We start from the raw sequence: 55676 nt of genomic DNA on the forward strand, positions 1-55676 counted from the left end.
GCTTGGATCCTGTTTCTTCGCTTTGATCGCGTCCACAATCGGTTTGTTGGCCGGAACCTGATCGTAGTTCTTCGGTTTGGTCACCAGCAGGCCTTCTGCTGAATCCCCGGCGATGTTAGACAGGGAAACGTTCGCCACGCCTTCCGGCCCCATGAACTGCGTTTTCAGGCCAGCCGCGCGGGACTGGCGCAGGATCTGCCCCATTTCCGGGTGGTAGCCGCCGTAGTAAACAAAGTCGATGTTTTCTTTCTTCAGGCGAGCAACCAGCGTGGAGAAATCTTTCTCACCGGCGGTGATCCCGTCGAAGAACACCACATTAGCGCCGCCTTTTTTCAGGCCGTCCTGCACGGAGCGCGCCAGACCTTCGCCGTACTGCTGCTTATCGTGGATAACAGCAATGCGCTTAGGCTTCACGTGTTCCAGAATGTATTTCGCCGCGGTTGGGCCCTGGTCGGAGTCGAGACCGGTAGTACGCAGAGTCAGCTTATAGCCGCGCGCGGTCAGCTCCGGTGCCGTAGCCGCCGGGGTGATCATCAGAATGCCTTCGTCTTCGTAAATGTCAGACGCTGGCTGAGTAGAAGAAGAACACAGGTGACCGATCACGTACTTGATGCCGTCGTTCACCACTTTGTTCGCTACCGCGACCGCTTGTTTCGGGTCACAGGCATCGTCATATTTAGTGATAACCAGTTTGTCGCCTTTGATCCCGCCTTTGGCGTTAATGTCAGCCACCGCCTGCTCGGCACCGGTAAATTCCTGATCGCCATATTGCGCGACCGGCCCAGACATTGCCCCTACTACCGCGACCTTAATATCTTTTGCCATCGCCGCGTGGCTCATTGCCAGTGCAATGCATCCTGCCAGTAAGGCTTTACCCGTCATTTTCATCCTGAGAGTCCCCATTGTTATGGTTATTGAATTTGTTGTGTTGTTGTTTGTTAGCGCATTATTCTGTTTGTAGGTATAAGAAAAGCATATGATAGCTAACTTAAGGGCAGCAGCCGGCGCTACGGCAGCACACTATGCTAAACATAGCGCCATTTGCGATAATTTGGAAAGACATATTTGAAGGTTAGATAACGGGAATGTGACAAAAAATAACCGCGCCGGAAAGCCTCCGGGCGCGGGGGAGCAAGCCTCGGAATCACCAACCTGCCGGCAAATATCCCAGAGCGGAAGCAACCGCATAAACGGCACTGCAGAGGTAAAGCAACACGATGAAAATCTGGATCAGCGGGTGGGTCATGAACGCCGGGCAGGTCCAGCCTGGCGTGATATCGCCGCTGCGGCGGGCGCCTTTAATCATCAGGATCGGCATAATCGACAAAATCACGCCGCTGAACACGCCGGCAAAATAGAGCGCATTCACGAACGACACCAGCCCGCTGTAGGCCAGCACAAACGGCGGGATCGCGACCACCAGCAGTACCAGAAAACGCTTCAGAGAAGGCTCATCGCTGCCCAGGCGGAAGCGGTCAAAGATATTGGTCAGGAAACTCCCGCCCAACCCCCAGTACGACGTCAGCATGGCGCACAGTGCAAACAGGTTCGCCGAGAAGAATGCCCACTCTCCCAGCGCTTTCCCCCAGGAAATCGTCGCCACCTCAGAGATATCGTCCAGCCCGTTAAGCATGATGACCGACATCGGCACCAGGGCCAGCAGCGCGAAGGTCACCACCATGCCAACGATAATGGCTTTCGGTAGCTTTTCGGGCTTGTCGGCAAAACCACGCGCCATCTCCGGCACGATGTACTGCGCCGAGAAGCAGAACACCACCACATTGAACACCGGTACCATATAAAGCCAGTTGCCTTCCAGCAGGTAGCCGACGCTGGTCGTCTCTTTCAGCAAAGTCGCAATCACCAGCACCGCGATCATCACCACCATGCCGACGCTAATGAACTTTTCCCCGCGCCCGATGGCTTTCAGGCCCATGTACAGCACGCCCGCAGCCGGGATAAAAAACAGCACGCTGCCCAGGGCCGGGGATATACCAAACAAAGAGTGCAGCAGTTTGCCGCTGCCGGTCATATAGGCGGTCAACGCCCCAACGCTGTTTACGCAGACGGAAAGGAACATCATCAGCGCGCCAAAGCGCCCGACGTAGCGCAGCGACAGCCCGCTGAGCTGCAAATGCTGGCGGGTACGCAAAGTGGATTCAGCGACGTAAAGCATCGTCACGGTGGTCAGGCTGCCCACCAGCACCAGCCAGAATAGCAGCGGCCAGAATCCCGCCTTGCTCGAGGCATAGGCGATAGAAAGCACGCCCGCGCCGATGTTAGTGCCGACAATCATCGACACGCCTTCAACGAAACTCAGGGATTTACCGGGGACAGCAGTCCGCTCCCCGCGCGCAACGGCGGGAGAGAAGGTGGAGTTTTCAGACATAATATTTTCCGTATTACTCCGGCGGCAACGCCCGCCGGAAAACAGGGGATATCAGGGTGATAAACCACGGCAAAAAGCGCTGCGGCCGCCTCGTGTTATGGCGGGCTTCCCTGCCGCCGCAAACTACAGAGGGATTAGCCCTTAAGCACTCTGGACAGAATGGCCAGCGCTTTGGTGAACTGAGCATCAGGAATGGTCAGCGGATAAAGGAAGCGGATAACGTTGCCGTAGACGCCGCAGCTCAGCAGCAGCAGCCCTTGTTCCTGCGCTTTCAGCTGAACTTCACGGGTATATTCTGGCGAAGGTTTCCCGGTCTGCGGATCGTTAAACTCCACCGCCACCATCGAGCCCTGTCCACGCACGTCAACAATCGCCGGGCAGCTTTGGCGCGCCTGATTCAGGACTTCTTTCAGGTGTTCACCAAGCTGGGTGGCACGCTTGCACAGCTGCTCTTCTTTGATCACATCCAGCACCGCATGCGCCGCCGCAACCGCCAGCGGGTTGCCCGCATAGGTCCCGCCCAGGCCGCCGGGCGCAGGGGCATCCATCACTTCGGCACGGCCCACAACGCCGGACAGCGGGAAGCCACCGGCCAGGCTTTTCGCCATCGTCATCAGGTCGGCTTTGACGCCGTAATAGTCCATCGCAAACAGCTTGCCGGTACGCGCGAAACCGGTCTGTACTTCATCGGCAATCAGCAGAATGCCGTGGGTGTCGCACAGCTGGCGCAGCGCCTGCATAAATTCAGGGGGCGCCACGTTGAAGCCGCCTTCTCCCTGAACCGGCTCCAGTATGATGGCCGCGACCTGATCCGCGGCGATATCGGCTTTAAAGATACGGTCCAGGCTTTTGAGCGCATCGTCAGTCGTCACGCCGTGAGCGGCATTCGGGTAAACCGCGTGGTAGACAGAGCCAGGGAACGGGCCAAAACCGATTTTGTAAGGTGCCACTTTGCCGGTCAGCGCCATGGTCATAAAGGTACGGCCATGGAAGCCGCCGCCGAAAGTGATCAGGCCGGGACGTTTGGTATAAGCGCGGGCGATTTTCACCGCATTCTCAACCGCTTCTGCACCGGTGGTGAAGAACGCGGTTTTCGCCGGGCCGTCAATCGGCGCCAGTTCGTTAATACGCTCGGCCAGCGAAACGTAGCTTTCATAAGGGACAATCTGGTAAGCCGTGTGGGTGAAGGCCTGCAATTGTTTTTCTACAGCGGCAATCACTTTCGGGTGACGATGGCCGGTGTTCAGCACGGCGATCCCGGCGGCAAAATCGATAACCTCGTTGCCTTCCACATCCCACAGAGTGGCGTTCTCCGCCTTCTCTGCAAAGTAGCTACACATCACGCCCACACCGCGCGGCGTGGCCTGTAAACGACGCTGATTCAGCTCTGCACTTTTCACCTTGTTCTCTCCTGTTAAGTCAGTCACTTTATCGCAACAAATCAGAAACAATGTCGTTTATTTACACAGGTATTGGCCCTATAATCGAGTACCAATTCAGTTTATCTGAGGGATCCAATTGCGAGACTTAGTGGGTGATTTGATTCTTGTCAGGCTACAGGCAGAGACCGATATCCTGCTGCATAAACGTCTTTATAATGCGCTGCGCCGTTCCATTCTGGATGGCTCATTGCCGCCCCACAGCCGCCTGCCCGCCTCCCGCGACTTAGCCAGCGAACTCAGCATTTCTCGTAACACTGTGTTAACAGTTTACGAGCAGCTTATGACCGAGGGGTACGTTTCATCCCGCCAGGGCAGCGGCACTTTTGTTGAAAAAACGCTGCCGGATCGCTTCACCTCCACGGGAAGCCCTGGCGAAGGCGGCACGGCCCCGGCTTCTAAGGTATCTATTTCCCGCCGCGGACAGCATCTTCTTTCTCAGGTGAGCGCCAGCCCGCGCCAGTGGGGAGCGTTTATTCCCGGTGTACCGGACGTCAACGCCTTCCCTCATCCGCTATTCAGCAAGATCCAGGCGCGCATTAGCCGCCGCCCTAAGCCGGAGCGCCTGAGCTATAGCTGCAACGGCGGTACGCCAGAGCTACAGCATGCCCTTGTCGATTACCTGCGTGTTTCCCGAGGAGTAAACTGCCAGGTCGACCAAATCCTGATCACCGAAGGGATCCACCAGGCTATCGATCTGGTCACCCGGATGCTGTGCGACAGAGGCGACCTGGCGTGGATCGAAGAACCTTCTTACTGGGGCATCCGCCACGTACTGACGATGAATGATGTGCGGGTCACGCCGCTCACCGTCGATGAGAACGGCCTTTGCCCGCCGGAGAAAGTGACCGAAGCGCCGCGCTTAATCTTCGTCACGCCATCTCATCAGTACCCGCTGGGGGCGGTAATGAGCCTGGAGCGCCGCCAGCGCCTGTTGGCACTCGCCCGCCAGCACGGCAGCTGGATTATTGAAGATGACTACGACAGCGAATTTCGCTTTTCTGGCCAGCCTATTCCGGCGCTGCAGGGGCTGGTCACCGACGCGCCGGTGGTTTACATCGGCACCTTCAGTAAAACGCTTTATCCGGGCTTAAGGCTCGGCTACGTCGTGCTGCCTCGCCCGCTGGTCAATGACCTGAAAACCGCCCATGCGGAACTGTATCGCGGCGGGCATTCGCTTATTCAGCAGGCGCTGGCAGAGTTTATTACCGCCGGGCATTATTCGGCCCATATTCGCCGGATGCGCCTGCTCTACGGCCGCCGTCGCGCCTTCCTGACCGACCTGATCTCCCGCCACTGCGGGCCACAGGCGCTGTCAGATTTTAGCGATAACGCCGGGCTGCATTTGATTTTGAACCTGCCTGATGAGGCCGATGATGTGGCGATTGCTGAGCACGCGAACGCCCGCAATATTCTGGTGCGGCCCTTGTCGCGTTACTACCTGACCGAACGGCGCAAGAAGGGATTACTGATGGGGTTCGCCAGCCTGCCGGAGAGCGAAATGGAAGCGGCGTTTACCGTGCTGCTGGCATGTATGCCGGAGCATAAAAAGCAAAACGCCCCAACATAAAGTGGGGCGCTCTTAGTGCGACGTGTGTATCGGCGTTAAGCTTCGATAGCGGCGCGCAGTTTTTTCATCGCGTTCTTTTCAAGCTGACGAACGCGCTCGGCGGAAACGCCATAGCGGTCTGCAAGTTCCTGCAGCGTGCTTTTGTTGTCTTCATCTAACCAGCGCGCGCGAATGATCTGCTGGCTGCGTTCATCCAGGCCCTGCATCGCATCGCTCAGTTTGTCTGCGGCGTGAGATTCCCAGTTGTCGTCTTCAATGCCGTCGGCAAAGTTGGAAGACTTATCCTGCAGGAAGAGCACCGGCGCCATCGGCTGACCGTCAGCGTCGTCGTCATTCGACATGTCGAAAGTCATATCCTGCGCCGCCATGCGTGACTCCATCTCAAGCACGTCTTTGCTGGACACGCCAAGCTCGTTAGCCACCATTTCGACTTCGTCCTGATTAAACCAGCCCAGGCGCTGCTTGGTTTTACGCAGGTTAAAGAACAGCTTACGCTGTGCTTTGGTGGTCGCGACTTTCACAATACGCCAGTTACGCAGCACGTATTCATGAATTTCAGCCTTGATCCAGTGCACCGCAAAGGAGACCAGGCGAACACCCACTTCTGGGTTAAAACGGCGTACTGCTTTCATCAGGCCGATGTTGCCTTCCTGGATAAGGTCTGCCTGCGGCAGGCCGTAGCCGGAATAGTTACGCGCAACATGAACAACAAAGCGCAGGTGAGACAGGATCAGCTTTTTCGCTGCTTCCAGATCGCCCTGGTAATGCAGCTTTTCAGCCAGCTCCTTCTCTTCCTCAGCCGTTAACATCGGCCAGGCGTTTGCAGCCCGGATATACGACTCCAGGTTACCAACAGGGGCTAAAGCTAAATTTTGCATTTCTTTGGTCATTCAAACCCTCTCTTAGAGACTAAGTACGGCTTGCCATTCAAGTGGCTGAGGCGCACCGACAACACGTCAGGCCCAGACCGTACCCTTCACTGTACTCTCAGACAGTGATGTTATCCACAAGTTCAATGTAAAGCTGTGAATAGATTACACACAAAGTGTGACGGTTATTGCAGCATCGCAGGGGTCACTACGGTGTAAAACGCACTCCCTGCGGACGACGTTATCGTAGCAGGGAATGAGTATATCAAAAACTTTTTACTCCGGCGTAAAACGGCGTAAATGTTGAACAGTGGCAAGCCAGGCTGCCAGCCAGCCGATCATCGACGAGACCAGCAACAGCAGCAGGCATTCGTCAAAGCCCAGGCCGCTGATATCGAACTTAGTTCCGAACACCTGCGCCACTTCCGTCACCGCCGAAGAGAGGCGCATCACCAGAATCTCAGACAGGATCAGCGACAGGAACGCACCGCTAAAGCCCAGCAGCGCACCGCCATACAGGAACGGACGCAAAATAAAGCCGTCGGTTGCCCCAATAAGCTTCTGCACGTTGATGGTATCGCGGCGGGCAAAGATGCTCAAACGCACCGAGTTACCGATGACGAGAAACACCGCGGCGACCATCAGAATACCGATCATCGCCGCCACTCGCCCGACCAGCCCGGTCAGCGCCGCGAGGCGGGCAAACCAGCTGTCGTCCATGCGCACTTCATCAACGCCATGAATCTTCGCCACGCGGTCACGCAGCGTATTCAGGTGATCCGTGCTCTGGAAATCCAGTTTAGGGTTCACCACGGCCACGGCGGGCAGCGGGTTCTCTTCCAGCATATCCAGCGCGCCGCCAAAGCCCGACCAGTTACGGAACTCGCCCAGCGCTTCTTCGCGGGAGAGGTAGTTAACTTTATCCACGCCCTCCTCCGCCTGAATCGCGCCCACCACCTGCTGCGCGGCGTTATCGTCCAGCGCCTTATCGAGGTAAACGGTGATTTGCGGGGACGGATAATATTGGGTCGCCGCCTGGTTTACGTTCTTGTAAACCATATAGCAAACGCTAGGCAGCGTCAGGGAGATGGCAATCACCATTACCGTCAGGAAGGTCGCCAGCGGCTTGCTCTTCAGATCCTGAAGCGCCCCTTCCCAGGCGTAGCGGAACTGCTCATTCACGCCGCCTTTCAGGGCTTTACTTTTAGACTGCGGCCCTTTGCCACGTTTTTTCACCGAACGGCCAAGGTCGCCTAACTTATTCAGTTGGTTGATTTTATCCAGCTTGTTGCTGAAGCGCTTGATATGGTTGAGCGCACTGTGTTTATTCACCTGCCAGGCCTCCATGCAAATGGCCGTCGCTGAGGGTCAACATACGGTAATTGCGACGTGAGATAAGCCCTATATCGTGAGTCGCCATCAGCACCGTTACGCCCACGCGGTTAAACTCTTCGAACAGGCGCAGAATACCTTCCGACAGCGCATCATCAAGGTTCCCGGTCGGTTCATCCGCCAGCAGCACAGCCGGCTTGTTTACCACGGCGCGAGCGATGCCCACGCGCTGCTGTTCACCGCCGGAAAGCTGGATAGGAAAGTTCTTCGCTTTGTCCAGCAGGCCAACCTTATCTAATGCCGCAGACACGCGGCGGCGAATATCTTCGCCGCTGGCGCCCGCGATGATCAGCGGGATGGCCACGTTGTCGTACACGGTTCTGTCCATCAGCAGGTGGTGATCCTGGAAGATCATCCCAATCTGACGACGCAGGAACGGCACTTCACGGCTCTTCAGGCGACTTATGTCATGGCCGCTGAAAAAAATCTTCCCATCGCTGGGCCGTTCGATACCGCAGATAAGCTTGAGCAGAGTACTCTTCCCTGCGCCAGAATGGCCGGTCAGAAAGGCCATCTCGCCCGGTTGCATATGGAAGGTCACTCCCTGCAACGCTTGTCTCCCACCGAGATAGGCTTTACTGACGTGTTCAAAGCGAATCATTGTTAATCCTCTCGGGCAAAAAGTGCCTCTATAAAGTCGCCCGCATTAAACGGTCGTAAATCAGAAATTTGTTCGCCGACGCCAATGTAGCGAATCGGAATGCCGAACTGGTCTGCCACAGAGAAGATTACGCCACCCTTGGCGGTACCATCCAGTTTGGTCAGGGTGATGCCCGTTAGCCCCACCGCTTCGTGGAACAGTTTAGCCTGGCTTATGGCATTCTGACCGGTGCTGGCGTCGAGGGTGAGCATAACCTCATGCGGGGCATCTTCGTCCAGCTTTTTCATAACCCTGACAATTTTCTTCAATTCTTCCATCAGGTGCGATTTATTCTGCAAACGCCCTGCGGTATCGGCAATCAACACATCAATGTTACGCGCCTTCGCCGCCTGAATAGCATCGAAGATAACTGAAGCGGAGTCCGCGCCGGTATGCTGGGCGACAACAGGAATATTGTTGCGCTGGCCCCAAACCTGAAGCTGCTCAACCGCTGCCGCACGGAAGGTATCACCTGCCGCCAGCATCACGGATTTACCCTGCTGCTCGAACTGACGTGCCAGCTTACCGATGGTGGTGGTTTTACCCACGCCGTTAACGCCAACCATAAGGATAACAAACGGCGTTTTGCCTTCCACGCTAAGCGGCTCGTCCACTTTGGCGAGGATTTCGCTCATCTCTTCTTTCAGCAGACCGTACAGCGCTTCCGCATCACGAAGCTGCTTACGGCTTGCACCTTCGGTCAGGTTGGTGATGATTTTCCGGGTTGTCTCAACTCCAACGTCGGCAATGAGTAGCTGCTCTTCCAGCTCTTCAAACAGATCATCATCGATTTTCTTGCCGCGGAACAGACTGATAAATCCGGAACCGAGGTTTTGTTTAGTTTTGACCAGGCTACGCTTCAGGCGGGCGAAGAAGCCCTCTTTGGTCGGCTTTTCCTGCTCTTGCTGCACGGCAACCGGAGCAGCCTCTTCTTCCGGCTCTTCATCAACAGCTTCTTCAGCCACGGCTTCATCTTCAACGGCAGCTTCGTGCGCGAACAGCGCCTCGGCTTCAGCCACTTCTTCGTTGACGATTTCGTCCTGCTCGGCCTGCCACTCGTCAGGCTGATCTACATTTTCGGCAATCTCTTCCGGCAACGGCAGCGTTTCGTGCTCCACGGCCGCAACAGGCTGCTCAATGACTTCCGGCTCTGCAACAACAGCCGCAGGTTCAATCACCTCAGGCTCGACAACGGCCTCAGGTTCAACAGCGGGTTCTGGCTCGATAACCGCCACAGGCTCTGGTTCAGCCACGATCTCGGGCTCAACGGTCACTTCCGGCTCAGGAATCATTTCCGGCTCGGCCGCCAGCGCTTTTTCTTCCGCTTCTTCTGCAAGCTGGGCGTTAACCTCCACGACCTGCTCAGCAAACTTTTCGGACTCCTCCAGTGAGTGCTCACTAACTAAGTCCTGCTGTTCTTGCTCGGCAGCCTGAGGCTGTTGAGGTTCATCCTGCGCGGGAGCCTGCTCAGTAACCGGTTGTTCTTCTATTACTTTTTGTTCTGCTTCGACGTCCGGCTGCTGCTCTTTCTGGCCAAATCCCAGCCAGGAAAAAAAGCCACGTTTTTTCTCTTTCGCCATTTGCGACTACACTCCTCGCTGTTAATTCATGGCACAGACCCGATTCTGCTTGCCACGGGCATAAAAAATAGTGCGTTAGTCTATCACTTTCCCGGCGCGGCATCACGCCAGTGGATTAAGGTTTCCTGGCCGGGCGAGCGCCGCTAGAATAACCGCAAAATTTAGCATCGCAGTGAGAGCAATGAAGAAACCCCAATCCTCTGGTTCCGGCCAGATTCGCATCATCGGCGGCCAATGGCGCGGTCGAAAACTCCCGGTTCCGGACAGCCCCGGCCTGCGCCCGACGACAGACCGCGTGCGCGAAACGCTTTTCAACTGGCTGGCCCCGTCAATGGTAGATGCCCATTGCCTCGACTGTTTTGCCGGCAGCGGCGCGCTCGGACTGGAGGCGCTCTCTCGCTATGCCGCCAGCGCGACGCTGATTGAAATGGATCGCGCAGTCTCCCAGCAGTTGCAAAAGAACCTCGCGACCTTAAAAGCCAGCAATGGCAAAGTGCTCAACGCCAATACGCTGAATGTGCTCGCGCAGCCCGGCACGCAGCACAACGTCGTCTTTGTCGACCCGCCGTTCCGTAAGGGGTTGCTGGATGAAACGCTCAGCCTGCTCGAGAAAAACGGCTGGCTGGCGGATGACGCGCTAATCTACGTAGAAAGTGAAGTGGAAAATGGTCTGCCAGCGGTGCCTGCCAGTTGGGCGCTGCACCGTGAAAAAGTCGCCGGTCAGGTGGCTTATCGCCTGTTTATTCGTGAAGCTCAAGGAGCCGCATAATGCCGATTCTGATTAACTTTGGCCGCCTGCTGATGCTTTGCGTCTGGGGCTTTCTGATCTTTAACCTGGTTCACCCTTATCCGCGCCCGCTGAACATTTTCGTTAACGTCGCGCTGATCTTCATGGTGATTATGCACGGCCTGCAGCTAAGCCTGCTGAAAGCCACACAGCCGAAAGACGGCCCGGCGCTTGCCCGCGGTGAACAGATTAAGATTTTCGTTTTTGGCGTGTTTGAGCTGCTGGTCTGGCAGAAAAAGCTGCGTCAGGGCAAGTGAGTCTCTTCGGGGACGAAGCTGACAAAGCGCGTCCCCTTGTAACTCAGCGTACCTTTATCTCCCACCGATACCGCATGGTATTCCGCCGCTTCAACGCGCATTTTCATTTCCATCCCGCCGCTCTGTGGCGCAAACCAAACCTCATAGCGAATCGAGTCTTCCGGCGGAGTGACTTCACGCTGGCGCGAACGTCGGTCGTTGGACGGTTTTTCACGCTTGGTCGCCACTACCACTTTTTTTACGCTCAGCGGCGCCGCGTCGTTTTCGATATTCTGGCGGCGCTGCTGAAAATAGCGAAAAGAGGCAGCTACGACGATGACCACAACGATGGCGATAATGAAAGCTGGGGGCTTGCTCATGGCTTTTTCTCTAATTGTCAGACACTTTTCAGCATAACCCTGGCGCCGCGCCGTTGTCATCTGCGCCGCTTAGCCACTAGACTGAACGGTGTTACGCCAACAATTAAAATAAGGATATGCCATGCTTTGGTCATTTATTGCTGTTGCGTTATCGGCCTGGATTTACATTGATGCTTCCTGGCGCGGCTCCACCTGGCAGCGCTGGCTTTTCAAGCCGCTGACCCTGCTGCTCCTGCTGCTGCTGGCCTGGCAGGCACCGATGTTTGAAGCGGCCGGCTACCTGATTGTGGCGGGTCTTCTGGCAACGCTGGTCGGCGATGCGCTCACGCTACTGCCCACTCAACGTCTGCTTTACGCCGTGGGGGCATTCTTCCTTTCGCATCTGCTGTACACCATCTATTTTGCCAGCCAGATGAGCTTGGCCATTTTCTGGCCGCTACCGCTGGCTCTGCTGATTATTGGCGCACTGCTGGTCGCGACTATCTGGACGCGGCTGGAAGCGCTGCGCGTGCCTATTCTGACGTTTATCGGTATGACGCTGGTGATGGTTTGGCTTGCCGCCGAGCTTTATTTCTTCCGCCCGACGGCCCCGAACTTCTCCGGGTTTGTAGGGGCTAGCCTGCTGCTGCTGGGCAATATTGTCTGGCTGGTCAGCCACTATCGTCACCGCTTCAGAGGCGACAGCGCCATTGCCGCCGCCTGCTACTTTGCCGGGCACTTTATGATTGTTCGCGCCCTGTATATCTGAGGTTAACGCCTGTCTTCCACCAGGGAGGCAGGTTCCAGCCTGCGGGTTTTGCCGTAGATAATGGTCAACACCGCAGGCACCGTAAACGCCACCGCGATAGCAATCACCTCGTAAATCATCTTCGATTCCGGCCCGCTAAACAGCCCCAGCTCGAACACGTTCAGCACCGGCAGGAAGCTGTAGGTTTTCACGCCCAGGAGGCCGGTAATCCCGCCGCCCAGCGCTGCGCCAATGCAGCCGAAAACAAATAACATGCGGTATTTCAGGTTCACGCCGTACAGCGCCGGTTCGGTAATGCCGAAGAAGGCGGAGAGCGAAGCGGAAATCGCAATCTGCTTATCTTTCAGGTTACGGGCAATAAAGATGGCACCAAATACCGCCCCAAACTGCCCCATTACCGCCGACATAAACATCGCCATAATGGTGTCATAGCCGTTGACCTGAATGTTAATTAACGCCAGCGGGATAATGCCCCAGTGCACGCCAAACACCACGAACAGCTGCCCAATCCCCGCTAACAGCGCACCGGAAATCACCGGGCTGAGGTTGTACAGCCACGCATAGCCGTTGGCGATGCCGACGCCAACATAGTCAGCCACCGGGCCAATCACGGTGAACACCACAAAGCCGCTGACGATCAGCGACAAACAAGGCACGAATACCAGCGCGGCGATCTCCGGGATCACCTTTTTCAGCCAGCGTTCGACGTGGCTCAGGAAGAGCACGGCAAAGACCGCCGGGATCACCGCCCCTCCGTAGATTTTCACGTTCAGCGCCAGGCCCATAACGTGGAAGGCCCCGGGCACGCTGGCATCCGTCAGCGGGAAAATCATCGCCGCCGTCAGCGCCAGGGCGCTAAATTTATTGGCCTTAAAGCGCTCCGCAGCCGTTACCGCGATAAACAGCGGCAGCATGACGAAAACGCCGCTGGAAAGCGCATTGAACACGGTGAACACATACGAATGGGTATCCACCAGGTTCATTGTTTGCAGCAGCACCACAATCCCTTTCACCACCCCCACGCCCGCCAGCACGCCGATGTAAGGCGTGAAAATAGCGGACAGCGTGGCCAGCAGGCGGTTAATCATCGAGCCCTGCGGCGCAGAGGCTTCTTCTGAGGATGGTTCCCCCATCTGCGCCGTGATAGCCAGAAAGACTTTTTCAACTTTTGGCCCAATAACAATCTGGAATTGCCCTGGGTTCTCAACCAGTTTGACTACCTCTGGCAACTTATAAAGCTCATCTTTATTAATCTTACTTTTATCTTTGATAGTAAAACGCAAACGGGTTGCGCAGTGGGTAAGATGCTCTATATTTTCTGCCTCGCCGACATGCTGAATTATCTGTCGGGCAAGTTGACTGAAGGTAGCCATAATCATTCCTCAGTAGCAAGGTAGGGACGTTATTATTGTGTAGGGAACACTGTGCCTCAGGCGTAATCGCCTGGCTTCGTTTTACTTTTTACGGACACGCCAAAATCGGTAAAGATCCGCTGCGGCAGATTATTGCCCTTTGCCTCAGCAATATGGTGAGCCAATATCTGGAAAGGAATAACCACGATCAGCGGAGCAATAAATTCATCAACATCAGCTGTAATCGACAGCGTACGCGGATCGTTATCCTCACCTAGTTTGATGGTGTACACGTAGTCGGTATATTTTTGCTCATAGGCTTTCAGCAGTAATAAACGCTCGCGAGCCACGCCCGGCGTATCAATAAAGAACATCCGGTGGCTGCCATTCACTTCGAAATAAGGCCCGTGCATAAACGCTTCCAGCTCAATGCCCTGGGACGGCACGCGAATCGTCTCGGCAAACTTGGTTTCCATCTCTTTGATCACGCCTACACTCGGCCCGTAGCCAATTGAGGTGAAGCGCGGGGAAGCGGCCAGTTCGGCCTGCCATTGGGTGAAGAAAGCTTCAGTACCGGCAATCACGTCCGGAATAGATTTCACCGCAACGTCCAGCTTATGCAGCTCAGCCGCTTCCTGCTCAGCGTCGATCTTCCCGTTGCGGCGAGCGACAAACACGCCCAGCAGCATAAATTTCAGAATCGTAGCAACGTACCCTTTGGTGACGTAGCCCACGCGTTCCTCGCCGATCTCGATATCAATCACGTGGTCCACGGCGCGGGCAAGCTCGCTCCCGGCTTTGCTGGTGATGCCCACCGTTTTGACCGGGTGAGTCTGGCGAATATGCTGAATCGCGTTGAGGGTCGAGGTGCTTTCCCCGCTCTGGGAAACGCCGATGACCAGATCGGTGGCTTCACTGAATTTTTCGTAATGCTGAAAGTGGAACGGCTCTTCGACGGAGATACGAACGTCCGCCAGATTTTCCACGTAGTATTTCGCGCTATTGATCGCATTAATGCTGGAGCCCGTGGCCAGTACCAGCCACTCTTTCTGCCCACCGAGCACCGGAAGATCGGACGGATAGCGAGACAACATGGCGCTTAACGTCGCCTGCTCTTCATGGATGTAAGTCATCATTGTCGGTTTCATCGGCTCTCCTGTAATCAAAACCTGAAAACGTTTTCAGGTTTTAGGCTAGAGGAGTCAGGCAAGGCTTGTCAACGCCAGATCGCGCAACTGTTAGCGAGATCAAAAAATAACGTGAAGGGGAGAAACGAGCGGATGCCTGAAAAAGAGATCCGCCGTTGAAAACTAACAGGATTCGCCGTTCAATAGCGTAAGAGGTATTTTTTCGACTGCGATACCGGCAGCATTTTCATTCAATATCGCCATTAACCTTGCCATCACCTCTTTGCCAATCAAAGCATTCTGGTGGTCAACGGTGGCAATGCGGGGAATAAAATACTCGCTACCTGGGAAATATTCACAGCTCACTATGGCGATATTATCTGGCACAGACAGATTGTGATCCTTTAGCGCACGGATCGCGCCCTTGGCGACATGATCGTTAATTGCCACAATGGCATCCGGCAAGCTTGTATTCGTTGAAATCAGCGTTTCAATTGCCTCATAGCCATGCTGTAAATAAAAGTTATTCAGCACAATAAAACTATTTTCTACCGGCAATTTGGCAGCTTCCAGCTCGGCCCGAAATACCGCCTCGCGCTCGCGAGTAATATATACATTCTTTGACCCGCCGATAAAACCAATGCGCCGGTAACCTTTCTCAATCAGGTGACGAGTGGCTAAGCGCACACATCCCGCCTGATCGCGTTCAACGCAGGCATATTCCACGCCCGGCAGGTTACGCCCCACGACCACGACCGGCACGGTGGCGATCAGCTTTTTCAGTTCCTGCAGATAAGTCGCGGCAATGTCGTTGTAGTCGATATTACCGCCGAGAATGATCACGCCGTCTATCTGGCTGTCGGTAATGGAATTAAAAATATGCTCTTCGGGCACCACCGGTGCTTCGCGGGAGGTTCTGTTTGCCGATTGCGTATCGTACAGCGTGACCTTGTAGCCCAGCCGCAAACTTTCGTGCTCAATCTGCGCCACCAGCATCACAAAGTAGGGGTTACTGATATCGGAAACGACAATCGCCAGCGTCTGGGTTTTCTTGGAAATCATCCCTCGCGCCAGCAGATTCGGGCTGAAGTTATGCTCCTGAATCACTTTTTCAACCCGGCTACGCGTTTTGTCCGCCACCCAGCTGTTATTGTTCAGCACCCGGGAGACCGTGGCGATAGACACCTGCGCCAGCTCCGCAATATCCTTGATTGTCAGTGGTTTTTTCATCGATTCATTCTCATCCCGACCTGCGGATAATACTAGGGGAAGCGCCGTGGGGAAGCAAAGGCCAATCCTGAAAACTGCCGACGGCCAGCCAGAAATATCCGGCGGTAAAAAAAGACGCTTGACTCTGGAGTCAACTCCAGAGAGTAACATCGGTAATGAGAAAATTATCATTACCGGAGGGCGCCATGCTCAACACACCTCAAGACGGCAAAAAGCCACCGCAGTTTGCGTTTGCCAAACTAAGCCCGCTGCAGGCGGAAGGCCCCTCCTGCTGCGCCGATGACGCCTGCTCTGCACAAAAATCAGAGCCAGAAATTGCCGACAACGGCAGCCGCTACAGCTGGCACGTCGCGGGGATGGACTGCGCGGCCTGCGCACGCAAAGTGGAAAATGCGGTGAAACAGGTGAGTGATGTGCAGCAAGTTCAGGTGGTGTTTTCTACCGAAAAACTGCTGGTCAGCGCCTCAAGAGACATTCGCGACGACGTAGAAAAAGCGGTCAAGGCCGCAGGCTACACGCTGAACGACGCCAGCGCCCCGAAGCAGGAAAAAAGCAGCAGCCTGCAAGAGAACCTGCCGCTGATCCTGCTCATCGTCCTGATGGCGATCAGCTGGGGGCTCGAGCAATTCAACCATCCGCTCGGCAACATGGCGTTTATCGCCACCACGCTGGTTGGCCTGTGGCCGATCGCGCGCCAGGCCGTGCGCCTGATTCGCAGCGGCAATTGGTTCGCCATTGAAACGCTGATGAGCGTCGCCGCAATCGGCGCGCTGTTTATCGGCGCAACCGCCGAGGCGGCGATGGTTCTGCTGCTGTTCCTCATCGGCGAACGCCTCGAATCCTATGCCGCCAGCCGAGCACGCCGCGGGGTAAGCGCCTTGATGGCGCTAAAGCCGGACGTCGCTATTCGCCTCCGGGACGGCGAGCGCGAAACCGTCGCGCAGGCCGATCTTCGCCCAGGTGACGTGATTGAAGTTGCCGCCGGAGGCAGACTGCCCGCCGACGGCCGCCTGCTCAGCGGTTTTGCCAGCTTTGACGAAAGTGCCCTAACCGGGGAATCCGTGCCGGTAGAGCGCCAGCAGGGCGAAAAAGTCGCCGCAGGCAGCACCAGCGTAGATCGCCTTGTTCAGCTGGAGGTCATTTCCGAGCCCGGCGACAGCGCCATCGACCGCATTTTGCGGCTGATTGAAGAAGCCGAGGAGCGCCGCGCGCCTATCGAACGCTTTATCGATCGTTTTAGCCGGATTTACACGCCGATCATCATGCTGCTCGCGCTGCTGACCGCCGTCATCCCACCACTGTTCTTCGGCCAGGGCTGGGAACCGTGGATCTATAAAGGCCTGACGCTGCTGCTGATCGGCTGTCCATGCGCGCTGGTTATCTCCACGCCTGCAGCCATTACTTCAGGTCTTGCCGCGGCGGCTCGTCGAGGCGCGTTGATTAAAGGCGGGGCTGCGCTGGAACGTCTCGGTCAAATCCAGCAGGTCGCGTTCGACAAAACCGGCACCCTGACGGCAGGTAAACCTCAGGTTACGGCCGTAGCGGTGGAAGAAGGGACAGAAGAAGACCAGCTTCTGGCGCTCGCCGCGGCGGTTGAACAAGGCTCCACCCACCCACTGGCGCAGGCCATTGTCAACGCGGCGCAGCAGCGCAACTTGCCTCCTGTCGCCGCAGAAAATCACCGCGCTCTCGCCGGGGTTGGCGTAGAAGCCAGCATTCAGGGCGAAACGCTGCTGCTCAGTTCACCGTCCAAACTTGACGGCCAGACACTCAGCGAAACCTGGCAAAGGCGTATCGCGAAGCAGGAAGAAGAGGGCCAGACGGTGATCGTGGTGCTGCGTGCGGGGCAACTGCTGGGCACCATCGCCATGCGCGATACGCTGCGCAGCGATGCCCGCGAAGCGGTTACGGCACTCCACCAGCTCGGGATTCAGGGCGTAATGCTGACCGGGGATAACCCACGTGCGGCGGCGGCAATCGCCCGCGAGCTTGGCATTGATTACCGCGCCAGCCTGCTACCGGCAGACAAAGTGGCAGCGGTGAATAAACTCAATGCCACCGCGCCACTGGCAATGGTCGGCGACGGCATCAACGATGCTCCGGCGATGAAAGCGGCGACCATCGGCATCGCGATGGGCAGCGGCACCGACGTCGCGCTGGAAACGGCAGATGCCGCGCTAACCCACAACCGTCTGACCGAACTGGCAGGTATGGTACGGCTCGCCAGAGCCACCCATAACAACATTCGCCAGAACGTGACGATTGCGCTGGGGCTGAAGGGAATTTTCCTGGTCACCACCCTGCTCGGCCTGACCGGCCTGTGGCTGGCGGTGCTGGCAGACTCAGGCGCTACCGCGCTGGTCACGGCGAACGCCATTCGCCTGCTGCGGAAGAAATAGTTTTCGAGACAGCTTCCGGTTTTTTACTCCACAAGCAGGGGCAAGGATGCTCCCGTGTAAAAATGAATATCCGCCCACAAGTTGACTGATTGGCAACTTGTGGGTATTTTAATTGCCAATCAGTCAACTTCAGGACGAAGTGATGCTTCTGATTACGCTTAAGGCGCTTGTGGAAGCCGGCCAAAAATTTCCCAGACATAAGCAGGAGCTGCAAATCCTTGGCAAAGTGCTGGAAAAAGGCTTCTTTCCAACGCCGGACTCACTTAAGCGGGTTTATCCCACGCTGGATAATTTTAAATATCTTGATAAACATTACGTCATCAACATAGCCGGAAATGAACTCAGGCTTATTGCGCTTATCTTTTTTACCAGCCAGAAGTTCTACATCCGCCACGTCATGACGCACAGCGAATACCAACGATTTACTGAAAAACACCGGGGAAAAAAGCGATGATTGCGGATGCACTGAAGGCCGCCGAAGCATTAAAAACAGCGGTTCCACTGCTGGCAGGCAGCACCTGCGAAAAAGATTACCTAGCTGCGCTGGAGCTGGTCGAATATCTGCTCATCAATGATCCAGAAAATCCGCTGGTTGAGATTCTCAGTAGTAAGATCCGGGCCTGGGAAAACGCGCAGCCGGAAGTGCAGACATTCCGCGAGGAAATGCAGGCCATACCTGCCGGGATAGCCATACTGAAAACCCTGATGGAGCATCACCATTTAAAACAGAGCGATTTTCAACAAGAGATTGGCAGCAAGTCGATGGTCTCCCGCATTCTCAGCGGTGAACGCCAGCTAACCACCGACCACATACGCAAACTGTCCCGGCGATTTGGCATATCACCCGCCCTTTTTTTCTGAGCAGCGGATTAGCCTGGGGAGGGACTTAGTGACTCTTACGCAGCAAATAGCGGTAAGGCAGCGCATCGGTTTCGCTGGCGACCAGCTCGTGCTCCATAAAGCGGCAAAAACCGGGGATATCGCGCGTGGTGGCCGGATCATCGGCTATCACCAGTAGCGTTTCGCCGACGGGCATATTGCGCACAGTTTTGCGCACCATCATCACCGGCTCCGGGCAGCGCAGGCCAAGAGCATCCAGCGTGTGGTCAGGGGTTGCGAACAAATCGGTCATAGCACTCTCAGGTCGTCAAAAACCGCGCTAGTTTACGCCGGGTAAAATCTGGCGCAAGCCGCGTGAACGATTGCGTTAAAATTAACCATTGCATTGAGAAACTAAAGCAGTATCATCCCCGCGCTTTACATTTTTGACTGGGTTCCCTCACCCCACTACTAAAAAGGCTACAACATGATGCAGTTCAGCACTCGCCAGCGTACTAATGCGCTGTTTTGGCTATCGCTTTTTCATTTGCTGGTGATCACCTCCAGCAACTATCTGGTTCAGCTTCCGGTCTCCGTATTTGGGTTTCATACCACCTGGGGCGCCTTCAGCTTCCCGTTTATCTTCCTCGCGACCGACCTCACGGTGCGTATTTTCGGCGCTCCGCTGGCGCGGCGGATTATTTTCGCGGTGATGATCCCGGCGCTGGTGATTTCCTACGGCATCTCCTCGCTGTTTTACATGGGAAGCTGGCAGGGCTTTGAAGCGCTAACCCACTTCAACCTGTTTGTTGCCCGTATCGCGGTTGCCAGCTTCATGGCTTACGCGCTCGGCCAGATTCTGGACGTGCACGTCTTTAACCGCCTGCGCCAGAATCACTGCTGGTGGCTGGCCCCAACGGTGTCCACACTGTTCGGTAACGTGAGCGATACGCTGTCGTTCTTCTTTATCGCCTTCTGGCGCAGCCCGGACGCCTTTATGGCCCAGCACTGGGTAGAAATCGCCGTGGTCGATTACTGCTTCAAAGTGCTTATTAGCCTGATTTTCTTCCTGCCGATGTACGGCGTTCTGCTGAATATGCTGTTGAAACGCCTCGCAGATAAATCTGAAATCTCCGCACTACAGCCTGGTTAAACGCGGGCTGAATATCTTGTGTTAAGATGCAGGGATTGGCCTTTTGGCTTGCTAACGGAAAGGAAGAACGCGATGCGCAAACTGGTAAAATATGTCGGTATTGGCCTGCTGGTAGTGGGTCTTGCCGCCTGTGATAACAACGACAGCAAAACCGCCACCACCGGCGCGCCGGAAGCCAGCAGCGCCAGCGGTCAGCCAGTTGAACTGCTGGACGGCAAGCTGAGCTTTGCCCTGCCAGCGGATATGAGCGATCAAAGCGGCAAGGTGGGCACCCAGTCCAACAACATGCACGTTTATTCTGACGCAACCGGCCAGAAAGCGGTGATCGTGATTGTCAGCGACAACCCGACGAGCGACCTTGCCACGCTGGCAAAAGGCCTGGAAGAGCAGCAGCGCGCACGCGACCCGCAGCTTCAGGTGGTAACCAACAAATCCATCGAGATTAAAGGCCACACCCTGCAGCAGCTGGACAGCGTGATCTCCGCCAAAGGACAGACCGCGTACTCCTCCATCATCATTGGCAAAGTGGACGATAAACTGCTGACCATGCAAATCACGCTGCCTGCGGATAACCAGCAGCTGGCGCAGACCAACGCGGAAAACATCATCAACACCATCGTCATCAAGTAATCGCCGCGCGATACATCAATGGCTCCGCCTCCGCGGGGCCATTTTTTTCCTTCATTTTCAGACAGACTGCCGCCGTCGCCCTGCCGGGAAGTACTACACTAAAAGCACATTTTCCCGATCGGACGTCTGCATGACAGCCCCACAACCTGATAAGACCGGCCTGCATATATTGCTCAAACTCGCGGCCCTGGTGATTATTCTCGCCGGTATTCACGCCGCAGCCGACATCATCGTTCAGCTATTGCTGGCGGTATTTTTCGCCATTGTTCTCAACCCGCTGGTGACCTGGTTTATGCGCCGCGGTCTTAGCCGCCCGCTGGCGATTGCCATCGTGGTGCTGGTCATGCTGGTGATGCTCACTTTGCTGGTTGGCGTGCTGGCAACGTCGATGAATGACTTCATGGAACAAATGCCGCAGTTCAACAAACTGCTGACGCAGAAAGTGCGTGAAATCGAGCAAGCGATGCCGTTTTTGCACCTGCCGCTGTCGCCGGAACGCCTGCTGCAAAAGCTGGACTCCGACAAGCTGATGACCTTTGCCACAACGCTGATGACCGGGCTTTCCGGGGCGATGGCCAGCGTTCTTTTACTGGCGATGACGGTGATTTTTATGCTGTTTGAGGTGCGCCATGTACCTTATAAACTCCGTTTTGCGCTGGCAAACCCTAAGCTGCATATCGCCGGCATGCACCGAGCGCTGAAAGGCGTCACCCACTATCTGGCGCTGAAGACCTTTATCAGTTTACTGACCGGCATCGTTATCTGGCTGGGGCTAAAGCTGCTGGGCGTGCAGTTTGCGCTGATGTGGGGCGTGCTGGGCTTCTTGCTCAACTATATTCCCAATATTGGGTCGGTGATCTCCGCCGTGCCGCCGATGATTCAGGCTCTGCTGCTCAACGGCACCTATGAGATGCTGATGGTCGGGGCGCTGTTCCTGGTGGTGCACATGGTACTGGGGAATATTCTGGAGCCCCGCATGATGGGGCGTGGGCTAGGGATGTCGACTTTCGTCGTATTTCTCTCCCTGCTCTTCTGGGGCTGGCTGCTCGGCCCGGTGGGCATGTTGCTCTCGGTGCCGCTCACCAGCGTTTGTAAAATCCTCATGGAATCTACCCAGGGCGGGGCGAAACTGGCGATTCTTCTGGGCCCTGGCAGGCCGAAAAAACGCCTGCCGGGATAATCCGGTTACGTTTTATCACGCCCGGCGAGGCTGCTTAACATCGCCTCGCCGATGGCCACTTCTCCCTTTGCCATTAGTCCCTGCGCGGCCCCGGCCTGATCCTCAGACTTCTTGTTCTGGCCGAGCTTGGTCTTGCCGACCAGCGAAGCCAGAGGGATCTCAATCCCGACAATCGCTTTAAGCATTGAGCCGATAAACTCAGGAGGCGCATCGCTTACCTGCCACGGGAGGTTCATCTGCGCTTCCTGCTGCCGCGTCAGGCTGGTTATCTGCCGCAGGACAAAATCCGCATCGTCCCGCACCGCAATCCTCCCCCGCGCCTGCACGGTCTGGTAGTTCCAGGTCGGCACCTCCTTGTGGTGCTCCTGCTTGCCTGGATACCAGCTCGGGGAGATATAACCTTGTGCACCACGGAACACCACCAGCACATCCTGCTCGGGCTGAAGGCCGCGCCACAACGGGTTCGCACGGGCAATATGCGCACGGAGCGCGCCGAATTCCCCCTCATCAGGACAAAGCTCAAAGGGAATATCAAACGCTTCCAGCACACCTTCGATTTGTACAACCAGCAGGCCCAGGGGATTGGCCTGAATCAGCCGCTGCAGCACAGCAATATCGGGCTCCTGAAAAGGGCGAGGAATATACATGGGCAGACCTTCATTTGCGGTAATTTTGCCCAGCTTATGTTCAAAGTGGTTTATGATAAAGAACCAGATTACAGCTATATGACCGAGCCACAATTCATGTCACGTAAAGCCCGAGCCGTAGATATCCCCGCCATTGGCGAGCTTGACCGCCGCAGCGGGCAGCTTAGTTTGCAGCTAGCCAAAGCGCTGAAAAACGCCATTCACAAAGGCGAACTGAAGAGCGGCGACCTGCTGCCCTCCACCCGCGTCTTGTCGGGCGCCCTTAACGTGGCGCGCGGCACCGTGCTGGAGGCGTTCGAGCAGCTGGTTGCGGAAGGGTTTCTGGAGTCGAAACACGGCTCCGGCACCCGCGTGGCCTACGCCCCGGAAAGCCCGCAGCCCGAACCGGCGGCTCGTACAGCGGCAGCCATCCCGCTGTCTGCCCAGGCTCAGGCTTTTGCCAGAGTAGGCGAGCAGCTAAAAACGCTGGCGCCGAAGCCGTTTGCCGTTTCCGTTCCGGTTGGCGACACGGCCCCGGACGACGTGTGGCGCAGGCTAGGCAACCGCATTCGGGCGCGGGGCGCCGGTGCCCCGTCGGGCTATGCCGACCCGCAAGGCGTTCTGGTTCTGCGCGAGGCTATCTGTGAATACGTCAGAAAGTCGCGCTCGGTGCGCTGCACCCCGGAGCAGGTCATCATCACCTCCGGCAACCAGCACGGCCTGTACCTGACCCTGCAAATCCTGCTGGAGGCGGGCGATGCCGTCTGGATGGAAGAGCCAGGCTACCCGGGTGCGACCTCGCTGTTTGAGACGATGTTCCGCGACCGCAGCATGGTCAGAGTCGCCGTGGACGACGAAGGGCTGGACGTTGAGCTGGGGAAAAAGCTGGCCCCCAACGCCCGCGCTGCGTTTGTCACGCCCTCGCACCAGTACCCGCTGGGCATGCCGCTCAGCATGTCGCGCCGCGCCGCATTGCTGGAATGGGCGCAGGCCAACCAGGCCTGGATCATTGAAGACGACTACGATAGCGAGATGCGCTACTCGGGCCACCCGTTCCCGGCGCTGCAGGGCCTGGGGCCGGAGAACGTTATCTACCTCGGCACCTTCAGCAAAATCCTCTTCCCGTCGCTGCGTCTGGGCTACGCCGTAGTGCCCAAGCAGCTGGTTTCCGCCTTCTGCGGGGCACGAATTCTGATGGACAGGCAGCCGCCGGGAGCAGACCAGCACGTGCTGGCGAGCTTTATTTCGGAGGGGCACCTCGACCGCCATCTGCGCAAAATGCGCGGTGTTTATGCCGAAAAACGCCGCGTGTTAATGGCGGCGGTAGAACAATACATTTCCCCGGACGTGGCCTGGCTTCAGCCCTGCGACCAGGGCATGCACATGGTGCTTTGGCTGCGCCAGGGCCTGGACGACCATCAGGTTGTGGAGCGGGCAATGCAGGCCGGAATCGCCGTTCGCGCGGTGTCGCACATGTTTACCCCAGAAAAACAGAAGTCCGGCATTCTGCTGGGCCTCGGTGGTTACAGCGACGAAGAGATCGTTCGCGCCGTGCAGCGTCTGGATGAAGTGCTATGCTCAAGTGCATCCCTGATTACGCCATAAACCTGGCAGGAGCCTGATTATGCTGACCTATTTAGAAAAAGATGAACCTGAAGAAAGCGCCACCCCCGCCAATGCGTCAGGACTGATGCAGCAAAAAATGCTGGATTCCCGCTCGATTATTATCTCCGGCGAAATCACTCAGGCGATCACCAAAGAGGTGGTTGCCCAGCTTTTGCTGCTGCAAAGCATCAACGACAAACCCATCAAGCTGTACCTCAACAGCCAGGGCGGCCACGTTGAGGCGGCGGACACCATTCATGACGTGATCAAATTTATCAAGCCGGAAGTCCATATCATCGGCACCGGCTGGGTTGCCAGCGCCGGGATCACCATCTTCCTCGCGGCTGACAAAAAGCACCGCTATTCGCTGCCAAACACGCGCTTTATGATCCACCAGCCGCTGGGCGGCGTGCGCGGCCAGGCCACGGACATTGAGATCGAAGCCAGAGAGATTATTCGCATGCACGACCGCGTGAACAAGATGATCTCAGAAGCCACCGGTCAACCGCTGGAGAAGGTGAAGCAGGACACCGATCGCAACTACTGGATGTCGCCGAAAGAAGCTATCGACTACGGGATTGTTGGCAAAGTCATTACCAGCTTCTCCGAGCTGAATATCGACTAACCTCTGAGAAACCGCCTTCCCCGGCGGTTTTTCTTTTTAGCGGGAAAAGCGCTTCGCGCCGAACACGCAAACCAGCACGCCAAGCATCACGGCGATCATCGATGTATGTACTTCTTCATGAAGCAACAGTCCGGCAAGCAACAGACCAAAAAAGGGCTGTAACAATTGCAGTTGCCCGACGGCGGCAATCCCGCCCAGCGCCAGGCCGCGATACCAGAAAATAAACCCTATCCACATGCTGAACAGCGACACGTAGCCCAGCGAGAGCCATGCCTGAGCGCTGATAGCGTCTCCCGCCGACGGAACGGTAAAAGCAGTAGCCGCGGCACTAAGCGGCAGAGAAATTACCAATGCCCACGAAATCACCTGCCAGTCGCCCAACCGCCGGGTCAGCACCGCACCTTCGGCATAACCCAGCCCACACAGCGCAATGGCGCCCAGCATCAGCACATCGCCCTGCCAGCTACTTGCTGTTCCGTGGCTCAAAGCAAAACCTGCCACCAGCGCAGCCCCCGCCAGAGAAAACAGCCAGAAAGCCGCTTTTGGCCTTTCTCCTCCACGCAGCACGCCAAAACAGGCGGTCGCCAGCGGCAGCAGGCCGATGTAGACCAGCGAGTGTGCCGAGGTTGTGTGCTGCAGTGCTAAAGCCGTCAGCAGCGGGAAACCCAGCACCACGCCGACGGCAACCAGGCAAAGCGGCAACCAGTCTCCCCGCTGCGGCCGCGGCTGCCGCAAAATCAGCAGCGTGCCGGCCGCCAGCAGCGCCGCAAGAGTGGCCCGTATCGCCGTCAGAAAAAGAGGATCAAGCTCCAGCACCGCAACGCGCGTGGCCGGCAGCGAGCCGCTAAAAATAAGCATCCCCAAAAAGCCGCTGATCCAGCCTCGGGTTTGCGGGTGAGCAGTCGGCTGACTGAGCGGCAACGCGCTTCTATTTTGCATGGTGGCTCCAGATACTCAGATTGGCTTCCTATTCTGCGCAAAGCCGCCACGACAGACAGATCCACAATGAACAAGAATCACCAGGCCAGCAAAAAAACCACCCACCAAAGAAGAAAATCTATCTTGCCAGTCAAGATTAAGTCATTTGTTAACCCTCACGCTGATTCACATAATGCGCCAACACGGAGAGGCAAGCGGCAGCCTTTTTCTTCTTCGCTCTGCCGCTTTTTTCTCCCTCATCTCCGCTCGTGCAACGGCATGAGCCACACAACAAGAGGCAGTGAACCATGGCTTATTTGCAAATCACCCTTGATATCAGCGCGCAGAATCGCGCCGCAGCCGCGGGCGTTTACCAGCAGTACAAAACGGCCTTCCTGACCACCATCGACGGTGCAGTCTCCAAGGAACTGCTGATCCGCGAGCAGGACGTCCAGGTACTGCACGGCTTTAACACCGCCGCCCAGGCCGAAGCCTATCTGGGTTCTGACCTGTTCACCCGCGACGTGGTTGAAGCCCTGAAACCGTTCCTGAACGCCGCCCCGGAAGTCCGCATTTATAGCGTCGCCTGAAATTAACTGAAGAGGTTTGTATGTTGCTGAACTGGAATGAACATCGCGAAGAATTACTGTGTGTGGTGGGCGATTACGCGAAGCTGCAGCCGGAGTTTATGAAAGGGCTGATGAAGATGGACGCGGGTGCTTCCGCCATGGGCCACCTGGACGCCAAAACCCACGAGCTGATTGCGCTGGCGGTGGCGATCACCACCCGCTGCGACGGCTGCCTGTCGGTACACGTTAAAGCCGCCGCAAAACACGGCGCAACCCGGGAAGAGATTGCCGAGGCGCTGGCGGTCGCCATTTCGCTGAACACCGGGGCGGCGCTGACCTACACCGCTCACGCCCTGGACGCGTTCGACGCGCTGCCAAAAGCCTGAGCCTAAGCGGCATCCTTCCTGAGGGTGCCGTTTTTTTTCACCGGAGAAAGCAAATGACCTACAAAGCGATGCAGGCCAGCGGCAACGGCAGCCTGGAGCTTGTTGAACGCCCCATACCTGAGCCTGGCGCAGGCGAAGTGCTGATAACAATAGAAGCCTGCGGCATCTGTGGCGCTGACGGCGGCGTTATCGACGGCACGGAAAAGAACGTGGCTTACCCGCGCGTGCCGGGGCATGAAGTTGTCGGCACGCTGCTGAAACTTGGCAGTGGCGTACCTTCTGGCCTGCGTGTTGGGCAGCGGGTTGGCGTGGGCAGGCTTGGCGGGCACTGCAATGAATGCGATGCCTGCCGCCGCGGCGAGTTCACGCTTTGCAGCCACCAGCCGGTCGTCGGCAGTTCACGGGACGGCGGCTATGCCGAAATGATGCTGGCGAAGGCGACCGGCCTTGTGGCGATCCCGGATGCGCTAAGCGCAGTCGCCGCCGCGCCGCTGCTTTGCGCCGGAATAGCCACCTTTAACGCGGTGCGTAAATCAGGTGCTCAGCCGGGAGACAGCATCGCAGTCCTCGGCATTGGCGGCCTGGGCCACCTTGCCGTGCAGTATGCCGCTAAAATGGGATTACGGGTTATCGCCATCGGGCGTGGGAGCGATAAAGCACCAGCTGCGCTGGCGCTGGGTGCCCGCGATTATCTCGACAGCAGCCTGGATAATCCTGCCGAAGCGCTGAGAAAACTCGGCGGTGTAAAGGCGATCGTCACCACGGTCACGGACAACGCTATCGCATCCTCTCTGCTGCCTGCCCTGCAGCCCAAAGGCAAGCTGATGGTGCTCGGGGTCGGCCAGCAGCCGCTCGTGCTTTCTCCGGGTATGCTGGTTGGCCGGGAGCTGTCAATCGAAGGCTCGCTGACCGGCACCCCGAATGAAACCGAAAGCGCTCTGCGTTTTAGCCTGCTGAACAACGTGCAGCCGATGACGGAAATATTCCCGCTGGCGCAGGCCAACGAAGCGTGGCAAAAAATGAAGTCCGGCAAGGCACGATTTCGCATAGTGCTGACGATGTAGAACCCGGCGGCCGTTTTTAATTTAAAAATTTTCTGCCTGATTTTCAGTCTCGCGTGACCTCTCTGAAGCAGTACTTCTTGTGACTCACCTTCAGGGATACATCATGACGATAAAAAATAACGGAAAGGCTACGGCCATTTCCGACGCGAGCCAACCTGCACAGCTCCCTCGCGCCCCGCTTGCGTCCGGCATCGCCCTATCCGGCCTGCTGGCGCTGGCAACTGGTTTACCGACATTATCCTGGGCGGCAGAAGCCTCCTCAGCCGCCAGCCAGGCATTTTCCGTGCCTGCCGGGCCTTTGAGCGGCGCCCTGCAAACGCTGGCGAATGACGCCAACGTGCTGCTGGTCTTCACCCCGGATCAGACGTCAAACAAAACGACTTCAGGCCTCAAAGGGACTTATTCCGTACAAAGCGCGTTTGATCATCTGCTGACGGGCAGCGGCCTGAAAGCCGTGCGCGACGGCAATAGCTATCGGCTTGTTTCTCTTCCGGCAGCCTCTGGCGAGAACGCGCCGATTATCGTGCCAGAGCTTTCCGTGCTCAGCGGCCTGGATGACAGCGTCGTGGCCGGGCGCTCAACGCTGAAAAAAGAGAATATCGAGCGCATTCAGGCTGATAACGTCGCCGCCCTGCTGGATAAGCTGCCGGGTGTCTCTTCCGCAGGTTCACCGCGCCCGGGCGGGCAAAGCCTGAATATCTGGGGCATGGGCGGCATGGAGGACATCAAAGTGACGCTGGACGGCGCGCCCAAAGGGTTTGAGAAGTACCGCCAGGGGTCAGTGTTTATCGAACCAGAGCTAATCAAACAAATCGACGTCGATAAGGGTCCGTTTAACCTCGCCAACGGCAACGGCGGCTTTGGCGGCAGCATCAAAATCGTCACCAAAGACGCGGCCGACCTCTTACAACCCGGCGAAAACTTTGGCGGTATGCTGAAGTACGGTTTCCACACCAACGACAACCAGAATATCTACAGCGGCGCACTGTATGGCAGAACGTCAGAAGGCTTTGCCGACGGCATGCTCTACGCCAGCAAACGCGATGGCGGCAATATTACCCGCCCGGACGGCACGCATTTCGACTATTCCGCTAACCGCCAGGGGACCTGGCTTGCCAAAACCAATCTCTACCTGACCGACGCGCAGACGCTGACGCTTTCGGCCATGCATTCCGAATCCACCGGCTGGCAGCCCTTCGCCGCCAAGCGGGACGAAATTGCCGCCCCGAGTCAGGCGGATGTCGACAAATACGGGTTAGACGAAGCCTGGCGCAGGAAGCTGGTGTACCGCAACCAGACCGACGAAAACTACTCCGTGAAGTGGAACCTGGCCCCGGCGGACAAGCCCTGGCTGGATCTGACGCTGAACTACGCTTACTCCAAAACCAAACAGCATGATACCCGCCCCGACTCCGCCGGAGCGTCCAGCTTCCTGGGCTCGCTCGGCAATGAGAGCTGGGTGGATTACAAAGACAACCTGGTGGAGATCAGCAACAAGAGCCGCTTCAGCACCGGGCCGGTGGATCACCTGCTGGAAATCGGCGCAAGCTGGCATAAAAACCAACGCGATGCGCTGATGTACTACCCAGGCTACAAGAAAAATGCCGCCTACAACTACGGCTACTTCCAGCCGTACTACATGCCCGCCGGGGAACAGCAAACGCGCGGCCTGTATCTGCAGGACAGCATGACGCTCGGCAGCGTCACCGTAACGCCGGGCGTGCGCTACGACAGCGTCACCAATACCGGCGAGCCAAACATCGCCTCAATGTACAACAGCAGTAATCCTAAAGTCGGCCACGACTACAGCAGCAAAAGTTATCACGGCTTTACGCCTGCGCTTGGGCTGGTCTGGAAAGCCACGCCGAATGTGTCGCTGTTTGCCGATGTGACCCGCACGTGGCGAGCGCCGACCATTGATGAGCAGTACACCGTGCAGTACGCGCTGTCTAACGTGTCCGGCACCAGCCGCGACCTGAAAGTGGAAACCATTAACAGCGTTCGCGGCGGGATGATCCTGAACTTCAATAATTTGCTGGCGGACGACGACAGCGTACAGATTCGTACCACGCTATTCCGCAACCGCGGCAAAGATGAAATCTTCTACCGCCGCGGCGTGCTGTGCGAGGCGCAGTCGGTGAAAAGTGGCGCTAACTGCGGTTCTCCGCTGTCGAACTATCGTAACCTGCCGGGCTACACCATCCAGGGCCTGGAGATTGAATCGTTTTACGACAGCCGCCGTATCTTCGGCAGCTTCTCCTTCTCCACCATTCGTGGGCAGCGTGACGCTTCCCCGCGCGACCCGTGGGGCAACCAAACCTGGATCGCAGAAATTCCGCCGGTCACCGCCCACACCACGCTGGGCGTAAAAGCCCCGGAGTGGAACATGACCTTTGGCTGGACCATGGACATGGTGCGTAAACAGGATCGCTCCCCGCAGGATGGCGACCCGTTAGCGGGCATCTGGGCGCTGCCAAAAACCAGCGGCTACGCGCTGCAGGGCCTGTTTGCGTCCTGGCAGCCGGAGCAGGTGAAAGGCATGGAAGCCCGTATTGCCGTCGACAACCTGTTTAACACCGACTACTACCCGTACTTGGGTGAATCCGTGTCCGGTATCGGCCGCAACGTTAAGCTGAGCATTTCGCAGAAATTCTAATGTGTTACCCGCAGCGCCAGTGCTGGCGCTGCGTTCTCGTCGCCCGCAAAAATACATTAATACTTCGCAATCTCTTGACATAAAAATAGAGAAATGAAAATAATAATGATTATCATTTAAATATTTATCACACCCTGATACCGATCAATGGTGAGTCACATCATGTCCCGTTCCCAACAGGTTGCGCAGCAGCTTTACTGCGATCATCAGCGCTGGCTTTACCACTGGCTTCGCAACAAAGTCGGCTGCCCGGAACAGGCGCAGGATCTGACTCAGGACACCTTTATTAATATTCTGGTCAGCCCCGATCTGGCCTCCATTCGCCAGCCACGTCCTTTTCTTGCCACGGTCGCCAGACGGCTGATTGCCAACCATTATCGCCGCAAGAAAATCGAAGAAGCCTGGCTGGAGGCGCTGGCGACTCAGCCGGAAATGGAACACCCTTCCCCTGAAACCCGACTGCTGATTCTGGAAGTGCTGGAACAGATTGATGCGGCGCTGGACGGCCTGCCGCCGCAGGTGCGGGAAGCCTTTTTGCTGGCCCACCTGCAGGGAATGCGCTATTGCGATATCGCCGAGCGCCTGCGCGTTTCCAGCAGCTCCGTGAAGCAGTATCTCCAGCGCGCCAACCTGCACTGTTTCTTCGCGCTCAGCTCATGACCTCCCATCCTTTTATTGACCAAAACGGGCAAGCCATCGACCGGGACAGCGCCTGGGCCGCCGCCTCATGGCTGACGCTGATGATGTCGGACGACGTTAGCGAGCAGGATAAAGCCGACTGGCAAAAATGGCTGGCGTCCAGCGCCGAGAATCAGCGTGCCTGGCAGCACGTCGAGGCGGTTTGCGCCAGCTTCCGGCAGGTTGACGGCAAACTGGCGCGGCAGAGCCTCTCCTCGTTAAAAAACAGTGGCAGGCGTCGGGCGCTAAAAGGATTAGGCGCTCTGCTGCTGATCGGTGGTTCGCTGGAATGGGGGCGACAGCAGCACGGCTGGGAAGCGTTCATTGCCGATTACCGCACCGGGACGGGGGAGCAGCGGCAGGTTGAACTCAGCGAAGGTAGCCGCCTATTACTGGACACCCAAACCGCGCTAAACGTGCATTTTACCGGGCAACAGCGCCAGATTGAGCTGCTCGGCGGCGACCTGCTGATTACGACCGGGCAGAAGGAAAAGCTGGCGGCATGGCCCCGGCCTTTTAGCGTGACGACGCCACAGGGCAAAGTGCTCGCGCTGGGCACCCAATTCCGGGTAAAGCTGGAACCGGGGCTTACCCGCGTGGCGGTTTACCACGGCGCAGTCCGGCTTTATCCGCGCAGCTCCGGCCTCGCCGGGCTACAGCTCGCGGCGGGCCAGGGCGCATGGCTCCGCGGGGCTGAATCCGGGGGCCTGCACGGCGGTGAAAAAGAGCCTGGCTGGGCGCACGGCAAACTGCTGGCCGACAATATGCCACTGAGCGATTTCCTGCGGGAAGTTAACCGCTACCGCCCCGGCGTCCTGCGCTGCGACGAGGATATTGCGGCCCTGCGGCTATCCGGCGTTTTCCCGCTGGCGGATACTGACCAGATTCTGGCTGCGCTACCCCGCGTCCTGCCCGTCAGAATAAATACGCTATCTCGTTACTGGGTCAGCCTTTCACGCAGTGAATAATGCTTCGAGACGGAGTAATCCATGTCAGTTGTCTCGTTATTCATGTCAGCCTGCCCGTTTGGGCGTTTCGCGTGTCCTCTCTCTTATCCCCACTGAAACAGCAGCCTTTAGCTCGGCTGCGGAGTATTTTGTCATGCCTTCTACCCTGCCGATAAGACAGCCCTTTCCTGCCTGGTCCGACGGCCTGCCTCCCACACGCCGCAGCATCGGGCTGGTGCTGGCGCTCTTGCTGCACGCGGGCGTTTTTCTCTGGCTAACCAACCGGCCCACGCAGGAGCAACCGGCCACCGCGCCACCGCCTATTGCGCTGATGATCCTCCCGACAGACGATCCGGCCTCTGTCGCCACGCCAGCAAAGCAGCCCGATAAGATCAAACAGATCCAGTCGGCCGCACCTCAGGAAAAGGCCGAGTCAAAAGAAGCGGTGAAGAGCGTGGAGGCCCCGAACCCGGAGCTCGTTGTGGCTAAAAAAATGCACCCTAAAATCATCGCCAAACCTCAGCCGGTTACGCCGCACGATGCGGAAGTGCCGCCGGCCCCTACACCTCCTGCACCTGAAACGCATGCGCCCGCCAGCCACCCGCAGCAAAGCGCCGGCAGGGCAGGAAGCAGCGCGGTGAGCGCCCCCAGCCCAGGCGAAGTGAACTGGGTCGGCCTGTTGCGCCAGCGGCTCGACCGCTTCAAACGTTACCCGACTCAGGCTTTGCGTCAGCAGGCCCAGGGCGTGGTTTATCTGAGCCTGACGCTGAACAGAGAGGGCCAGGTCCTCAGCGTGACGCTGGAAAGAAGCAGCGGCACGTCAGCGCTGGATCGGGAAGCCCTTGCCCTACCGGCTCGCGCGGTACCGCTACCCGCTCCCACGGACGATATCGCTCCAGGCCAGTCGCAAATCACCCTCACGCTGCCGATCCGCTTCGATCTCCGCCAGTAAATCCTTTTGCTCAATGCTCGGTAATGCAGCATTGAGCACCTTCTTCCTGCACGATCGTTTTTGATCACAAAAAATACGCTAATCTCACGCTAATATTGCACAATCGAGCATTCGATCTTATTTTAATCGAGCAACAACGAGCAATGACACTTTAGCGAGGATGCAGCTGTGAGAAACAATCATGTAGGACAGATCGTGATGAATGAGTCGACGATTGCCGATGGCGTCACCAAAGTCGCCCGGCTGCTGAACAGTCGCTATCACGAAGCGGTAGTGATCACGGTCGTGCCCGGTGGGATTCTGTTTACCGCCGATCTGGTCAGGCAGCTCACCTTCGATATTTCAATGGACTATATTTCCTGCCCGCACACGCCCGGCGACAGAAACAACAGCTCTACCATCGTTTACCACGACAATATTGGCATCAGGGGGAAGGACGTTATCCTGGTGGATGACGCCATTGAGTCCGGCGGGACCATGAAGCGTCTGGTCGAGCATTTAATCGAACATTACGCTCCGAAATCGCTCTCCATCGCCACCTTATTTGTGAAACCTGGCCGCGTAGAGATCCCCGTCGAGCAATGTTATGCCTGGATCATGGACAATGACGATTTGCTCATTGGCTACGGCATGCCGTGGCAAAACAAGTACCGCAACCTGCCCTTCGTTTCAAAACTAAAAATATAAACGCCTACAGAACACTTACCGATGGGATAACAACATGATAAAGCTAATTATTACCGACCTGGACGGCACTTTTCTCAATAGCCACGGCGACTATGACCGTAAATTATTTGCCCAGACCCACCGCTTAATGGCCGAGCAAGGCGTCCATTTCGCCGCCTGTACCGGCAAGCAGTGCCACCGGGTAGAAGAGCTGTTCGCCGATTACCGCGAGGATTTATGGATCATCGGCGACAGCGCCACGCGCATTAAAAGGAACGGCGAATATGTCTACGAATCGCTTATCAACAATGCGCTGGGATTACGCATTATCGACACGCTGGAAGCAGCCAGTGACAGCCACGTGATTGTTGCCTGCGGCAGCGAAAGCGCGTTTATTCGCAAAGACGTGCCGCAGCGGCTGCAGGACAAAATGCGCCAGTCCTACGCCAGCCTGGCGCTGGTGGACTCTTTTGCCGAACTCAATTGTGATTTCGTGAAGATAAGCGTCTATGACGAAGCCGGAAACTGCCCGCAGACTCGCCCGGTACTCAGGCCGTTTGAACAGGATGTCTACATCGTGGTGTCCGAAGCGGCGTGGATAGATATTGCGGATTACGGCGTTCACAAAGGAACAACGGTGCAAAGGCTCCAGCAGTTACTGAACGTCAGCCCGGCGGAGACTCTCGCCTTTGGCGACGGCTATAACGACCTGGAGCTGCTGGCCCAGGCGGAATACAGCTTCGCGATGCGTAATGCGTTTGAAGAGACCAAGGCCGCGGCCCGATTTATTACCGGCAGCAATGATGAAAGCGCGGTCCAGCACACGATAAAAAGCCTGCTGGCGCTGCAAAGCAAAGTCTGAAGAAGGGCGGGTTCTTAACCGCCCGTTCCGCTAGCCCGCGATTTCAATCCGTAGGTTAACGCCGCCGAAATCGGCAATTTTGGTTTCGGCGCTGACCACCACAATATCAATGTCTTCGCAGGGTGCCACTTTATAGCGAGCCACCTGGGACATCTTATTGGCCGTTACGGCGGCAATCACCTCATTACTCTGACTCAGCACTTCGCGCTTAAAACAGGCGTCTTCGTAATAAACCGCACTCAGGCCAGCCTGCGGATCAAGCCCGCACACGCCGATAAAGGTCTGGTCGAAAACCATGCCGCGCAGCTGATTGACCGTGTCGGAACCCAGCGTGCTGCCGGTCAGCGGGTTAACTTTGCCGCCCAACAAAATCAGTTCGCCCCGCGTGCGCCCGCTCAGCGCCGCTGCAATCTGCGGAGAATTGGTGACAATGGTGAGATCCAGCTCTTCGGGGATAAACTCCACCATCGCCAGATAGGTTGAACCGGCGTCGAGAAACACGCAGGTGTTAGCCTGGATCATCCCGGCGCACTTCCGCGCCACCTGGGATTTCTCACCCACATCCTGGGACACGCGGGTTTCGAAGCTGGCAGACTGCTGGAACTGACTGATGGCCCCGCCATAAACCTTTTTGCACAGGCCGCGACGCGCCAGCTCCTGCAGATCCCGGCGGATGGTGTGCTCGGACACGCCCAGCTTCCGCGCCACATCAGCCCCGATCACCCTGCCCGTTTCGGTCAGGATCTGGTGGATCATCGCCTGGCGCTGTTCAGGCAATGCGTCATAATCTGTCACGTTTAGCCCTTAAATAGCTGCAATAGTGCATAACATATCACAATCTATCATCGGCACTCGAAAAGCAGAGCGTTAGCCTTCCACCAGCGCCTGTGCGCACGCCCAGGCGGAGCTCCACGCCCACTGGAAGTTATAGCCACCCAGCCAGCCGCTGACGTCCATCACTTCGCCGATAAAATAGAGGCCAGGGGATTTTTTCGCTTCCATGGTGCGGGAAGAGAGCTCGTTGGTGTCCACGCCGCCGAGGGTCACTTCCGCAGTGCGATAACCTTCGGTGCCGTTGGGCTGAACGCGCCAGGCTTGCAGGGTGTCAATCAGCTCGCTTTGCTGGCGGCTGTTAAGCTGCTTCAGCGTCACATCCGGGATTTGCTGCAGCTGCTGCAGGCATTCCACCAGACGTTTGGGCAGCACCATCGCCAGCGTATTTTTCAGGCTCTGATTCGGGTGCGCGTTACGCTGCTCGTGAATAAAGCCGTCCAGATCGGTGTCGGGCAGCAGGTTGACGCTGACGAATTCTCCCGGCTGCCAATAGCTGGACAGCTGCAGAACGGCAGGGCCGGACAGGCCGCGATGGGTAAACAACAGGCTTTCACGGAAGCTGACGCCGTTTTCTGCGGTGATGACGGACGGCACCGAGACACCGGACAGCACCTGCAACTGTTCAAGCAAAGGTTTATGCAGCGTGAACGGCACCAGGCCCGCGCGGGTCGGCAGCACCTTCAGGCCAAACTGTTCGGCGACTTTATAGCCGAACGGCGTCGCCCCCAGCCCCGGCATCGACAGACCGCCGCTGGCGATTACCAGCTTCGCGCCCTGCACGCTGCCGCCGTTTAGCTGCAGGGTGTACCCCTGCTCGTCGCGTTCAATACTCAGCACTTCGCTGCGCAGGCGCATTGTTACTTTGCCTTTCTCGCATTCGGCCACCAGCATATCGACTACCTGCTGGGCAGAATCGTCGCAGAACAGCTGCCCGAGGGTTTTCTCATGCCAGGCGATGCCGTGCTTGCCCACCATGTCGATAAAGTCCCATTGGGTGTAGCGGGCCAGCGCAGATTTGCAGAAATGCGGGTTTTGGCTCAGATACGCCGCAGGCTCGACATAAAGGTTGGTAAAGTTGCAGCGTCCGCCGCCGGACATCAGGATTTTACGGCCCGGTTTTTTCCCATTATCAATCAGCAATACGCGGCTGCCCGCCTGCCCGGCAACCGCCGCACAAAACATTCCTGCTGCACCCGCACCTATAATAATGGCATCAAACTTTTCCACGACCGACTCCCGACTATGCTTAAGGCAACGGATTGTAAAGACCTGAGGCTGGTCGCACCAGCTTTAAGGTGCATAACAAATGCAGGTGATTGATAAACAAAATGTAAATCATTCCACCTGTGCGCCTGATGGCGACTAAAATCAAAAAAAGTCCAGATTTCACTTTGCCGCGGTGGAGGTTGTCTTACATAATGCGCCGCGTTCATGTCCTCAAAATGGCGTAACGTCTATGCTACATTTGTTTGCCGGCCTGGATCTTCACACCGGGCTTTTACTTTTGCTTGCTCTGGCATTTGTGCTGTTCTACGAAGCCATTAATGGTTTCCACGATACGGCCAACGCAGTAGCAACGGTAATTTATACCCGCGCTATGCGATCGCAACTTGCGGTGGCAATGGCTGCGTTGTTTAACTTCTTCGGCGTTCTGCTCGGTGGGCTGAGCGTGGCCTATGCCATTGTGCATATGCTGCCTACAGATCTGCTGTTAAACGTAGGGTCTTCTCATGGTCTCGCCATGGTGTTCTCTATGTTACTGGCCGCTATTATCTGGAACCTCGGCACCTGGTATTTTGGTCTGCCGGCCTCCAGCTCCCATACGCTTATCGGTGCCATCATCGGTATCGGTTTGACCAACGCGCTGCTGACCGGCACCTCGGTTGTCGACGCGCTGAATATCCCGAAAGTCATTGGGATCTTCGCTTCCTTAATTCTGTCCCCGATTGTCGGGCTGGTGATTGCCGGTGGGTTGATTTTCCTGCTGCGCCGTTACTGGAGTAACACCAAGAAAAAGCAGCGTATTCACCTGACGCCTGCGGAACGTGAAAAGCAAGACGGCAAGAAAAAGCCGCCTTTCTGGACGCGTATCGCGCTGATCCTGTCCGCTATCGGCGTGAGTTTCTCTCACGGCGCTAACGACGGCCAGAAAGGCATCGGTCTGATTATGCTGGTACTGATTGGCGTCGCACCGGCGGGCTTCGTGGTTAACATGAATGCTTCCGGCTACGAAATCACCCGTACTCGCGATGCGGTGAACAACGTCGAAACGTTCTTCCAGCAACGTCCTGACCTGCTGAAGAAAGCCACCGGCTCGGAACAGCTGATCCCTTCTCCGGAAGCGGGCGCAACTGAACCGGCTCAGTTCCACTGTCACCCGGCCAACGCGATTAACGCGCTGGATCGCGCGAAGCTGATGCTGACGGATATCGAAAGCTACGACAAGCTCAGCATTGAGCAGCGTAGCCAGCTGCGTCGCATTATGCTGTGCATCTCCGACACCACCGATAAAGTGGCGAAGCTGCCGGAAGTGAGCGCCGACGACCAGCGCCTGCTGAAGAAACTGAAAGGCGACATGCTTAGCACCATCGAGTACGCGCCGGTCTGGATTATTCTGGCGGTGGCTCTGGCTCTTGGTCTGGGTACAATGATCGGCTGGCGTCGCGTGGCGACCACCATCGGCGAGAAGATCGGTAAGAAAGGCATGACCTATGCGCAAGGGATGTCCGCGCAGATGACGGCAGCCGTTTCTATCGGTCTGGCAAGCTACACCGGGATGCCGGTTTCCACTACCCACGTGCTCTCTTCCTCCGTGGCAGGGACCATGATCGTGGACGGCGGCGGCCTGCAGCGTAAGACGGTAACCAATATCCTGATGGCCTGGATATTCACCTTACCGGCTTCGATTCTGCTCTCCGGCGGGCTGTACTGGATTGCGCTGCGCTTAGTGTAAGCCGTAGCCAAAGAAAAAGCGGGTCAGGAAACTGGCCCGCTTTTTTTATGCTTGTCCATAACACTGCCCTACAAACTAGTGCCAGATAATTAATCCAATCAGGCTAATCACCACCAGACCACACAGCGAACTCGTCAGAAGAAACTGGCGGCGCAGGCGCTCACAGCGGCGAATAAACTCTTCATCATGGTGATCGACATAGCGCTGGCCGTAGATATAGCGCACCAGCCTGACCTGCTTGCTGGGTTGACCATGTGAGGTGAAAAAACCGCCGCCATCAACGTATTGATACAGCAGCGGATCGCACCCGCGCAGCACCACCAGTAACGCGCGCAGTGAAGAGTAATAGCGCGCCATATTCACCACACAAACTACACAAAGCGCCCAGAACAGCGCGACGGTGCTGATCATGTACCCCTCCCGGCGAAGCCCTCGAAGCCTTTGCTTCGGGACGACCGCTCTCCCCGAAAACCCTGTCAGACAATCCTGCAACGAATAACCGATACAGGTCACAGATCTCTTCCCGCCCGGCTCATTTAATAGTGTAGGAGATCCCTTAATTTTTTTACCACCGCGTTAATCTTTATCAAAGTGGCCGCATTCATTTTTCGCTTGAATGTGATTGAGGGATGGCGCATTGTCGGGCTGAAGAAGGTTAGATAAAAGCGAAATACCATCTACAATTGAAGTCTTTAGATCGGGTGACCGTAGCTCATGCCGCTACGGTTTAAAAGATGACGGCGAGAGTCATCGATAACTTATGGAAGGAGTAACATTATGGCTTACAAACACATTCTGATCGCGGTTGACCTCTCCCCTGAGAGTAAAGTCCTGGTAGAAAAAGCCGTCTCCATGGCTCGGCCTTACAACGCGAAAGTTTCCCTGATTCATGTCGATGTGAATTACTCCGATCTGTATACCGGGCTGATTGATGTCAATCTGGGCGATATGCAGAAACGCATTTCCGAAGAGACTCACCACGCGCTCACCGAGCTGTCTACCGGGGCAGGTTACCCGATTACCGAAACCCTGAGCGGCAGCGGCGATCTGGGCCAGGTGCTGGTCGATGCCATTAAAAAATACGATATGGATTTAGTGGTTTGTGGTCACCACCAGGATTTCTGGAGCAAGCTGATGTCCTCTGCACGCCAGCTGATCAATACCGTGCATGTGGATATGCTGATTGTTCCGCTGCGTGATGACGAAGACGAGTAACCGTCTTTATTGCCCCTCACCCTAACCCTCTCCCCAAAGGGGAGAGGGGATTGAATTGAGATAAGTGTTGACCCCTCACCCTAACCCTCTCCCCAAAGGGGAGAGGGGATTGATTTGAGACAAGTATTGCCCCTTCGCCCTGACCCTCTCCCCAAAGGGGAGAGGGGACTCGATAGAGCGCAATTCTTTGATTTTCCCCCCTCTCCCTTCCAGGGAGAGGGCCGGGGTGAGGGTCACAGCTCACTCAAATCCTGCAGAATCACCGTCAACACTCCCTCCAGATTTTCCCGCAGTTCGTTATTCCAGAACCGCCTCACCCGCCACCCTTGCTCATTCAAATACTTCGTTCTTCGTTCATCATAGCCCTTTTGCATCTCATGCTGCCCACCGTCCAGCTCGATCACCAGGCGAGCAGCGCAGCAGGCAAAGTCCACGATATAAAGCCCAACGGGATGCTGGCGACGAAACTTAAACGTAGCAAAACGCCTGCTGCGGAGTTGATACCACAGCAAGTTCTCTTCGGGAGTCATCTGGTACCTGAGCTGGCGGGCATAACGTCGGATCGGCTGCATGGCATCCAACATGCCAATGCAGCCGTAAAGTTGCGAGGGGAAGCAATATCTTCTGCGAGGCACTTTCCAGCGTTTTAGTAATTACTCCGGCGTCCCGGCATAAATATCAAACCGGTGCCCTTTGGTCACCACAGCATTCTGCGTGGCGACGTCGGCCAGCGGCGGCGCGTAATCCGGACGCTTCACAACGACTCTTTTCTTCGCGAGCGCTCTGGCTGGGGCAAGCAGCCCGTCTGCATCTTCATCCGGCCCCACCAAAGACTGGAAAACGCGCATCTCTTTCTTCACCAGCGCGCTTTTCTGCTTGTGGGGGAACATCGGGTCGAGATACACCACATCCGGTCTCGGCGTGATATCGCTGAGTGCCGTCAGGCTTGAGGCATGAATCAGCTGTAATCGTTCCTGCAGCCAACCACCGATTTCAGGATCTTCGTAGCCACGGCGCAGGCCGTCATCCAGCAACGCGGCAACCACCGGATTGCGCTCCAGCATCCGCACGCGGCAACCGACGGACGCCAGCACAAAAGCATCGCGCCCTAACCCAGCCGTCGCGTCAACCACGTCCGGCAGATAGCTGCCCTTCACGCCCACGGCTTTTGCCACGGCTTCGCCACGCCCGCCGCCAAACTTACGGCGGTGCGCCATCGCACCGGAGGCAAAATCAACAAAAATGCCGCCTAGCTTTGGCTCGTCGCGTTTGCGTAACTCCAGCCTTTCAGGCGTCAGCACCAGCGCCATTAGCGCCTCTTCATCATGCTCGAGCTGCCAGCGCTCGCTCAAAACAGATAAGGCGCCGGAGTCGGCGCCTGCTTCAGTCAGTAAACAGATTTTCACGTGATGGCTTAGCCCTGAATACCGTAGTGATCCAGCATCGCATCCAGCTGCGGCTCGCGACCGCGGAAGCGTTTGAACAGCTCCATCGGCTCTTCCGAACCGCCACGGGTCAGGATGTTGTCGAGGAACGACTGGCCGGTTTCGCGGTTGAAAATGCCCTCTTCTTCGAAGCGAGAGAACGCGTCCGCCGCCAGCACGTCGGCCCACAGGTAGCTGTAGTAACCCGCCGCGTAACCGCCGGCAAATATATGGCTGAAGGCGTGCGGGAAGCGGCCCCAGCTCGGCCCCGGCACCACGGCAACCTGTTTCTTAATTTCGGCCAGCGTCTGCAGCACTTTCGCCCCCTGCTCAGGGTTGAATTCCGCATGCAGGCGGAAGTCGAACAGGCCGAACTCCAGCTGGCGCAGGATAAACAGCGCCGCCTGGTAGTTTTTCGCCGCCAGCATTTTTTCCAGCAGCTCAACAGGCAGAGAATCACCGGTTTCATAGTGGCCGGAGATAAACGCCAGCGCTTCAGGCTCCCAGCACCAGTTTTCCATAAACTGGCTCGGCAGCTCGACCGCATCCCACGGCACACCGTTAATACCGGACACGCCCGCGGTTTCGATTTTGGTCAGCATGTGGTGCAGGCCGTGACCGAACTCATGGAACAGGGTGATCACTTCATCGTGGGTAAACAGCGCAGGTTTGCCGTTCACCGGGCGGTTGAAGTTACAGGTCAGATAAGCCACCGGTTTTTGCAGTGAGCCATCGGCGCGGCGCATTTTGCCCACGCAGTCATCCATCCACGCCCCGCCGCGCTTGTGCTCGCGAGCGTAGAGGTCGAGATAGAAGCTGCCGCGCAGCTCGCCCTGGTCGTCATACAGCTCGAAGAAGCGCACATCCGGGTGCCAGACGTCGATATCTTTCCGCTCTTTGGCGGTGATGCCGTAGATGCGCTTCACGACTTCGAACAGGCCATTTACCGCGCGCTCTTCCGGGAAGTACGGGCGCAGCTGTTCGTCGCTGATGCTGTAGAGATGCTGTTTCTGTTTTTCGCTGTACCACGTGATGTCCCACGGCTCCAGCTCTTCCACGCCGTAATGCTCTTTCGCATAGGCGCGCAGCTGAGCCAGCTCGGCTTCACCCTGCGGACGGGCGCGTTTGGCCAGGTCTGACAGGAACTCCAGTACCTGCTGCGGGTTTTCCGCCATTTTGGTGGCCAGGGATTTTTCCGCGTAGTTGCCAAAGCCCAGGAGCTGAGCCAACTCGTGGCGCAGCGCCAAAATCTCTTCCATCACCGGGGTGTTATCCCACTTCCCGGCATTCGGGCCCTGGTCAGAAGCGCGTGTGGAATAGGCGCGGTACATCTCTTCGCGCAGCGCACGGTTGTCGCAGTAGGTCAGCACCGGCAGGTAGCTCGGAATATCCAGCGTCAGCAGCCATCCGTCTTGCTCTTTGGCTTCCGCCTGAGCGCGCGCTGCGGCTAAGGCGCTTTCCGGCATCCCGGCAAGCTCGGCTTCGTCGGTAATCAGTTTGCTCCAGCCCATAGTGGCATCAAGCACGTTGTTGCTGTAGGTAGATCCCAGCTCGGACAGGCGAGCGGAGATCTCCCCGTAGCGCTGCTGTTTGTCTTTTGGCAGACCAATCCCGGACAGCTCGAAGTCGCGCAGCGCGTTATCCACCGCTTTCTTCTCGGCGACGCTCAGGCTGGCGTAGTTCGCCCCGTCACGCAGGTCGCGGTAGGCGTTATACAGGCCTTCGTGCTGGCCAACCCAGGTGCTGTATTCGGACAGCAGCGGCAGCGTCTGCTCATAGGCTTCGCGCAGCTCCGGGCTGTTCTGTACCGAGTTCAGATGGCTGACCGGGGAGAACAGGCGCCCCAGGCGATCGTCCACTTCTGCCAGCGGCTGAACCAGATTCTGCCAGCTATAAGGCGCGCCCTGCGCAACCACGCTTTCCACCGCCGCACGGCAGTCGTCCAGCGCTTTAGTCACGGCCGGAACAACATGCTCCGGTTTGATGGCGGAAAACGGCGGCAGCTCAAAAGAGGTCAGTAAAGGATTGGTCATAAGCGCGTTCCTGATTAAAAGGGAGAGAGAAGCGCTCAAGCGGCGCTTTGTGCATGGAGTCTAGCATGGGGTTAAGTGTAGCGAATTTCAATCCCGGGCGTTGCGCTGCGGTCGCCGGGAAATGGGGCAGCAGACGCTGCCCCGGGCGGTCAATCAGTGGGATTTCGCGGCCATTGCGTAGGCCGCTGGCAGGTTCAGACGCTGCCAGAACTGCTGATCTGCCGTCGTGCCGGACAGCGGGTAGCCCGCAGGCAGCGCAGTTTTCACCATCAGATCGCGGCGCTGGGAGGCGGAAAGCTTAGGCAGCGCGGCTTCCAGCAGAACTTCCGCCCCTTGCGGTACTTTCAGGGCTTGCTTCTCACCCTTCTGCTGCGGCAGGTCGTAAGTCATGGTGAAGCGGTAAAGTTCTTTCATCGCCGGGGCACGGTACGGATCGTCTTTCGCGGAAGATTTCGCACATTCAGCCAAAGTGGTGCCGCACTCTTTTTCCAGCGCGGTACGCAGCTGATCGCGAGCTTCGTTAAACAACGCGCGGTATTTCGGGTCGTTCAGGTAGTTGGCGACATTGCGCTGCGCCACCATGCGGGAGCCCATCACGTCCAGCGGGTAATGCACGCCCAGCACAATGCGCGAGTAACCGTAGCGCGCACCGCGCTCAACCAAGGCTTCAAAGCGCTCTGGCACCATTTCGGCCATCAGCAGCGCGTCGGTGTAGCCGGTGTTGGTGTGGCCGCTTGGGAAGGAGCCACCGTCTGCGGTGTACGGTTTGTTGTCTTTAATCACCACATCGTCCGGCACGAGGTGAATGGTGTTGCCCTGGATCAGGAACGGACGCGGGTTATTGAAGTGCTTCTTCGCTGCGCTGGTGCTGACTTCGGAGGCTTTAATCAGCGCCGCGGCTTTGCTCAGCTCGCCTTTATCGTAGGCGGCCAGGAAGGCTTTCCCCAGACGCGGCCCCATGGCATCGCTCAGGAAGTAAAGGTGGTTGATGCCCTCGGCATCCGCCAGCGCCTGATGGCGCGAAGTCTGCACGGCGTTCAGGTTGATGTTGGTGACGGTTTCAAGGTTCTGCTTAATCACCGAGTCCGGCAACTTGCTGAAGGCAGAAAGCAGCTCGATGCCCGCCTTCTGGTTAGCTTTGGTCTGGAAGTCATAGCCGCTCGCCTTCAGCCAGGCGGTATCCGCCAGCTTTTTGCTTTGCTTCGCTTTATCCAGCTGGTCGCGGGTCAGTTTATCCGCATCGCCTTTCAGGGCAGCGCGCAACGCCGCCAGAGACTGCATTTCAATCTCATCAAACGCCTGGCTGCTGTTGGCCGGGGTCACACTATTGGCTATCGCCGCGGCCTGAGGAAGAGACACATCTTTCGCCAGCGCGGGCAGAGAGACGGCTAACGCGGCGGCCAGCACAGAAATACGAAGTTTCATTATTTTTCCTTTTATTCAAACGATTACCTTGCCTGGCAGCGACGCTATCCTGGTGATTTGACATTTTTATGACACCGTTATGTTTTGAAACGCTTTCTCCCCAACTGAAACAGCGCCGCGCCCGGGCGGTAATCCGCCGCAATCTGCGGTAAACTGTGGGAAATTTGTTTTCTTATTTGCGGAACACCATCCCTCATGCTCAGCTATCGCCACAGCTTTCACGCCGGTAACCATGCCGACGTACTAAAACACACCGTTCAAAGCCTGATTATTGAATCGCTTAAAGAGAAGGAGAAACCGTTTCTCTATCTCGACACTCACGCAGGCGCCGGGCGTTACCAGCTGAGCAGCGAACATGCGGAGCGCACCGGCGAGTATCTGGAAGGTATCTCCCGCATCTGGCAGCAGGACGATTTGCCTGCCGAGCTGGAGGCCTATATTGGCGCGGTGAAGCATCTGAACCGCAGCGGCAACCTGCGTTATTACCCTGGCTCTCCGCTGATTGCCCGCCACCTGCTGCGCGAGCAGGACAGCCTGCAGCTGACCGAGCTGCACCCGTCCGACTTCCCGCTGCTGCGCTCTGAGTTCCAGAAAGACAACCGCGCCCGCGTGGAGCGCGCCGACGGCTACCAGCAGTTGAAAGCCAAGCTGCCGCCGGTTTCCCGTCGCGGCCTGATCCTCATCGACCCACCGTATGAGATCAAAACCGACTACCAGGACGTGGTGAAAGGGATTGCCGAAGGCTATAAGCGTTTTGCCACAGGCACCTACGCGCTGTGGTACCCGGTGGTGCTGCGTCAGCAAATCAAACGCATGATCCGCGACCTGGAAGAGACCGGCATCCGCCGCATCCTGCAGATCGAACTGGCGGTTCGCCCGGACAGCGACCAGCGCGGCATGACGGCTTCCGGCATGATTGTGATTAACCCACCGTGGAAGCTGGAACAGCAAATGGCGAACGTGCTGCCGTGGCTGCACAAAAAGCTGGTGCCAACGGGGACCGGCTCCACCACGCTGAGCTGGATTGTGCCTGAATAAGAAAGCTAGCCAATGCCGCTGCAGCTTGAAGTATGACGTGGCTATCACAGTAATCGGTAGAACCTTTATCCCGGCGCGCTACAATCGCGCCTAATTTTCGACTCAAAAGGGAAACATCATGACCAAACATTATGACTACCTCGCCATTGGCGGCGGCAGCGGCGGTATCGCCTCGATTAACCGTGCGGCAATGTATGGGCAGAAATGCGCACTGATTGAGGCGAAGGATCTGGGTGGCACCTGTGTGAACGTCGGCTGCGTACCTAAAAAAGTGATGTGGCATGCGGCGCAGATCGCCGAAGCGATCCACAACTACGGCCCGGACTACGGCTTTGATACTACGCTGAACCACTTCGACTGGGACAAGCTGATCGCCAGCCGCACCGCCTATATCGACCGTATTCATACCTCTTACGACAACGTACTGGGTAAGAATAAAGTGGACGTGATCCGCGGCTTTGCGAAGTTCGTTGATGCCCACACCGTGGAAGTTAACGGCGAAACCATCACCGCAGACCATATTCTGATCGCCACCGGCGGCCGCCCAAGCCACCCGAACATCCCTGGCGCTGAGTACGGCATCGACTCAGACGGCTTCTTCGAGCTGCCGGGCCTGCCAAAACGCGTGGCGGTTGTTGGTGCGGGCTACATCGCGGTGGAAATCGCGGGCGTGATTAACGCTCTGGGTTCAGAAACGCACCTGTTCGTGCGCAAACATGCGCCGCTGCGCACCTTCGACCCGCTGATCGTTGAAACGCTGCTGGAAGTCATCGAAGCAGAAGGCCCAACCCTGCACACCAACGCGATTCCGAAAGCGGTTGTGAAAAATGCAGACGGCAGCCTGACGCTTGAGCTGGAAGATGGCCGGGCGGAAACCGTCGACACCCTGATTTGGGCGATCGGCCGCGAACCGGCTAACGACAACTTCAACCTGCAGGTAACCGGCGTTGAGCTGGACGCTAAAGGCTACATCAAGGTAGATAAGTTCCAGAACACCAACGTGCCGGGGATTTATGCCGTGGGCGATAACACCGGTGCGGTTGAGCTGACCCCGGTGGCGGTTGCCGCCGGTCGCCGCCTGTCCGAGCGCCTGTTTAACAACAAGCCGGACGAGCATCTGGACTACAGCAACGTGCCGACCGTGGTGTTCAGCCACCCACCAATCGGCACCGTGGGCCTGACCGAACCGCAGGCGCGCGAGCAGTACGGCGACGATAACGTGAAGGTCTACAAATCCTCCTTCACCGCCATGTACACCGCCGTGACCTCTCACCGCCAGCCGTGCCGCATGAAGCTGGTCTGTGCTGGCCCGGACGAGAAAATCGTCGGGATCCACGGCATCGGCTTCGGCATGGATGAAATCCTGCAGGGCTTCGCCGTGGCGCTGAAAATGGGCGCGACCAAGAAAGACTTCGACAACACCGTGGCGATCCACCCAACCGCAGCGGAAGAGTTTGTCACCATGCGTTAATTCCCCCAGGGAGACGCCTAAAAGGTCAGAGATCGCTCTGGCCTTTTTTATATCTGTGGAAAAACATCCAGCCATGATATTTATCTCTGCATAAACTGATGTCAAAAATAATGTACAAAGTGGAGATATATTATGGGCTGGGAAATGCATATCACCAGGACGGAACATGCATGGGATGGGGAGAGTAATCCTATTCTTGCAGAAGAATGGATTCAGTATGTAAATAACGATCCTGAGCTCAGTTTCTCTCCCATGAATGGACCCTATCATGTCATCTGGCGAGGGAATGAAATTAACTGGCTGGACTGGCATACAGGGAATATTTCTGCAAAATCGCCTGCTCAGGCATTGTATTGCAAAATGCTGGATATCGCCGCCGCGCTCAATGCAAAAGTCCGGGACGATGACGGCAACTTATACTTATCGCCCGATGATTTACTTAATCCATCATGGGCAAAGAAAGAAGTATCACCGTCATTTCTAAAGAAAATCATTACTTACTTCAGAAAATAAATAGCGCAGTCTTGCCTCTACGGATTACCAATAAAAAAGCCGCACCAGCGGCTTTTTACACGCGCTCATTATGGCTAAACCAGCCCCTTTCTTAGCAGCCCTTCCAGCACCTTCAGCGGGGAATGCTGCGGGTTCTGCATGGCGTCCACCGGCAACAAAAACGTCTGCTCCAGCATAAACTGCCCGCCCATTGCGGCATGCGGCGTCTGGTCGGAGAAACAAATCCAGCTGCTGCCCGGAGGGAAATCGATGGCCACCTGAGGCCCCCGCTTTTGATAATCCGCATCGGCCTTCATCGCGTCGTGCATCTGCAGCATCAGGTGGTCGTAATGGCTGCGGCGGCTTTTGGTGATGCCGACGGCGTTCTGCAGCCAGCTGCTTACCGGGGAATAGCTTTTCAGGCGCGGCAGGAAGCGCTCGGCCAGCGTCGGGAAGGCTTCACCCACACGCCAGCTGCGGCTTTCACCGGCCGGATTAATGTTGGTGAAAATACGCAAAATACGCTCGCCATAGTTGGGCCGGGACGGGAACGCGTCCACGTGCAGGCGGCTGTCGTCTTTACGCCAGGAAGTGTTCTGCGTCCACTGCTTAACGGGGTGCAGGCGCAGGCTGTTGGTCGGCGAATGTAGCACCTGCTGGTATTCCGGCAGAAGAGTGGCAATCAGCTGCAGGCAAGATTCGTAATGCCGTTTTAGCAGGGCGCGAACTTCTGGCTCCTGATCGGCTACAGCCACGCCGGTCAATTTATCCTTCAGGGGCTGATAGCTGATGTTTTTACGTTTCGGATCCACGACCGCTGGGTTAAGCAGCGCGGTTTCCTGTTCGGTCAGCGCAAACGCCAGCTGCGGCAGAAAAACAACTTTGCCCTGTTCCAGCTCGCTCACAGCCGATTCAGCAGCCGTATTGCCCCATTGAGAAAGCGGATGCGTCAGGGCTGCGGTATCAAGAGTGATGTTTAAATCTGACATATTGGTGTCCTTGCCACTGCTCCGGACAATGTCTTTAACAGATGAATTTCCGGAACATTTTATTTTTTGAAAGACGAATAGAAGCTCGCCGCCGGAAGACAGCGAATGCATACCTGAAAGGGATTCGAACGAGTATAGTAAGAATGTAAATTAAAGGTTAAACAAAAGCTAAACATCGCCTTAGGCGCTAAATTAAAACGCACAAAATCATAAAATAACGCTAAGTGAATATTGCACTGGCCCACTGATATTATTCGCTATTCGCCACGGCTAAATAAACAATGGCCCGCTAAGCAGGCCATTGTTTATTTCCACTCGCTGCGCAATAGCGCATAAGCATATTCATCCCCCCACTCACCTTTAAAGAAAATATTCTTGTGAAAGTGTGCTTCCCGACGAAAACCCAGCTTTTCCAGCAGGCCAGCGGCGGCGTCATTCCTGGCATCAACCGTCGCCACCAGGCGATGCTTGTTGAAGGTGGTGAACAACAGATCAATCGCGCCGCGCAAAGCTTCAAAAGCAAAGCCCTGACGCTGATGCCTCTCATCAAAGGTCATGCCCAACTCTGCCTGCTGGCCTTCATCGAAGAAGTGAACGGCCACGTCACCCAATAAACGCTGGTCTTCGCTGCGCACCACCGCAATCTGAAACCAGCTTTCATCGGTATTAAAGTCCAGCGACGCCTGCTGGGAATAAAACGCCTCGGCATCGGCATCGCTGTAGCCATCCCAGCTCTGGTAGCGAGCAACTTCCGGCTGGTTACGGTATTCAATAAAAGCAGGCAAATCGGCACGAGTAAACTTGCGCAGCGTCAGGCGCGGGGTGGTCAGTAACGGCTCCATAAGTCATTCCTGGTCAAAGTGTCTGGGTATAGTGTCGGCATGCAGGGTAGCAGCTTTACGTTTTTTCGATATTACGCCGAGTGCTCAGCGGCGCGGTGGCACGCATTATGTAAAAAAGAGAATGAAATGAATATGCTACGAGCAGCAGAGCTTCCGTCGCCAAATAATTATTAGTTCGCTTACATATTTAAATTCACCAAGCACGACTTAAGCTAAATTTTCTCAATAAATACATATGAATAGTTATGATATATCCTTGTAACAAAAAGCTACAATTTTAATTTTCTTTAAAATCAAACGATTCACCGCTCAAATATTCACCAGTAGAAAATAATCTTTCCCCTGTCAAGCAACGGTCCATAAAATAGCTCCCGTTTTGCCTGGCAAGACAAACTAATAATAATTTTCAACAACATAATTTATCGCGCAACAATAACCCTTTACGGCCCTTAACCTGTCCGTACAGGTTTATTTTTTGCAACACCAAACCAATGTGATAGAAAACAGAACGATACATCATGCACAAGCAAAAATACCTGCCTGTAGCCGCCGCATTGCTGTTTAGCCCGGCGCTGCTCGCTTCTACCAGCTTTAATTTTTCACCCGATGCAGTTAGCACGAATATTTCCACCAGCGTTTTAAACGGAGAATCTAAAGAGCTCGTTTATAATCAAGGCGATGGCAGTAAATTAAGTGAACTGAAATGGAAAATCAAAAATACCCCTATTATTAAAGGAGGTATTAGCTGGGACGCACAGCGCTACATCACCCTCAATGCTAACGGCTGGACAACCTTCGCCTCTCGCGGCTCGCATATGTCCGACTATGACTGGCAAACGCCTGGCCAGAGCCACTGGAGCGACAAATCTACCCACCCGGATACCAGCCTGAATTATGCCAACCAGTTCGATTTCAACCTTACCGGCTGGCTGCTGAAGGAGCCAACATACAATCTCGGCGTGGTAACCGGCTACCAGGAAACTCGCTATAGCTGGACGGCGAGAGGCGGCTCATACAATTATTTCAACGGTGCACTTATCGGTGAATTCCCCGCCGGGAAACCAGGAATTGGGTATAGTCAGAAATTCAGCGTGCCGTATATTGGGCTGACCAGTAGCTACCGCTATCAGGACTTTGATATTGCAGGGCAATTTAAATTCAGCCCGCTGGTTAATGCTCAGGATAATGACGAGCACTATATGCGTCAGCTGAGCTTTAGCGAGAAAAGTAGTCATTCCAATTATTATGCCGCAACCGTCTCCGCCGGTTATTACGTTACGCCAAATACCCGACTGTACACGGAATTAACGTGGACGCGTTTTTCCGAAGCAAAAGCTTCAACAAAAACCCGTAATAATAATACCGGGGAAACCTGGTCTCAGGGCAGCGGTTCCGCGGGCCTGAGTAACGACAGCTATACCTACGGCGTCGGGATTCAGTATCGCTTCTAAAGGGTTTTGCATATCAAGTTGAGGAAACTCAGCCCGGATTGTGTGATTTTCACCAGCCGGGCTGAGAGATGTTCTTATGCTTGAATAGCAGAGAAAGTGCTGTATTGTTAATGCCCCCACCACAGTAATCATCAATAAAAAACATACCCTCAATATATCTTTATAAGATTTCCATTTTCTTCCAGCCTGTAGACACTGCCATTAACAGTGAGCTCTAACCCCGTATTTTTACTGTAGTCAACAATGAAAACCACATCCTTATCAATGCAGTTAACTTTTGTTTTCATATCATCGAAACAGAGTCGGTCATACTTCCCCTCTTCTTTATAGCCCTCACCGAAAAGCCAAATCGTAATAGTGTAGCCACTGTAGGATTCAGGCCCTGGAATATCATACTTCGCTTTCAGCATCTCTTGATTTTCCAGCCACCAGTTTATTTTACCTCTACTCGTCAAAGGGAAATTTTTAACTAAAACATCGCTATAGGTATTTCTCTGATGCACGGCGACAATCTCCACCGGGCGAAGTGACTCCCATAGCAGGTAACCTGCTAACACACAGCTCACAAAAACTAGCAAGGAAACTGCTTTCTTATTTTTGAATGTCATTGCGCCCCCCGGTAATTTCAATGGTAGCGATCACATTGAACATCAAAAAAACAAAACATCTCAATCTATCTTTTTAATACTTCCATTTCCTTCCAGCCTATAAATGCCATCATCAAACGTGAACGTAAGCCCTCTATTTTTACTGTTACTGATTCTAAAAACTGAATCTTTATCAATGCAGTTGATTTTTGTTTTCATATCATCGAAACAGAGTCGGTCATACTTCCCTTCTTCTTTATAGCCCTCACCGAAAATCCAAAAAATAATCGTGTAGCCACCGTAAGATGCAGGCCTTGGAATATCATATCTGGCTTTCAGCATATCCTTGTTTTCCAGCCACCAGTTTATTTTTCCTTTTTTCGTAAAAGGGAAGTTTTTAACCAGAACACTGCTATAGGTATTTCTCTGATGAACAGCGACAATCTCCACCGGACGAAATGACTGCCATAGCAGGTAACCCGCCAACACACAGCCCACCCCAAGTAACATAAAACGTGTTTTCTTATTTTTGAATGTCATTGCGCCCCCCGGTAATTTCAATAGTAGCTTGCATATTGGTCATAAAGGGTTTAAAGGCAAACTCGCTGTATCGCTGAAGGACAAACCAGATCCTGAAAAACCGGAACTGGTTAAATTTCACCTTTGAAATGTCCTCATCATCCAGCCCAAAGTGGTCCTGGACTTTATAATGCACAACGGCACGATAGCGCTCTTTACCAACTACCAGAGACTTAATCGTGATATGAGTTGCCCAGGTATCGTGCACGGTGATGCCCAGCCCGTTAAAGTTATCCTGGAAGCGGTCAAATTTTGGTAGTCGTCCCAACATAATCGCGTCAGTTAGCTGCCCCAGCTTCTCTGCAGGATAACTGCCTCTATCCCAGTCAATATAGCTACTGAAAGCTTCTTGCAAACGGAGTCTTGTACTGTTTTCAGACGAACTATCACTTAAAATATGTGCCTTCAACGCGCTATCCAGTAATGGATGGCAGAACGATTTGTCGCTATTTTTCTGCATATGGGAAATCATCAGCTTAATCAGCACGTTGTAAGGGGGGTGGCACGCAAACGGACGGGATAGGTGCCGAAACTCATCAAAAAGGACCTCTGCGCACTCCCTCTGGGTCAGTTTATCACCTTCCCCTCGGGATCCGTGGAACATTGACTGCGGCTGGCTGAAGGGGCTGATTGCCGTCAACGTGTAAGGGTTCACTCTGGTGGAAATATCCACCAAATGAAACCGCGCCCTCAAAACGATGTCAGACAGATCGCCGCATTTCATATCGCTGGCGGTATAGTCATCCATCTTTTTCTGGGTTTTGAATATCTTACAGGGGAACTGAAGTGCCGGCATAAAGACCTTCCTGGTATATTATTAACGAGGCTCATCTTGAGCGTCGCTTATGATAAGCAGCAAATACATGTGGCGCGTCATATTTTTTATATTTGCAGTAAAACTTAGACCTCAGTCATTATTTTCACTCACAACATAAAACAAAATTACTTTATTTATCTTTATGCATTCATCTAATTAATATATTGAATGAAATTTTTATAAAAATATTATTGTATTAACGGATAAAATTCTCCCCCAGGTGTCTGTCACGGCACAGACCCTCTTTCGTATCTGTGCTATAACTCAGCCGCTTATTTTCAGGGAGATGACCATGCGACAAAGAGTGATTGCCTGTCCGATTATCCAGAACCAGGGCCAATATTTGCTGTGCAAAATGCCACAAGATCGCGGGGTGTTTCCCGGCCAGTGGGCGCTCTCCGGCGGCGGCATTGAGCCGGGTGAAACCATGGCAGAAGGGCTACGGCGTGAGATCCGGGAAGAGTTGGGTGAAGCGCTGATTATCTCGCACATTGAGCCGTGGACCTTCCGAGATGACGTGCGGGTGAAAACCTACGCCGACGGCAGCCAGGAGCAGGTGTACATGATTTACCTGATGTTCGACTGCATCAGCGAAAACCGCGAGATAACCCTTAACGACGAATTTGAGCAGTACGCGTGGGTCAGCCCACAGGATCTGGCGAGCTACGATCTGAATGAAGCCACCGCCGCGACGTTCCGTGATAAAGGGCTGCTGTAATGCATTGGGCTGCCCGAAGACTGCCCGGCACGACTAGCGCATCGCGTTGTATATCGCCTGCTGAATTTTGACGGTCTGCTCATCCACCGGCTCTGTCTCCAGCCCCTGCGCAGTTGCATCTTCATAGCGCTGCTTCTGCGCCGCCAGGCGCAGCTGAGCGCGCTCGACTTCCTCCTTCTGGCGCTGTACTGCCGGGGCTGAGCTGCAGAAGCTGGCGAGGAATTGCTTTCGCAGCGAAGTCAGCTTTTGCCCTTTCTTCATCCCTAACTCGGTGGAGCCAATCAGCCTGCGGCAGGGCCGGGTTTCGTCCATTTGCGGGCGGTATTGCAGCAAAATGGTCAGCACATCGCGGTCATCCGCCGCCAGCGCCTGCTCGGCAAAATAGACTTTCCAGTTCATCCCGCCCTGCATAAACAGGCGCACAATACGCGCGTCATTACGGTTAATCGCCGCCCGCAGGTTATTTTCGTCCCAGGTGATGCCCATATTGGCAAGCATATCCCGCGGGCTGTTGGATTCCGGCCGCTCTTTCTGCTGCACCGGCGTACTCACTATTGGCGGAGCCGCCGTCACCTCAGGTTTTGAAGTGGCATCACTTAACAGATAGAGACCAATCACCGCCACTGCCACCACCACAATCCCTACCGATGCCCACAGCGCGGTGGAGATCATGTCGGTAGTATCATGCTGTTTTTTGGCCGTGCGCGGGTCATAACGCTCGATGGATTCTCTGATCTCTGCCGGATCGCCGCCCTGGGCCGCATGATTTTTACGCGCCTGTTCAAGGTAGCTTTGCAGTGCCGCATCATCCGCGTCCAGCAGCGAGGAGGGATTCACTTTAGTGCGGCCTTCGCTAAAGGCTTTTTGTACCGGGCCGCTGATTTCACCGAAATAGCTATCCAGCAAAGCCACCTGCACGCTCGTCAGCGGCTGCTTGTGCATCAGGTCGTTGCGGATTTGACGGGTGCCATCGAGGAAGATTTGCAGGGTTTTACGTTGGTCGATAAGAAAACCCAGCTGAGGCGAGTTTTGGTAAACTTTAGCGTAGTGATGGGCAAACTCTTTCTTATCCACCAGCATCAGCGCCAGCTCGCTGAACTTCATGCCGCTCAGCACATCGCCCCGCTCGCCTCGCTTCAGCCAGCGGCGAACTTTGTCAGCCCCAAACTGGCTTTTTAGCTGATTAACCAGCTCCGCCTGGTTTTCCCACGCCTGATTGACCAGGCCTTTCAGCATCAGTTCAATGGCGCGCATCTGCTGCTGGGCGCCTTTCTGTAGCCCGTCAACGTCGGAGGAAAGCTCGGTGGAGTAGCCCAGCAAGGGCTGTTTGAAGCGCACATGCTCCAGATAACTGGTGAAGCGCAAGGCGGCGAGGAGCTGGTTCTGGCTAACCTCCTGCCCGCTTTCATACTGCGGCACCAGCTGCTGCAAATGGCGCAGCAACAGCGTGAATTGTGAAATCTCAGAGTCGTTAAGGTTCAGCCGCTTTGCCACCGCTCCCCAACTGCCCAGCGCCATACGGGCCTGCTCCAGCTGCTGGAAAAACCACTGCGGATCTTTGCCTTCGGCGGCACGAATATTCAATAGCGGCAGGATCTGAAGTGAAGCCTGCCGAATAATCCCCAGACACGTCTCAAAGTGCTCCCGCATCTGCAATGTTGCGCTGCTCATGATAGTCCTTTGTCGATGTCCGGCCTTATGTTGCCGAACGCAGAAAAAACGGCTTTTTTCCGCCCCAGGCGGCTATTTTTTTATGGTTATTAATGCCAAGGCCAAACTTCGCCATTACAGCCGAGTGTAAAGCAACCCGCCGGGAATCAATGGCGATAAAAAGAGCGATTTTGTCAGGTATTTTCTAGCGCTTGCTCGGCGATTTCACCCACTCTCTTTAGCGCCGCCTCGGTGACGGCATCGAGAGGCAAAGCATAGTTAAGACGCAGGCAATTGCGATATTTTCCGGAAGCAGAAAAGAGTGACCCACTGGCGACGTATATTTTCTCTTCCCGTAGCAGGAGGTTAAAACGTTCCACATCAACGTTTTCCGGCAGCTCAATCCAAAGCAGAAAACCGCCTTGCGGTCGGCTAACGCAAATGCCACAGGGGAAGTACTGCCTCACGCGGCAGGAAAAGTGATCGAGATTCCGCTGGTATTGTTGCCTCATACGTCTCAGGTGGCGGTGATAGTGGCCTTCGCGGATAAACCCGGCAATCGCATGTTGAGTAAAGACCGATGTGCTGCCGGTGCCGATATACTTCATGTGCAGGACGCGGTCGAGATAGCGGCCGGGAACAATCCAGCCAATACGCAGGCCCGGTGCCAGTGTTTTAGAAAAT

General features: G+C 55.8%; 56 protein-coding genes (2 of these 56 cut by a window edge). 28 read left to right on the forward strand and 28 right to left on the reverse strand.

Annotation, left to right across the window (positions count from 1 at the left end; genetic code table 11):
- From F3J28_RS18365 to F3J28_RS18375, 3 genes are all read right to left on the reverse strand, one after another.
- On the reverse strand, positions 1-888 hold the 5' portion of the coding sequence (locus F3J28_RS18365; RefSeq protein ID WP_166878525.1) for a branched-chain amino acid ABC transporter substrate-binding protein. It extends 216 nt beyond the left edge of the window; the window shows 888 of its 1104 coding nt (coding positions 1-888); it begins with the start codon at positions 886-888; its stop codon lies off the left edge, out of view.
- Between the two features lie 256 nt (positions 889-1144).
- A complete protein-coding gene (locus tag F3J28_RS18370; protein WP_166878527.1) occupies positions 1145-2389 on the reverse strand; it encodes an aromatic amino acid transport family protein in 1245 nt (414 codons plus the stop codon).
- A 134-nt stretch (positions 2390-2523) separates the two neighbouring features.
- The gene (locus tag F3J28_RS18375) at positions 2524-3789 is read right to left on the reverse strand and encodes a 4-aminobutyrate--2-oxoglutarate transaminase (RefSeq protein ID WP_166878530.1); all 1266 of its coding nucleotides are present in this window, start codon (positions 3787-3789) and stop codon (positions 2524-2526) included.
- 118 nt (positions 3790-3907) lie between these two features.
- Here F3J28_RS18375 and pdxR (F3J28_RS18380) point away from each other — a divergent pair, with 118 nt between their 5' ends.
- Complete coding sequence (gene pdxR / locus F3J28_RS18380) at positions 3908-5398, forward strand: MocR-like pyridoxine biosynthesis transcription factor PdxR (RefSeq protein ID WP_166878532.1); 1491 nt, start codon at positions 3908-3910, stop codon at positions 5396-5398.
- Positions 5399-5433: 35 nt separating this feature from the next.
- On the opposite strand, the gene rpoH is transcribed toward pdxR (F3J28_RS18380), so the two are convergent.
- The 4 genes from rpoH to ftsY all read right to left on the reverse strand — a co-directional run bounded on the left by rpoH (position 5434) and on the right by ftsY (position 9879).
- Positions 5434-6288, reverse strand: a complete 855-nt coding sequence (gene rpoH, locus F3J28_RS18385; protein ID WP_008458573.1) for an RNA polymerase sigma factor RpoH — start codon at positions 6286-6288, stop codon at positions 5434-5436.
- Between the two features lie 255 nt (positions 6289-6543).
- The gene (gene ftsX, locus F3J28_RS18390) at positions 6544-7599 is read right to left on the reverse strand and encodes a permease-like cell division protein FtsX (RefSeq protein WP_045784745.1); all 1056 of its coding nucleotides are present in this window, start codon (positions 7597-7599) and stop codon (positions 6544-6546) included.
- On the reverse strand, positions 7592-8260 hold the full coding sequence (ftsE, locus tag F3J28_RS18395) for a cell division ATP-binding protein FtsE (protein WP_008458576.1): 669 nt from the start codon (positions 8258-8260) through the stop codon (positions 7592-7594). Before ftsE ends, ftsX begins: the two co-directional genes overlap by 8 nt.
- Positions 8261-8262: 2 nt before the next feature.
- Positions 8263-9879, reverse strand: a complete 1617-nt coding sequence (gene ftsY, locus F3J28_RS18400; RefSeq protein ID WP_166878534.1) for a signal recognition particle-docking protein FtsY — start codon at positions 9877-9879, stop codon at positions 8263-8265.
- A 181-nt stretch (positions 9880-10060) separates the two neighbouring features.
- On the opposite strand from ftsY, the gene rsmD reads away from it, so the two are divergent.
- Complete coding sequence (gene rsmD / locus F3J28_RS18405; RefSeq protein ID WP_039288607.1) at positions 10061-10648, forward strand: 16S rRNA (guanine(966)-N(2))-methyltransferase; 588 nt, start codon at positions 10061-10063, stop codon at positions 10646-10648.
- Between the two features lie 5 nt (positions 10649-10653).
- A complete protein-coding gene (locus tag F3J28_RS18410) occupies positions 10654-10923 on the forward strand; it encodes a DUF1145 family protein (RefSeq protein ID WP_096754169.1) in 270 nt (89 codons plus the stop codon).
- Here F3J28_RS18410 and F3J28_RS18415 read toward each other — a convergent pair.
- Positions 10911-11282, reverse strand: a complete 372-nt coding sequence (locus F3J28_RS18415) for a DUF2500 domain-containing protein (RefSeq protein ID WP_166878536.1) — start codon at positions 11280-11282, stop codon at positions 10911-10913. The genes F3J28_RS18410 and F3J28_RS18415 overlap by 13 nt on opposite strands.
- Before the next feature lie 121 nt (positions 11283-11403).
- On the opposite strand from F3J28_RS18415, the gene F3J28_RS18420 reads away from it, so the two are divergent.
- Positions 11404-12030 carry a lysoplasmalogenase gene (locus tag F3J28_RS18420; protein WP_166878538.1) on the forward strand — a complete coding sequence of 209 codons (627 nt, stop codon included), beginning with the start codon at positions 11404-11406 and terminating at the stop codon, positions 12028-12030.
- Between the two features lie 2 nt (positions 12031-12032).
- Here F3J28_RS18420 and F3J28_RS18425 read toward each other — a convergent pair whose 3' ends face one another.
- The 3 genes from F3J28_RS18425 to F3J28_RS18435 form a co-directional block, all read right to left on the reverse strand.
- Entirely contained in the window at positions 12033-13403 is a 1371-nt protein-coding gene (locus F3J28_RS18425) for a PTS transporter subunit EIIC (protein WP_286178336.1), read from the reverse strand.
- A 56-nt stretch (positions 13404-13459) separates the two neighbouring features.
- Complete coding sequence (locus tag F3J28_RS18430; protein ID WP_166878542.1) at positions 13460-14530, reverse strand: SIS domain-containing protein; 1071 nt, start codon at positions 14528-14530, stop codon at positions 13460-13462.
- A gap of 162 nt (positions 14531-14692) precedes the next feature.
- The gene (locus tag F3J28_RS18435) at positions 14693-15739 is read right to left on the reverse strand and encodes a LacI family DNA-binding transcriptional regulator (RefSeq protein ID WP_166878544.1); all 1047 of its coding nucleotides are present in this window, start codon (positions 15737-15739) and stop codon (positions 14693-14695) included.
- A gap of 185 nt (positions 15740-15924) precedes the next feature.
- On the opposite strand from F3J28_RS18435, the gene zntA reads away from it, so the two are divergent.
- From zntA to F3J28_RS18450, 3 genes are all read left to right on the forward strand, one after another.
- Positions 15925-18138, forward strand: coding sequence for a Zn(II)/Cd(II)/Pb(II) translocating P-type ATPase ZntA (gene zntA, locus F3J28_RS18440; protein ID WP_166878547.1), 2214 nt, complete (start codon positions 15925-15927; stop codon positions 18136-18138).
- Between the two features lie 142 nt (positions 18139-18280).
- Positions 18281-18592, forward strand: coding sequence for a type II toxin-antitoxin system HigB family toxin (locus F3J28_RS18445; RefSeq protein WP_166878986.1), 312 nt, complete (start codon positions 18281-18283; stop codon positions 18590-18592).
- Positions 18589-18999, forward strand: a complete 411-nt coding sequence (locus F3J28_RS18450; RefSeq protein WP_166878551.1) for a helix-turn-helix domain-containing protein — start codon at positions 18589-18591, stop codon at positions 18997-18999. Before F3J28_RS18445 ends, F3J28_RS18450 begins: the two co-directional genes overlap by 4 nt.
- Before the next feature lie 25 nt (positions 19000-19024).
- Here the strand turns inward: F3J28_RS18450 and tusA are convergent, their stop codons facing one another.
- Positions 19025-19270 carry a sulfurtransferase TusA gene (gene tusA / locus F3J28_RS18455; RefSeq protein WP_008458604.1) on the reverse strand — a complete coding sequence of 82 codons (246 nt, stop codon included), beginning with the start codon at positions 19268-19270 and terminating at the stop codon, positions 19025-19027.
- Between the two features lie 174 nt (positions 19271-19444).
- On the opposite strand from tusA, the gene F3J28_RS18460 reads away from it, so the two are divergent.
- The 3 genes from F3J28_RS18460 to F3J28_RS18470 all read left to right on the forward strand — a co-directional run bounded on the left by F3J28_RS18460 (position 19445) and on the right by F3J28_RS18470 (position 21920).
- Positions 19445-20110: a 7-cyano-7-deazaguanine/7-aminomethyl-7-deazaguanine transporter gene (locus tag F3J28_RS18460; protein ID WP_166878553.1), complete on the forward strand. Its 666-nt coding sequence runs from the start codon at positions 19445-19447 to the stop codon at positions 20108-20110.
- Between the two features lie 72 nt (positions 20111-20182).
- Entirely contained in the window at positions 20183-20740 is a 558-nt protein-coding gene (locus F3J28_RS18465) for a DcrB family lipoprotein (protein WP_008458608.1), read from the forward strand.
- Positions 20741-20870: 130 nt separating this feature from the next.
- Entirely contained in the window at positions 20871-21920 is a 1050-nt protein-coding gene (locus F3J28_RS18470) for an AI-2E family transporter (RefSeq protein ID WP_166878556.1), read from the forward strand.
- Positions 21921-21925: 5 nt separating this feature from the next.
- Here the strand turns inward: F3J28_RS18470 and F3J28_RS18475 are convergent, their stop codons facing one another.
- Entirely contained in the window at positions 21926-22567 is a 642-nt protein-coding gene (locus F3J28_RS18475; protein WP_166878558.1) for an FMN-binding negative transcriptional regulator, read from the reverse strand.
- 96 nt (positions 22568-22663) lie between these two features.
- Between F3J28_RS18475 and pdxR (F3J28_RS18480) the strand changes: the two genes are divergently transcribed.
- Together pdxR (F3J28_RS18480) and F3J28_RS18485 are read left to right on the forward strand one after the other, a co-directional pair.
- Positions 22664-24151, forward strand: coding sequence for a MocR-like pyridoxine biosynthesis transcription factor PdxR (gene pdxR / locus F3J28_RS18480; RefSeq protein ID WP_166878561.1), 1488 nt, complete (start codon positions 22664-22666; stop codon positions 24149-24151).
- Positions 24152-24170: 19 nt separating this feature from the next.
- Positions 24171-24776 (forward strand): ATP-dependent Clp protease proteolytic subunit, encoded by a 606-nt coding sequence (locus F3J28_RS18485; protein WP_008458618.1) that lies wholly within the window; start codon positions 24171-24173, stop codon positions 24774-24776.
- Positions 24777-24812: 36 nt separating this feature from the next.
- On the opposite strand, the gene F3J28_RS18490 is transcribed toward F3J28_RS18485, so the two are convergent.
- On the reverse strand, positions 24813-25715 hold the full coding sequence (locus tag F3J28_RS18490) for a DMT family transporter (protein WP_166878563.1): 903 nt from the start codon (positions 25713-25715) through the stop codon (positions 24813-24815).
- Positions 25716-26002: 287 nt separating this feature from the next.
- Here F3J28_RS18490 and F3J28_RS18495 point away from each other — a divergent pair, with 287 nt between their 5' ends.
- The 9 genes from F3J28_RS18495 (at position 26003) to F3J28_RS18535 (ending at position 34474) form a co-directional block, all read left to right on the forward strand.
- Positions 26003-26284: a hypothetical protein gene (locus F3J28_RS18495; protein ID WP_008458622.1), complete on the forward strand. Its 282-nt coding sequence runs from the start codon at positions 26003-26005 to the stop codon at positions 26282-26284.
- 20 nt (positions 26285-26304) lie between these two features.
- Entirely contained in the window at positions 26305-26649 is a 345-nt protein-coding gene (locus F3J28_RS18500) for a carboxymuconolactone decarboxylase family protein (protein ID WP_166878566.1), read from the forward strand.
- 53 nt (positions 26650-26702) lie between these two features.
- Complete coding sequence (locus F3J28_RS18505) at positions 26703-27713, forward strand: alcohol dehydrogenase (RefSeq protein ID WP_166878569.1); 1011 nt, start codon at positions 26703-26705, stop codon at positions 27711-27713.
- Between the two features lie 103 nt (positions 27714-27816).
- Entirely contained in the window at positions 27817-30369 is a 2553-nt protein-coding gene (locus F3J28_RS18510) for a TonB-dependent receptor (RefSeq protein ID WP_166878571.1), read from the forward strand.
- A gap of 162 nt (positions 30370-30531) precedes the next feature.
- On the forward strand, positions 30532-31029 hold the full coding sequence (locus tag F3J28_RS18515; protein WP_166878574.1) for a sigma-70 family RNA polymerase sigma factor: 498 nt from the start codon (positions 30532-30534) through the stop codon (positions 31027-31029).
- Positions 31026-32015, forward strand: a complete 990-nt coding sequence (locus tag F3J28_RS18520; protein ID WP_166878577.1) for a FecR domain-containing protein — start codon at positions 31026-31028, stop codon at positions 32013-32015. The genes F3J28_RS18515 and F3J28_RS18520 overlap by 4 nt, the downstream gene beginning before the upstream one ends.
- Before the next feature lie 133 nt (positions 32016-32148).
- Positions 32149-32946 carry an energy transducer TonB gene (locus tag F3J28_RS18525; RefSeq protein WP_166878580.1) on the forward strand — a complete coding sequence of 266 codons (798 nt, stop codon included), beginning with the start codon at positions 32149-32151 and terminating at the stop codon, positions 32944-32946.
- Positions 32947-33114: 168 nt separating this feature from the next.
- Positions 33115-33633 carry a phosphoribosyltransferase gene (locus F3J28_RS18530; RefSeq protein ID WP_353620585.1) on the forward strand — a complete coding sequence of 173 codons (519 nt, stop codon included), beginning with the start codon at positions 33115-33117 and terminating at the stop codon, positions 33631-33633.
- A 34-nt stretch (positions 33634-33667) separates the two neighbouring features.
- Positions 33668-34474, forward strand: a complete 807-nt coding sequence (locus tag F3J28_RS18535; protein WP_166878582.1) for an HAD-IIB family hydrolase — start codon at positions 33668-33670, stop codon at positions 34472-34474.
- Positions 34475-34504: 30 nt separating this feature from the next.
- Here the strand turns inward: F3J28_RS18535 and F3J28_RS18540 are convergent, their stop codons facing one another.
- Both F3J28_RS18540 and F3J28_RS18545 read right to left on the reverse strand, forming a co-directional pair.
- Positions 34505-35269, reverse strand: a complete 765-nt coding sequence (locus tag F3J28_RS18540; protein ID WP_166878585.1) for a DeoR/GlpR family DNA-binding transcription regulator — start codon at positions 35267-35269, stop codon at positions 34505-34507.
- 72 nt (positions 35270-35341) lie between these two features.
- The gene (locus tag F3J28_RS18545; RefSeq protein ID WP_166878588.1) at positions 35342-36535 is read right to left on the reverse strand and encodes an aminoacetone oxidase family FAD-binding enzyme; all 1194 of its coding nucleotides are present in this window, start codon (positions 36533-36535) and stop codon (positions 35342-35344) included.
- Positions 36536-36764: 229 nt separating this feature from the next.
- On the opposite strand from F3J28_RS18545, the gene pitA reads away from it, so the two are divergent.
- A complete protein-coding gene (gene pitA / locus F3J28_RS18550; protein ID WP_166878590.1) occupies positions 36765-38261 on the forward strand; it encodes an inorganic phosphate transporter PitA in 1497 nt (498 codons plus the stop codon).
- Positions 38262-38336: 75 nt separating this feature from the next.
- Here the strand turns inward: pitA and uspB are convergent, their stop codons facing one another.
- Positions 38337-38672 (reverse strand): universal stress protein UspB, encoded by a 336-nt coding sequence (uspB, locus tag F3J28_RS18555; protein ID WP_166878593.1) that lies wholly within the window; start codon positions 38670-38672, stop codon positions 38337-38339.
- A 366-nt stretch (positions 38673-39038) separates the two neighbouring features.
- On the opposite strand from uspB, the gene uspA reads away from it, so the two are divergent.
- The gene (gene uspA, locus F3J28_RS18560; RefSeq protein WP_039298608.1) at positions 39039-39476 is read left to right on the forward strand and encodes a universal stress protein UspA; all 438 of its coding nucleotides are present in this window, start codon (positions 39039-39041) and stop codon (positions 39474-39476) included.
- A 233-nt stretch (positions 39477-39709) separates the two neighbouring features.
- Here uspA and F3J28_RS18565 read toward each other — a convergent pair whose 3' ends face one another.
- From F3J28_RS18565 to F3J28_RS18580, 4 genes are all read right to left on the reverse strand, one after another.
- A complete protein-coding gene (locus F3J28_RS18565) occupies positions 39710-40048 on the reverse strand; it encodes an endonuclease domain-containing protein (RefSeq protein ID WP_166878990.1) in 339 nt (112 codons plus the stop codon).
- Between the two features lie 81 nt (positions 40049-40129).
- A complete protein-coding gene (rsmJ, locus tag F3J28_RS18570; RefSeq protein WP_085540213.1) occupies positions 40130-40882 on the reverse strand; it encodes a 16S rRNA (guanine(1516)-N(2))-methyltransferase RsmJ in 753 nt (250 codons plus the stop codon).
- Positions 40883-40890: 8 nt separating this feature from the next.
- Positions 40891-42933, reverse strand: coding sequence for an oligopeptidase A (gene prlC, locus F3J28_RS18575; protein WP_166878596.1), 2043 nt, complete (start codon positions 42931-42933; stop codon positions 40891-40893).
- Between the two features lie 153 nt (positions 42934-43086).
- Positions 43087-44358: an acid phosphatase gene (locus F3J28_RS18580; protein ID WP_166878598.1), complete on the reverse strand. Its 1272-nt coding sequence runs from the start codon at positions 44356-44358 to the stop codon at positions 43087-43089.
- Between the two features lie 195 nt (positions 44359-44553).
- Here F3J28_RS18580 and F3J28_RS18585 point away from each other — a divergent pair, with 195 nt between their 5' ends.
- The 3 genes from F3J28_RS18585 (at position 44554) to F3J28_RS18595 (ending at position 47380) form a co-directional block, all read left to right on the forward strand.
- Entirely contained in the window at positions 44554-45396 is an 843-nt protein-coding gene (locus tag F3J28_RS18585) for a 23S rRNA (adenine(2030)-N(6))-methyltransferase RlmJ (RefSeq protein WP_166878601.1), read from the forward strand.
- A 118-nt stretch (positions 45397-45514) separates the two neighbouring features.
- Positions 45515-46867 carry a glutathione-disulfide reductase gene (gorA, locus tag F3J28_RS18590; RefSeq protein WP_008458659.1) on the forward strand — a complete coding sequence of 451 codons (1353 nt, stop codon included), beginning with the start codon at positions 45515-45517 and terminating at the stop codon, positions 46865-46867.
- A 132-nt stretch (positions 46868-46999) separates the two neighbouring features.
- The gene (locus F3J28_RS18595) at positions 47000-47380 is read left to right on the forward strand and encodes a hypothetical protein (RefSeq protein ID WP_166878604.1); all 381 of its coding nucleotides are present in this window, start codon (positions 47000-47002) and stop codon (positions 47378-47380) included.
- A gap of 74 nt (positions 47381-47454) precedes the next feature.
- Here the strand turns inward: F3J28_RS18595 and kdoO are convergent, their stop codons facing one another.
- Together kdoO and F3J28_RS18605 are read right to left on the reverse strand one after the other, a co-directional pair.
- Positions 47455-48348: a Kdo hydroxylase KdoO gene (gene kdoO, locus F3J28_RS18600; RefSeq protein ID WP_166878606.1), complete on the reverse strand. Its 894-nt coding sequence runs from the start codon at positions 48346-48348 to the stop codon at positions 47455-47457.
- Positions 48349-48653: 305 nt separating this feature from the next.
- The gene (locus F3J28_RS18605; protein WP_166878608.1) at positions 48654-49190 is read right to left on the reverse strand and encodes a GNAT family N-acetyltransferase; all 537 of its coding nucleotides are present in this window, start codon (positions 49188-49190) and stop codon (positions 48654-48656) included.
- A 518-nt stretch (positions 49191-49708) separates the two neighbouring features.
- Here F3J28_RS18605 and F3J28_RS18610 point away from each other — a divergent pair.
- Positions 49709-50641, forward strand: a complete 933-nt coding sequence (locus F3J28_RS18610) for an omptin family outer membrane protease (protein ID WP_166878611.1) — start codon at positions 49709-49711, stop codon at positions 50639-50641.
- 149 nt (positions 50642-50790) lie between these two features.
- Here F3J28_RS18610 and F3J28_RS18615 read toward each other — a convergent pair whose 3' ends face one another.
- From F3J28_RS18615 to F3J28_RS18625, 3 genes are read right to left on the reverse strand one after another with little or no spacing between them, the layout of a single operon-like run.
- Complete coding sequence (locus F3J28_RS18615) at positions 50791-51249, reverse strand: DUF943 family protein (protein ID WP_166878614.1); 459 nt, start codon at positions 51247-51249, stop codon at positions 50791-50793.
- A 60-nt stretch (positions 51250-51309) separates the two neighbouring features.
- A complete protein-coding gene (locus F3J28_RS18620; RefSeq protein WP_166878616.1) occupies positions 51310-51768 on the reverse strand; it encodes a DUF943 family protein in 459 nt (152 codons plus the stop codon).
- Positions 51752-52603, reverse strand: coding sequence for a YPO3983 family protein (locus tag F3J28_RS18625; RefSeq protein ID WP_166878619.1), 852 nt, complete (start codon positions 52601-52603; stop codon positions 51752-51754). Before F3J28_RS18625 ends, F3J28_RS18620 begins: the two co-directional genes overlap by 17 nt.
- 313 nt (positions 52604-52916) lie before the next feature.
- Here F3J28_RS18625 and nudI point away from each other — a divergent pair, with 313 nt between their 5' ends.
- On the forward strand, positions 52917-53342 hold the full coding sequence (gene nudI / locus F3J28_RS18630) for a nucleoside triphosphatase NudI (protein WP_166878621.1): 426 nt from the start codon (positions 52917-52919) through the stop codon (positions 53340-53342).
- Between the two features lie 33 nt (positions 53343-53375).
- Here nudI and F3J28_RS18635 read toward each other — a convergent pair whose 3' ends face one another.
- Positions 53376-55013 carry an STY4199 family HEPN domain-containing protein gene (locus tag F3J28_RS18635; RefSeq protein WP_166878624.1) on the reverse strand — a complete coding sequence of 546 codons (1638 nt, stop codon included), beginning with the start codon at positions 55011-55013 and terminating at the stop codon, positions 53376-53378.
- Between the two features lie 173 nt (positions 55014-55186).
- Positions 55187-55676 carry the 3' portion of an aminotransferase-like domain-containing protein gene (locus F3J28_RS18640; RefSeq protein ID WP_166878626.1) on the reverse strand. Its footprint extends 929 nt past the window's final position, so the window shows 490 of its 1419 coding nt (coding positions 930-1419); its start codon lies beyond the right edge, outside the window; it ends in the stop codon at positions 55187-55189.

The sequence above is a fragment of the Enterobacter sp. Ap-1006 genome, assembly GCF_011752835.1.
Taxonomy (GTDB): domain Bacteria; phylum Pseudomonadota; class Gammaproteobacteria; order Enterobacterales; family Enterobacteriaceae; genus Cedecea.

What these genes read in the sequence shown, in the direction of transcription:
- F3J28_RS18370 (WP_166878527.1), bottom strand. Translation starts at nt 2,389, where the DNA reads ATGTCTGAAAACTCCACCTTCTCTCCCGCCGTTGCGCGCGGGGAGCGG.
- rpoH (WP_008458573.1), bottom strand. Translation starts at nt 6,288, where the DNA reads ATGACCAAAGAAATGCAAAATTTAGCTTTAGCCCCTGTTGGTAACCTG.
- ftsE (WP_008458576.1), bottom strand. Translation starts at nt 8,260, where the DNA reads ATGATTCGCTTTGAACACGTCAGTAAAGCCTATCTCGGTGGGAGACAA.
- ftsY (WP_166878534.1), bottom strand. Translation starts at nt 9,879, where the DNA reads ATGGCGAAAGAGAAAAAACGTGGCTTTTTTTCCTGGCTGGGATTTGGC.
- rsmD (WP_039288607.1), top strand. Translation starts at nt 10,061, where the DNA reads ATGAAGAAACCCCAATCCTCTGGTTCCGGCCAGATTCGCATCATCGGC.
- F3J28_RS18415 (WP_166878536.1), bottom strand. Translation starts at nt 11,282, where the DNA reads ATGAGCAAGCCCCCAGCTTTCATTATCGCCATCGTTGTGGTCATCGTC.
- F3J28_RS18420 (WP_166878538.1), top strand. Translation starts at nt 11,404, where the DNA reads ATGCTTTGGTCATTTATTGCTGTTGCGTTATCGGCCTGGATTTACATT.
- F3J28_RS18425 (WP_286178336.1), bottom strand. Translation starts at nt 13,403, where the DNA reads ATGGCTACCTTCAGTCAACTTGCCCGACAGATAATTCAGCATGTCGGC.
- F3J28_RS18430 (WP_166878542.1), bottom strand. Translation starts at nt 14,530, where the DNA reads ATGAAACCGACAATGATGACTTACATCCATGAAGAGCAGGCGACGTTA.
- F3J28_RS18435 (WP_166878544.1), bottom strand. Translation starts at nt 15,739, where the DNA reads ATGAAAAAACCACTGACAATCAAGGATATTGCGGAGCTGGCGCAGGTG.
- zntA (WP_166878547.1), top strand. Translation starts at nt 15,925, where the DNA reads ATGCTCAACACACCTCAAGACGGCAAAAAGCCACCGCAGTTTGCGTTT.
- F3J28_RS18445 (WP_166878986.1), top strand. Translation starts at nt 18,281, where the DNA reads ATGCTTCTGATTACGCTTAAGGCGCTTGTGGAAGCCGGCCAAAAATTT.
- F3J28_RS18450 (WP_166878551.1), top strand. Translation starts at nt 18,589, where the DNA reads ATGATTGCGGATGCACTGAAGGCCGCCGAAGCATTAAAAACAGCGGTT.
- tusA (WP_008458604.1), bottom strand. Translation starts at nt 19,270, where the DNA reads ATGACCGATTTGTTCGCAACCCCTGACCACACGCTGGATGCTCTTGGC.
- F3J28_RS18460 (WP_166878553.1), top strand. Translation starts at nt 19,445, where the DNA reads ATGATGCAGTTCAGCACTCGCCAGCGTACTAATGCGCTGTTTTGGCTA.
- F3J28_RS18465 (WP_008458608.1), top strand. Translation starts at nt 20,183, where the DNA reads ATGCGCAAACTGGTAAAATATGTCGGTATTGGCCTGCTGGTAGTGGGT.
- F3J28_RS18470 (WP_166878556.1), top strand. Translation starts at nt 20,871, where the DNA reads ATGACAGCCCCACAACCTGATAAGACCGGCCTGCATATATTGCTCAAA.
- F3J28_RS18475 (WP_166878558.1), bottom strand. Translation starts at nt 22,567, where the DNA reads ATGTATATTCCTCGCCCTTTTCAGGAGCCCGATATTGCTGTGCTGCAG.
- pdxR (WP_166878561.1), top strand. Translation starts at nt 22,664, where the DNA reads ATGTCACGTAAAGCCCGAGCCGTAGATATCCCCGCCATTGGCGAGCTT.
- F3J28_RS18485 (WP_008458618.1), top strand. Translation starts at nt 24,171, where the DNA reads ATGCTGACCTATTTAGAAAAAGATGAACCTGAAGAAAGCGCCACCCCC.
- F3J28_RS18490 (WP_166878563.1), bottom strand. Translation starts at nt 25,715, where the DNA reads ATGCAAAATAGAAGCGCGTTGCCGCTCAGTCAGCCGACTGCTCACCCG.
- F3J28_RS18495 (WP_008458622.1), top strand. Translation starts at nt 26,003, where the DNA reads ATGGCTTATTTGCAAATCACCCTTGATATCAGCGCGCAGAATCGCGCC.
- F3J28_RS18500 (WP_166878566.1), top strand. Translation starts at nt 26,305, where the DNA reads ATGTTGCTGAACTGGAATGAACATCGCGAAGAATTACTGTGTGTGGTG.
- F3J28_RS18505 (WP_166878569.1), top strand. Translation starts at nt 26,703, where the DNA reads ATGACCTACAAAGCGATGCAGGCCAGCGGCAACGGCAGCCTGGAGCTT.
- F3J28_RS18510 (WP_166878571.1), top strand. Translation starts at nt 27,817, where the DNA reads ATGACGATAAAAAATAACGGAAAGGCTACGGCCATTTCCGACGCGAGC.
- F3J28_RS18515 (WP_166878574.1), top strand. Translation starts at nt 30,532, where the DNA reads ATGTCCCGTTCCCAACAGGTTGCGCAGCAGCTTTACTGCGATCATCAG.
- F3J28_RS18520 (WP_166878577.1), top strand. Translation starts at nt 31,026, where the DNA reads ATGACCTCCCATCCTTTTATTGACCAAAACGGGCAAGCCATCGACCGG.
- F3J28_RS18525 (WP_166878580.1), top strand. Translation starts at nt 32,149, where the DNA reads ATGCCTTCTACCCTGCCGATAAGACAGCCCTTTCCTGCCTGGTCCGAC.
- F3J28_RS18535 (WP_166878582.1), top strand. Translation starts at nt 33,668, where the DNA reads ATGATAAAGCTAATTATTACCGACCTGGACGGCACTTTTCTCAATAGC.
- pitA (WP_166878590.1), top strand. Translation starts at nt 36,765, where the DNA reads ATGCTACATTTGTTTGCCGGCCTGGATCTTCACACCGGGCTTTTACTT.
- uspB (WP_166878593.1), bottom strand. Translation starts at nt 38,672, where the DNA reads ATGATCAGCACCGTCGCGCTGTTCTGGGCGCTTTGTGTAGTTTGTGTG.
- uspA (WP_039298608.1), top strand. Translation starts at nt 39,039, where the DNA reads ATGGCTTACAAACACATTCTGATCGCGGTTGACCTCTCCCCTGAGAGT.
- F3J28_RS18565 (WP_166878990.1), bottom strand. Translation starts at nt 40,048, where the DNA reads ATGCAGCCGATCCGACGTTATGCCCGCCAGCTCAGGTACCAGATGACT.
- prlC (WP_166878596.1), bottom strand. Translation starts at nt 42,933, where the DNA reads ATGACCAATCCTTTACTGACCTCTTTTGAGCTGCCGCCGTTTTCCGCC.
- F3J28_RS18580 (WP_166878598.1), bottom strand. Translation starts at nt 44,358, where the DNA reads ATGAAACTTCGTATTTCTGTGCTGGCCGCCGCGTTAGCCGTCTCTCTG.
- F3J28_RS18585 (WP_166878601.1), top strand. Translation starts at nt 44,554, where the DNA reads ATGCTCAGCTATCGCCACAGCTTTCACGCCGGTAACCATGCCGACGTA.
- gorA (WP_008458659.1), top strand. Translation starts at nt 45,515, where the DNA reads ATGACCAAACATTATGACTACCTCGCCATTGGCGGCGGCAGCGGCGGT.
- F3J28_RS18595 (WP_166878604.1), top strand. Translation starts at nt 47,000, where the DNA reads ATGGGCTGGGAAATGCATATCACCAGGACGGAACATGCATGGGATGGG.
- kdoO (WP_166878606.1), bottom strand. Translation starts at nt 48,348, where the DNA reads ATGTCAGATTTAAACATCACTCTTGATACCGCAGCCCTGACGCATCCG.
- F3J28_RS18605 (WP_166878608.1), bottom strand. Translation starts at nt 49,190, where the DNA reads ATGGAGCCGTTACTGACCACCCCGCGCCTGACGCTGCGCAAGTTTACT.
- F3J28_RS18610 (WP_166878611.1), top strand. Translation starts at nt 49,709, where the DNA reads ATGCACAAGCAAAAATACCTGCCTGTAGCCGCCGCATTGCTGTTTAGC.
- F3J28_RS18615 (WP_166878614.1), bottom strand. Translation starts at nt 51,249, where the DNA reads ATGACATTCAAAAATAAGAAAGCAGTTTCCTTGCTAGTTTTTGTGAGC.
- F3J28_RS18620 (WP_166878616.1), bottom strand. Translation starts at nt 51,768, where the DNA reads ATGACATTCAAAAATAAGAAAACACGTTTTATGTTACTTGGGGTGGGC.
- F3J28_RS18625 (WP_166878619.1), bottom strand. Translation starts at nt 52,603, where the DNA reads ATGCCGGCACTTCAGTTCCCCTGTAAGATATTCAAAACCCAGAAAAAG.
- nudI (WP_166878621.1), top strand. Translation starts at nt 52,917, where the DNA reads ATGCGACAAAGAGTGATTGCCTGTCCGATTATCCAGAACCAGGGCCAA.
- F3J28_RS18635 (WP_166878624.1), bottom strand. Translation starts at nt 55,013, where the DNA reads ATGAGCAGCGCAACATTGCAGATGCGGGAGCACTTTGAGACGTGTCTG.